Raw genomic sequence first — 46,165 nt, forward strand, 5'->3', positions numbered from 1 at the left:
GCCCACTCCGTGAGGCGGAGACACGGCTTGGCGCAGACCGATTCAGTTGGCGGAGTCGCTGCCATCTCCGGATCGGAACCAAGCGGTCATCGATCTCGGATAGCTCTAAGCAGGACCATCCAAGAAAACGTGTATTGCCCCACCTCCTCCCGGCACACCCGCCGTGGAGGCTTCGAAGAGAGGAGCATTGCCCGACGAAACCGTCGGAGAGGCACCCCTCTCGACAGAGCTTTGGCACTGCACGGCGTATCCGGAAATTCCGGAAGCCACTTGGGCTCAACCCTTAAGCCGGGAGGAGCTGTCCTGACCCTGGGCGTCTTTCGACGTTCGAGGTCAGTGGCCTGTGTCCGCGCAGACGCCTCACCTAGCGAGGTGCATATAACGCCTGTGCGAGGTCATGGTGGCAGCGGTACGGTGCGCCGTCAACGCAACGGCCGTTAGGATGTCGTAAAGATTTGCCATGTCGGCGCCTATATCGGTCGGCCGACGGCGTTCGCGGCGACAAAAGTTAACTACGTGAACGTTCGTCGCGCTCGCAGCGAACTTCGGGCTGGTTTAGTCGGGCTTCTTCTCGGCCACCGCTGCGCTGAGTCCCTCGGCGAGGTCGTCGCGGGTCAGTTCCTTGAATCGGCGCAACTGGTCGTCGCTGAACTCGTCGAAGTCGCTGGCCAACACCGCGTCGAGGTCCTCGTCATCGAGCCGGAAGCTACGGTGATCGCGCGCCTTCTCCACCACGTTGCGTACGAAGCCGGCATTTCCCAGCGTGTCGATACCGCGGATCAGGTCGCCGTCGGGCGAGATCGTCTCATCGTCATAGAACCTGGTGTAGGACGGCAGCAAGACGTCGACCGCGTCATCGGTGATGACGTCCTCGTTTTCCCGCCCCATCAACTGGGTCAGCGCGATGAGCTCTTTGGGGTTGTAGCTGTAGAACTCGATGACGGTGGAAAACCGGCGTCGCAGGCCCTGGTTGACTTCCAGCATCTTGTCCATCGCTTTGGCGTAGCCGGCTCCGAAGACCACCAACTCGTCGCGGTGATTCTCCATGTAGAGCAGCAAAGTGTTGATGATCGCATTACCGTAGGCGTCGCCGGTGGAATAGCCGCTCTCGTGCAGGTTGTGCATCTCATCGAAGAAGACCGCCCCGCCCAGCGCCTCCTCGAGCATCTCCTCGGTGTTCTTTTCCGCGTCAGCCATGTAGCGGCCCAACAGTTTAGCGCGGCTGGTCTCCACCACCAGCGGCTTGCGGAGCACGGTCAGGCCGCACAATTGCTTCGAAAATGCCCGCGCCACAGACGTTTTTCCGGTGCCGGGCGGCCCCAACAACAACGTGTGCCGCGACGTCACCGGAACCGGGAGCCCCATTTTCGCGCGGGCCAGGTTGACCTTCGTCGTCGACTTGATCAGCTTGATTTCCCGCTTGGCGTGATCCATGCCGAGCATCGCGTTGAGCTCGACATCACCTTCGTCCAAATACTTCTTGGCCATCTCGGCATGACGGGCGGACTCCGCCTCCTCGCGGGTCGGCGCGCTGTCGACATCCCACGGGTCCGTCCTGGCTTCGATGGTTTCCGGATCTGTCAGCACCAGCCGATAGTTGGCGTTGTCCAACGCCTCGCGGGCCGGCGTGAACTTGGCATCGCGTGAGTAGACCCGGCGTAAGCATTCCACCGCTTCTTCTTCGCGGCCCATGTGCCGAAAGCACATTCCTTGGGTGTACATCGCGACGTTGGCCGCGCTGGGCACCCGGTCGCCCTCGATCGCTTCCTGAGCGCGACGGGTCGCTTCCTCGAACACCCCGAGGGAAGCGAGCGCGGTGGTGGCCATCGCCGCCCCGGCAGCCTTCAGTTCGGGGTGACGCCAGCCGGCGCCGGGCGGGAATTGGACGAGCACGTCCGGCCAGCGTCCGGTGCGGAAATGCAACAACCCCCGTACGTACTTGATCAACTCCTCATCGGAGGCGTGCCGTGGCGTAATCGAATCCAACAGCTCCGCGGCTTCCGTGTACCGCTTCGCCTCGGTGAGAGCGGCCGCGTAGCCGGCAGCCAACGACTCCACGCTGGTGACTGCCAGCTTGAGGAACATTCCGTCGGAGATCTCGGGTCGGAATTCCAACTCCGTCAAGCCGAGTCGCCGGATCTCCCAGCCGAAGGTCTTGACGGATTGCCATGCACCGGTGAGCACTTCGATGGTCTGGTCACCGGCCAGCAGCCGCGCCAGCCAGCCGTCGCACATCTGCGGGTCGAGACTGGTGGCCGTCGTGAACATTCGCAGGGCCACTTGCGGATTGTGGCTGGGCTGAAGCCCGTTGACCGAAATACCGGACGCAAGGAGCCCCGCGACCATCGCGTTGCGGGAGTCCGGCGCGTTGGTCAGCGGTCGGGTCATCTTGTCATCGTAAGGCTTCGGCCGCGCCTGCCTGTTGCCCTGCCACTGCGCCAACCGGAACCCGGATGTCCTCGCTGTGGCCCAACGTCCGGCTCGGCATCGGCAGCGGCCGGCGCGACGTCGGCGCCGGGAGGCTGGCAGCCACCGCGCCAAGCTGGCGCCCGGTGAGCCGATTCAGTCCGCTGAAAGCCTCTTTACGCAGGCGCTTGTCGCTGTGGTAGCGCACCCACACCGACACGTCAGCCTCATGACCCTCCGCGATGATGCGGATCGTCAGCACGGTGACGTCGGCGTCAGTGAGCCACAGCTCCTCGAGTGTCTCGCTGGTGATGTCTCCAGGTGAAACCCAGAAGCTGGTCACGTAGCCGTCCGGGGTCTTCAGGTAGCGCCAGAAGGGCCGAACGTGCGCCGGTTGCAGACCGGCCAACACGGCGTCGTCCACCTCGACGATCTCGTCGGCGGTCAGCGGCCTGGCGGCGCAGTTCCGACCGTCGAGATCATGTGCCAGCCGCTCGGCGGCGGCGGCCAGGGTGCAGGCCACCGAATCGCGGGCGGCTACGGCGCTGACGTTGTGCTGCGGGTCCATTCGCAACACCAGCCAGGTGCTCCGCTCCTCGATCGGACGTCGATCGCGACCCGCTCCGAAGTCATCGCGAACGGCCGACTGGACGCCCTTGCCCGCGGGGCGTGTGCCCACCGAGATGATGTCGACGCTGTCCAGACGGACGTCGAACTGCCGCAACGACGTAACCACAGCCTCCAGCGGGATCGTCACCGCCAATGCGTCGCGGTGGCGATGCCGGCCCGCCTCTCCTGTGCCGTCGACGGCAATCACCGCGATCAGCTGGCCGCCGTACTCGCGGATCCCCACGGTGTCGCGGCTGAATTGGCGCCGGTGGTCGACCGCCGGGGTGCAACCGACGGTCAGTGCCTCCGGGTCGGCGTACCAGTTTCGGACCCGAGCGATCGGCGCCGACGAGACGGGCACCCCCCCGTTGGTCAGCAGGGCGACAACCGTCACCAACACCGCCAGGGCGACGCCGACCCAGAAGGCGGCGTGACCGGCCTGCCAGGAGTCGGGCAGATGGCTCGCAATCACCATCAACGCGACGTCAATGAGGAACACGGTGGTCACCCGTGCCCACGACAGGGACAGCCCGTACTCGCGTTGTGCCTTCATTCCTGTCTCCCTGCTGTCTTTCTCATCAGGACCGCTCCGCCGAATACCAGACCGGCCAGCAGCACCGCACCACCCAGACCACCGGCGGCAACCCACACCGGCACCATGTTGCGCGGGGCAGGCGCCGGCGGCAGCTTCAGCGGCTTCGCCGAATCTTTCGGCAGGACAGAGCCTTCGGGCACGTCCCAGGTCAGTGCGGCAACCGGATCGACGACCCCGTAGCCGATTTGGTTGTCCACCCCGCGAGCAGGTGCCCTCGCGGTGTGAATCAACCGATTGATGATCTGGTGCGACGACAGTTGCGGGTATTTCGCCCGCACCAGAGCCGCCACACCGGACACGATCGCGGTGGAGAAACTGGTCCCGGACGGCACCAACAAGGTGTTGTCCGGACCGTCGATGGCGTTGATCAGGCTGTCATCTCGCGGCGAGAGCCCGATCACGTCGGTACCCGGAGCCGCGATCGACACCCACGGCCCGGCCACACTCAGCTTGTCCATCGGCGTGCCAGAGGAATCCACCGCGCCGACAGTCAACACGTAGTCGCTGAACCAGGACGGCGTCACCACCGTGGTTGCGCCGTTCCAGTCGCGAGAATCGCTGGGGTGCAACGGATCAACCAACGGATTTTCTTTGCAGTCACGCTGACTTGTGTCGCCTGCGGCTGCGACGATCACGGCATCTTTGTCGACCGCCGCGTAACGGACCGCCGCGCCCAAGTCGGGCTGGTCGATCATGCTGCGCGCACTCATGCACAACACCTGCGAGATGTTGATCACCTGAGCGCCCAGGTTGGCCGCGTGCACGATCGCCCGTGCCATGGTCCGAATGTTGTCCGACTTCTGCCGGGTCTGCGGATCCTCGTCACCGGTGTAAGCGTCCTTCAGGCCAAAAGCCTGGCTGGACTGGCGGATTGAGATCAGGTCGACGTCGGGGGCAATGCCGGTATATGCGTCGCTCGGCGCCGGCGGCGGTGGCTCGAGCGGCGGTGGCGCGGCCGGTCGCGGGTAATCCACAGAGACCACCTGACCGTGCTTGCCGCCGGAAAAACCGGGCAACACTGCCGTGCCGCGGCCATGATTGGCCGCCCCGGGGGACTTAGGCGCCGGCGGGCACCACGGACACGCCGGAGCCGGCTCCTCCGACGGCGGCGCCGGGGGCACCAACGTGATCGTCTGGGGAGGAGGCGGGGCCACACTGATCGTTTGCGGTGGTGGCGCGGGCGGGGGTGGCTCCCGGGTCGGAACCGGGGGTGGCCGCCGCGGCCCGGGTGCTTCGGCTGGACCGGCGGTCCCCGACCCCGCTGCGATCATGGACGCCACGATCGTGCCGTGCGCGTCGCAGTCGGACAGCCCGTCACCACCGCCCATCACGTAGTCGCCGCCGGGAATCAGGTGCGGCAGCCTCGGGTGCGGGGTCACGCCCGTGTCGATGACGGCAACCTTCACCCCGGCACCGCGGCCGAACCGCCACGCTTCGGCCAGGTTGAGCATGTCCATGTACTTCGGCTGAATCCGAAAGTCGCTGCCCGGCAATACCCCAACCTCGGTGCAGTACGAATTCTGCTTCATCGGCTGGGGCGGTCCGGGCGGACTGTCCGGCGGCACTGCGGCGGGGTCGATTCCCGGCGGGTTGATCGCATAGGCAGGCGACCCGGACAGTGCGACCGAAGCGACGATCAGAGTGGTGGCAGTCACTGCGGCCGCGCGAAGCGGCCGCAGTTTGCGACTACCGGTACCGGATCGCTGCATAGACATTCATCAACCACAATGCCAGCGGGAAAATCGGCATCAGGCAGAGGTATTCAACCCACTCCACGAGCTTGCGGAACAGCGGGCTGTAGATGGTGTTGGGCACTGTCGCCGCCGCCGTCAATCCCGCAGCGGGCAGCAGCACTGCAAGGCCGGCTGTCACCGACACCGCAGCCGTCGAGGACAGCACCAGCGAGTAACGCACGATGACGGCACCGACGATCAGAACCGACGTCACCGCCAGGATGATTGCCTGCCAGCGGTCAACGTAGGAGCGGCCACGCAGCATCAGGAAGCCGGCAGTGGTTGCGACCAACAGCAGCGGCAGCCAGCGGTCCTGAGCGCGTGGGTCGGCTACGCCGGCCAACGACACGATCGTCAGCACACCCAGACCGACCAGCAGTCCGGTCAAGAACGACCGAGCCCGCTCGGCCCGCAGCACCACGTCTTGGATGGAGGCGGGCCCTTCCAGGGTCGGCCGGCCGCCGTCGACGCCGTGCGCCACGGTGGTCGGCAGATCCGGCCGGGCCTCGAACACCCAGCGGCTGGTGGCCGACGGAAAGACCGGCAGCCGGATCCCGGACAACCAGCGAGACATCGCCGGCGCGCTGTGGTAACCGAACACACACACCAGCAGGATGCTGGTCAGCAGCGTCACCGCTCCGGTGCCGAATGCCATTCGGGCCAGGCTCGCTACCGTCGCGGCCAGCGACACGGTGACGATCGCCGTACCGGTCCCCAACCGACGGCCGGTGAACCGCATGATCAGCATCGCTGCCACACCGGAGACGGCAAAACCCATCACCGCATGTGGCGAGCCGACCGGCCCGGGCGGCGCCGACGCGGCAGCCAGCGCAAGCGGCGCGATCCCGCTCCACAGCATCATGTCGCCGGCGCGACGGTTCTGCACGGTGTGGGCGCGGCCCAGGATCAGCAGCGCCACGGTGAACACCAGCACCGCGATGACCGCGGCGTAAGGAGCCGGGACCCAAGAGTCGTGCCGCAGCCGGAACCAGCCCAGCAGCAGCGACGCCAGCAGCACACCGGTTGCGACCATCGCCGCGCCGACCTGGATGGCCACCGGCGGGTTGATCGACGAGAACCGCTTGCTGAGGTTCACCGAGACAGCCGTCGAAATGTGCTCGATCACCTGCGAGCGGTGTTCAGTGTCGTCGACAAAGCGCAGCCACAACCGGTCGCCGTCGTATACGTCCTGCTCGGTCAGCGACTGGGTGGCCCGCAGCGGCGTGCCGTCAACCAGGCACAGGGCCCAGCGACCGCGCTGCCTGGCCTCCAGCGCGGTGAGACCCAATTCCCGCAGGCGGACGTTGACGACCTTCAGCAACGGGTCGACCATCACCGAAACCGGGGCGTTGGCGTCCAGCAGGACACCGATCTGCACGCCCTCGCCCGCGATGATGCCGATCACCGCCGATTGGGGCGATGAGAGTGCTTCTGTGCCTGGCTGTGGCGCCTCGGCTACTGCGGTCATCGCTGCACCCCTCTATCGACGAATTGTGGGTCCATCTGTCTTGCCTCGCTATGTGGAATTGTGACGTCGCGTCCCAATTGTTGAGCAGATTCTAGAGCATTTCACCGCATCCGCACCATTGCTGAATGCTGCACCGAAAATCGTTGGCGCGCGCGATATTTGCGTAAAGATTAGTTAAACTCTGCTATGCGTTTTCCACTCGCCGTAGGGAAGTGTCTCCAACACGGTCTTCACACCGACCTGAACCAACTGCGGGGTGGCCGGGCAGATCGCCAGCCACGCCTCGTTCGAGCCGGCGGTCCGCGCCTGTTGATACATCGCGATCCGGCCGCCCGAGCCGTCCTTCAGCGACAACACCGAGGCGCTGGGGGCTTTGTCGTCATCGCGATATTGCCGGGCGTACACCGCCGCCTCGGCCCCCGGGTCTGACAGCGCCTGGCCGAGCGCCGCGACGGTTGCGGCGCTGATCCCCAGCCGTCGCAGGTCTCCCCCGGAGAAAACGTTAAATCCTGAGCTCTGCCAGGCTTTCGTGATTTCGAGCATCTCTTCGAGCGGCACGTTGACCGCATTGATCGCGGCGGGTTCGGCATGGTGGATCGACTCCAGCGCATCGAACACCAGCGTCGCGATCGACGTTGTGTCGGCGATCGCGACGTCGTCGACGGTGATCTCGTCGCCGACCCGCACGGCCGATACCCAATGCTGGCCACGCCGGGCCAGCAGCACCCGAAACTCGTTGTCCGGGATGTCGCGGGAGCCGACCTGCTCCTCCTCGCCACCCTCGTCTTTTTCTTTGACGCCGTAGAGCAACTTGCCCCGGGACAGCAACGCCACGATTTCAAGATCGGGCGCGGCCAGCACGCGCATTCGCGCGGCGACGGCGTCATTAACTGTCTCGTCGTTCACGATGCCTTGTTCGCGCATGACCGCCATGCCCGGGTGCTCGTTGAGCCAGTCCATGGAATCGGTGGATACGAATGGCCGACATCGCAATTCCGGTGCGACATGGCGAATATCGAGCAACGCTTGCAACATCCAGAAACCCTCGACATTGACGGTGATGTCGGTGCGTGTGCTTTGATCCATCGCTTCTCTCGTGTCTCGTGTTCGCGGCTATCGCACGACGCGGCAGCACACCTGAATGGGTGTGCTGCCGCGCCCTGTGCTGACTGTCAGGCCCAGCTCGAGCCAACAGCGGAGTCGGTGCTCGACATGTTGTTGCCGGCTGTCTGCACCTTCTGGCCGTGGCTGTTGGCCTGCTGGTAGATCACCTGGAAGTTACGACCCAACTGGGTGATGAACTCCTGGCAGGCCACCGAACCTGAACCGCCCCAGAAGTCACCGGCGGCCAGCACATCGCGCACGATGGCCTGGTGTTCGGCTTCCAGGTTGGCGGCTTGGGCGCGGATCAGCGCGCCGTGGGCGTCGACATCACCGAACTGGTAGTTAATCGACATTTATCTGTCCTCCTGTGTGTGAAAGCTTACGCTGGTCAGCGAGCTAGCTGCTCAGAATCTGCTGAGAGGCCTGCTCTTGGGACTCGTAGTTGTTCGCGTCGCGGATCAGCCCATCCCGCACCCCGTGCAGCATGTTGACGATGTTGCGGAAGGCGGTGTTCATCTGGCCCATGGTGTCGTAGGAAGTCGCTTGCGCGGTCCCGCTCCAGCTCGCCCCGGCGATGTTCTGACTCGATGCCCACATCTTGCGGGCCTCATCCTCGACAGTCTGAGCGTGCACGTCGAAACGGCCCGCCATCGCCCGCATCTCGTGCGGGTCAGTCATAAAACGCGTAGGCACTTACCTGTCTCCTTGATTGAGTAGTAATCGACTGCAATGAACGTGGTCGTCGGACGGGTTACCCGAGGTAGCCGCCGACTTGAGACACACGGCTGTTCCCCCCTTCCCCCTTAACTGGCTGCCACCGCGCGTGGCGCCACAGTGGGATGGTCTCCATCGACGGCACTCAGCCCGCCGCGGCTGCATTGGCGGCCTCGGTGGCCGCGTAGGAACCGGCGCTGGTGCCCAACGTGTTGACAAACATCTCGTGGATCGCCGCCGCCTGGGCGCTCACGGCCTGGTAGAGCTGCGCGTGCGCGGCGAACTGCGCGGCGGTCAGGGCGGAAACCTCATCGGCCGCGGCAGGGACCACGCCTGTCGTTGGCGCCGCCGCAGCCGCATTCTGAGCGCTCATCGCTGAGCCGATGCCCTGGAGGCTGGTGGCCGCTGCCGACAATGCCTCCGGCTGTGTGGTCACGAACGACATTCCGACTTCCTCCTGGTCAGTTCCGGCAATCTGTCCGTGCACGAGAATAGACGTGTGCACCGCTCGATGCTGGTGCTGGAACTGGGTGTTTGCAACTGTTCACCCGACGGCAACAACTGTTCATCTCCGGTAACAGCCGAGTAACAGTGACGGCGCTGGCAAGGCAGGCCAGCCGCGTCAGGAACGCCGTGACATGCGCAAACCTGTTGGTCTGAGTCGAGCGACGGTGCCCCCGGCCCCGTCAACGCGATCGCACGCCGCCCCGACGCGGCGGACGGATGGGAACCCAAAGCGGAAAAAATCCAGCCGCGAATAACGTCCGGCGGAATGCGTTTACCAGGCTTCACCTGGGCGTTTGCCGTAGGGTGGCTCGCCGGTACGGCGGCGTTGCCGGTATCGGACGGTCGATGCCGGCCGCCAACGGTTTCGGGATGCCACCCGGTGTCGGGCGTGGTTAGGATCTGACCATGCCGTTCACCAGCGGCTCGACCTTCAGTGGATACAGCGTCCTGCGGCTGCTGGGCCGCGGGGACACCGGCGAGGTCTACCTCGCACAGCATCCGCGGCTACCGCATTGGAACGCCTTGAAGGTCTTGGCAGCCACGCTGACCGAAGACCGCGAGTTTCGTGACAGGTTCATGCGCGAGACACCGATTGCGACCAGCCTGTATCACCCCCACATTCTCGGCGTCGAGTATCGCGGCGAGTCAGACGGGCAGCTGTGGGTCACCATGGACTACGTCAACGGCACCAGCGGCGCGGAGCTGATCGCCGACCGCTACCCCGCCGGTATGCCTGCCGGTGAGGTGCTGGCGGTCGTCACGGCCGTCGCCGATGCGCTCGACTACGCCCACGGCCGGGGCATGCTGCACCGCGCAGTCAAACCGAGCAACATCTTGTTCACCAACCCCGCTGACGGCGAGCAGCGGATACTGCTGACCGACTTTGGGTTGGCCCCGCGGCTGGGCGATCCCGACGGGCCCGAGCTCACCGGTGCGACGGTTGCCCACGCTGCACCGGAACAGTTGACGGGTGCCGACATCGATGGACGCGCGGACCAGTATTCGCTTGCGACCACCGCGTATCACCTGCTAACCGGCACGCCACCATTCCAGCAGTCGAATCCGGTCGCGGTGATCAGCCAGCACCTGACCGCACTGCCGCCCAGTCTCCGCGATCAACGGCCCGAGCTGGCACGACTCGACGGCGTGTTCGCCGTCGCGCTCGCCAAAAATCCCCGCGATCGGTTCAACAGCTGCCGTGCTTTCGCGGACGCCCTGAGCCACGGCGCCGGAGCATGGACCGGGGATCGCAGTCCGGAGGCCTACCTCACGGTGGTCGACTATCCCGAAGACGACGACACACTCGAGACCCCGTCGGCAGCAGCTGAACCGGCGGCGTCGGCTACAGCCGCCTTTTTCCCGACCTGGGCCAAGACGGTGCGGCACCTCGCGCAGCATCATCAGGCGGCCAAAGACGAAGTCGCGGTTGACGCTTCCGCCAGGCCGGTGGAGCCCCGGCGCAGCCGATGGCCCTGGATCATCGGGCTGGGTACCGCTGCGGCATCGCTGTGCGTCGGCCTGGTCGCTGTCGGCGTCATCATCGGCCGCGGGAATGACACCGGCTCCAGTCACGCTGCCGGCGCCCCGGCGCCCATCCGTAACTCGGCGCCAAAAGCTGCGCCTCCCGCCAACAGACATGATTTCCCCCGCGCGGGTGAGGCGCTGGACGGGTCTTACCGCATCGACGTGAATCGCACCCAGCAGACCTATAACGGCGCCGCTGACCCGCAGCCGCCGGACGTCAACACCTGGTGGGCGTTCCGAACGGCGTGCACGCCGAAATCCTGCGTGGCAACCGGAGCCATGCTCGACGAGACCGGTCATCTACACCGGAGCGAGACTGGCGGCAGCAAGCCCGTCGTCATGGACTTTCACAACGGCGCCTGGCAATCGCGACCGGAGACGGAGCTCTTCGCCTGCCTGGGCCCGGACGGGGCGCCCGCCAAACAGACCACCACACAGGTGATCTGGCTGCAGCAGGCCCACGGTGCGTTTCGCGGGACGATGACCGTCACGGTCGAAAGCAACGAGTGCAGCCAGCAAGGTGCCACGATAAAAATCCCGGCGGTGGCCGCTCGCGTCGCCGAGGTTCCGCCCGGCGTCGAGGTGCCCGGCCCGCCTCGCTGACAAGCGCGGCGCGGTTCAGCCGAATCGCAGCGGTAATTCCGTGAGCGCGAACGTTTTACTGGGAAACTTGATCTGGGGCTCGTAGTCCGGCACCAGCTCGAACTCGGGGATCCTCTTGAGCCATTCGTCGACGATCACCGTCAGCTCCATACGCGCCAGGTGAGATCCCAGACAGCGGTGCGGTCCGCCGCCAAATCCCCAGTGCCGGTGGACTTTACCGTCCATGACCAGTTCGTCAGTGGAAATCGAGTCGCTGCCGTCCCGGTTGACCGCGGCCATGCAGAGGTGCACCGATGAGCCCGCCGGCAACGTCATGCCGCCGACGACGGTGGTCTCGGTGAGTACTCGTGGCGCCACCGGCGCGGACGGCTCCAAGCGGACCACCTCCTCGATGAAAACCCGGATCTGCCTTGGATTGCCGCGCAGTTGTGCGCGCAACTGCGGTCGGCGCGCCAACTCCAGCAGTGCGAAACCGATCGCTGCGGTCACCGTGTCCAGCCCTGCCAGGATCAGCAAATGGCTCATGCCCAGCAGCTCAAGATCAGTGAAATTGCCCTCACCGGTCATCACCGCTGACAGCATGTCCGAACCAGGGTTCTCCCGACGCTGCTGAATTGCGTCGGCGAGGTATTCGTAGAGCTCGCGGGCCGGGGCAGTGTCGGCCTCGGTGAGGTACGGCTTGTCAGCCATCACAGCGTTTTTCCAGCCGATCAGGCGATCACGGTCCTCCAGCGGCAAACCATACAGGTCGACGAACACCTGGAACGGGTAGATGCGCGCGAGATCTTTCATCACCTCACACCCTCCCCCGCCGGCGATCGCGTCGATCATGTCAGCAGCGTGGCGAACCAACACCGGGCGTGACTTACTCAGGCCGTGTGGGCTGAAGAACGGCTGCAGGATTCTGCGGTAGCGGGTGTGCTCCGGCGGGTCGAACGCCAGCGGCACAACCGGTACCGGGCTCCCTGGAGGCTGAAGCGCCAATCGGGACGAAAAGACCCTGGGGTTGCGCAGCGCTGCCAGCACATCCTCGCGACGGGTGATGTAGTAGTAGCCGTTCATATACACCACCGGCCCGGCATCACGCAGGACCTTCCATCCGACGCCGCGATCGGCCGTCATCGGCAGGGCGGTGTATTCGAGCCGCGGTAGGTGAAAGCTGCTGCCGTACAGGCTTTCATCAATGGTGCTCATACCCGCGTTCTTTCCTGTGTCGGCTCGTTGGTCTCGCTGGCGGCGTCGCGCCGACGGCGATAGTGAACATGGTAGGTGTTCGGTTGCATCGCGTTGTCGCGGTTGGCGCCGATGTGCACGATGTCTTCTAGAATCGGGGTCGTGTGCAGTCGACGGAGGATCACCCGATGAAGGTTCGGCTCGAGCAGTCGAGGTGCGTGGGGCATGCGCAGTGCTACGCGGTAGACCCGAACATTTTTCCGATCGATGAGGCCGGCAACTCCATTCTGGAAGAGCACGAGGTTGCACCCGAGGACATAGCGGTAACTCGTGACGGGGTGGCGTCGTGCCCGGAGATGGCGCTGATCCTCGACGAGGATTTGTGAGCCGATTAGCTTGACGGCCAGGCTAATTCACATCAGTCAGTAGTCACGGTCTGGCTTCGCATGCAGAAACCGACCTTGCAGCGCCCGAAGCAGGCCATGTACTTCGTCGAGGCGAGCCTGTATCTGCGTCAGATCGTGAAGCCGGGGGAAACTGTCGGAGTCGGGTCGCTGATCCGGGGCTCGCCCGATGTGGTGCGCAAGCTCCTGCAATTCGGCGCACTCGGCTTGTAGCAGTCCCTCGAAAACCCGCGCCTGAGCGATCTCAGCCGGCCGTACCGGGACCGCCAACGCGCTTGCTGTGCTGTGCGTTCGGTGATTGTCGAAGGGTTTCGGACGGGCGTAGGCGGCGCTTGGCGGCCTCGTTGAAACAGCGAGCGAACCAGATGCGTCAGCCTGTTGCGCCATCCGACACTCCCGCCGCACCCCGATTGTTCACCCACAGGCAACCTACGCCATCGCTTCGGCGGGACTCAAGTGCTTCTGGACCTACCACAACTGTTCATTTTCGTGCCACGAACGCGACACCCTTGATTCACCAAAGCCTAAGCATCACATCGGCACTGAGGCGCGCCGCCGTAACGATGACGGTTCAGCGGCGACGCGGAATCGGTTGACGTCAGCCGGCGAACGGCGGGCGTGACATCACTGTCGGTTTGAACCCGTAGCGGGGGCCCGACCCGCCCATGTGTCCGGCGCCAGGACCGGCGAACGGCACGCCGCCCATCATATTCCCGGCGCCCTCGGGAGCAGCGCTGACGTGGCTGATCGGCAATGGGCTATGCGGCGCCGCCAGTGGCGTGCTTCCGACCCACGAAGGTGGCACCGACAATTCTCCGAGCACGCCTGCTTCGCCCATACTGGCGGACACGCCAGAGCCGGCCGCGGCAGCGTGACCACCGCCCAGCATGCCGCCGAGGCCACCTAGGCCGCCGGTCGCAGCGCCGGCTGCGGCGCCGCCTCCACCTCCCGCCCCGCCCAAGAGGCCCAAGGTCTTCGCCATCTGAATGCCGAAGTTTCCCATACCGACGCTGAAGTACGGCAGACCCTCGGTGTTGTAGAACACGCCCGCGAACGGCGAGTAATCGTTGAACAACGCCGAAAGCGATGTCGGCAGAACGGTCGTCCCGAACACCAGGCTGAAAAGCGATTGCAGCGGGCTCAACGAGGTGGTGGCCGCCGAGGTGGGCGACGCGAGGCCTTGCAGCGAGGTCGGCAGCGACGACGTCAGCTGTTGCAAGATCGACTGGGAGCCGGTGGCGGCCGAGCTGCCGGTTGCTGTGCTGACCGCCGCGGCTTGGGTGGCCGTCCCGGCGGGATTGGTTGTCGCCGCCGGCGACGCGAACGGCGTGACCTGGGCGGCGGCCGCGGACTGTCCGGCGTAGTTGTACATCGCCGCCGAGTCCTGGGCCCACATCTCGCCGTATTGCCCTTCGAGTTGCGAGATCGCCGGGGTGTACTGACCGAAAACGTTGGCCTGCAGCATCTCGCTGACCAAAGCACGGTTCGACGCGACGAGCGGCGGGGGCACCGTCGCCGCGAACGCCTGCTCGTAGGCGGCGGACGCCGACCTGGCCTGGGCGGCCGCTTGCTCGGCCTGAGCGGCGGTGGTGGTCATCCACGACACATAGGGTTGCGCGGCACCCGCCATCGAGGCCGATGCCGGCCCCATCCACTCGTCACTGGCCAACTCTGTGATCACCCGGTCGTAGCCGGTCGCGGCCGAACTCAACTCGGCGGCAAGGCCATTCCAGGCCGAAGCGGCAGCCTGCAGCGACGACGAACCCGAACCGGAATACATAAGCGCCGAGTTGATTTCGGGCGGTAGCGCCCCAAAATCCACCACTAGACTTTCTCCTTAACCTGCCGCGGCAGCGTTGGCGGCTTCGGTTGCGGCGTAAGAACCGGCGCTGGTCCCCAACGTGTTGACGAACATTTCGTGGATTGCCGCAGCCTGGGCGCTGACCGCCTGGTACAGCTGAGCGTGCGCGACGAACTGGGCGGCGGTCAGGGCCGAAACCTCATCGGCGGCAGCAGGAACGACCCCCGTCGTCGGGGCCGCTGCTGAAGCATTTTGGGCGTTCACCCCCGCGCCGATTCCCTGCAGACTGGCGGCCGCTGCCGACAATGCTTCCGGCTGGGTGGTTACGAACGACATCCGGTTTCCTCCTCAAGAACCCTCAAGAACCGTGACCTTGCACGAACTTCGACGAAATCCTCTGTTATGAGATTAGATGGTCGCTCTCGCACATTTCCGCGACGACGCTCAGTGTTCATACCTCGAGAGCCACTGTTCATCCCTGGATATCAGATGTTCACTACGAATTCGCCTGCCGTTGGCGACCACCGGTTGCCCGAATTGGCGGCCCTACGCCGTTACGTCGGCGTGTGCCGCACACCCGACAAAGTTCGCAAAGCTGAATTGCCAAGGCCACCATGGTCTGTCGCCGTTGTTCGCCGACGTTATCCGGCAGACGGTGGGCGTGGCATCACGGAATGGCGGAATCCGTAACGGACGACGAATCCGCCGCCGCCGCGGCCTCCGGAGCCGGCCCCCATCGGTACACCACCGAGCAGACCATTCGACCCCGGTCCGCCGACTCCGCCGTGCGCCGCAGCCGCGACGGCAGCACCGTGGGGCATCGCTCGGACGGCGTGGATAGTTTCGGCGAGTTCCGGGTTGTTCAGTTCCAGCTGCAACAGCTCTTCGTCTTCCAATTCTCTGAGCTCGTCGATGTCGATCATGTCGCTGGCGGGTGCGTTCGCGTGCCAGTTCGACGGTACGGACAGCCGCCCGATGGTTTTGGCGTGGCCGACACCCGCCGAGACCGGGCCACCCCCGTGGCCGAGCGCGAGCCCGGCGAATTGCGGCGTTGGATACCACGCACCGCCTGCCCCGGCTGTTGCCCCCTGCCCAAAGGTCAACTGCTGACCCATGCTCCAGCCGAAGTTTCCCAGACCTACCCCGAAGTAGGCCTGCAGTGTCTGCTTGAGGAAGGTAGTCAGGTTGGCGTTGGTCAGTCCGAGTCCAAGCCCGCCGCTGGGGAAATTCGTGTAGGTGTTTTGTATCAGCTGCTCGAGCCACTGGAAGACTCCAGTGGGGGCTGTGGTCGCCGTAGTTGCCGTGGTTGTTGTCGTCGTCGTGGTTGTCGCGGCAGTGGTTGACGCTGCGGTCTGTCCGGAGCTGCTCGGCGCCGAGGCGACGGCGTTTTGGGCCACTGTGGCGGCTTGGCTGGCCGGCGTCGCGGCGGCTTTGGCCACCGCCCCGGCTTGCGAGCTCGACGCGTCCTGGTTGGTGGTCGGCGGCGGTTCGTTGAACGGCGTGACCTGTGCGGCGGTCGCGGAGTCGCCGGCGTAGCCGTACATAGCGACGGCGTCCTGGGCCCACATCTCCGCGTAGAGGATTTCGGTGGACATGATTGCGGGCGTGTTCTGACCGAAGAAGTTCGTCGCCACCAAGGCTGCCAACAATGCGCGGTTGGCGGCAATCGCCGGCGGGGGCACGGTCATCGCGAACGCGGCCTCATACGCCGCCGCCGCGGCGCGGGCATGGTTGGCGGTCTCCTCGGCCTGGGCAGCGGTCGTGCTCAGCCAGTCCACGTACGGCGTGGCGGCGGCCATCATCGCCGACGATGTCGGGCCTACCCACGAATTGCTCGTCAGCTCCTGTAACGCGGATCCATAACCGGTGGACGCGAAGCCCAACTCTGCAGCCAGAGCGTCCCAAGCTTCCGCAGCGGCCAACATTGGCCCCGGTCCGGGTCCCGAGTACATCCGCCCGGAGTTGACCTCTGGCGGCAACAGCCCGAAATCCAGCACTAAACCCCTCCGTCAGCAAGCCAGGTTTGCGTGGGCCGCCCCGGTCGCCACCGTGCGGCAGCGGGCGGCGTTGTCGTTGACTGGTCAGTGATCGGCGCGGGTTGGTCGTGAACCGCACGGTCGATCGTGATGCGCGGAGCGCGGTACGTGGTCACAGACGAAATACGCTTTCTTTCCTCGGTAACCCTCAGAACCAACAACATTGGACACCGACGCTCATCACTGAACAGTCGCTTGCTGCAACGTTAGATCGCCGCGCGGGCCATCTGCGACACCGACGCCGAGTATTCACGCCTCTACAAGCAGTGTTCATCCATTAGCAACTGCTGTTCATCCAATGTTGGGTTTTCCGCCATCCGGTCGGCGAATATCGGTGGGGCCGATCACAATCGCCACGCCTGACCGATGGCGTGCTGAGTGAACGGAAAGGTCCCCCCGCCCGTAGAGGCGAGGGGACCGTTACCAGATCCAGCTATCGACGAAGGTCCGTGGCCGCAACCTGGACGAACACCCCAGTGTCCTCGGCCATCAGCAGGCCACGACCGCGAGGCAACGGTCCACCCTTCATCTTGCCGCGGATGAAGCCCTCGTCGGGGTCGGCGTCCATGACCAGCAGCGGCGCGTTGGCCTGAGCCAATGCCCGCAGCATCGGGTCGCTGCCCGCCGAGGACCAGCCACCGAAGGTGCGGGTGATGATCACGTGCAAGCCGACATCGGCTGCGCGCGTCACCCATGGCGCGGCCCTTTGCAGTGGTGAGTCGAAGCCCGGCGGCAGTTGCTGAACGTCATCGATGATCAGGAAGATCTCCGGACCGCTCCACCATGCGCGAGACAGCAGCTCTTCGGCCGACAAGCCCGGCGGTGGTTCACGACGGGCCAGCACGCCACCCAGCTCCTCCATCATGGCCGCGACGCCATCGAGGTTGTAGGCGAACTTCTCGACGTAATCGGTGCCCAGCGTGGTCAGCAACTGACGACGTGGGTCCACCAGCCACACCTGTGCCGACGGACGCGAAGTCGGTTGCGCGATACTGGCTCCCGGCTCATACACCCGCCCGATCTCGGACATGATGGTTGCCAGCGTCGTGGTCCGGCCACATTCGCGTCGGCCGGTCACCATCAGGTGCGCGTTCTCGGCGAAGTTGAGATACACCGGCTGCAGGTCCAATTCGTTGATGGCCCAAGCGATTCCACCGACCCCGACGTTCGTCCGCCGATCTGCCTGAGCCAGCGTCCGCACCTGCTCCAGGCCGAACTTCGCGGGAAGCCTGCGCACGTGCGGTGCATTTCCGGCCGCGACCTGGCTGACCGCCGCGCCAACGCTGTCGGACGCGAAGTCGTTGTCCGGCGTGCCGGCAAGCGCCGGCCTGGCGACCAGCGTGTGCAGACCCGATTGCGGATCGCTGTCCAGCCGAACGTAGTTCACCGCGACCATGCCGCGACCGGGCTTGACCGGAACGTCCTTGGCGAACCGTGAGCGCACCAGCTTGGCGTCCTCGACCGCAGCCAGACGCAGCTCGATTCGGGACCCGAAACCGCTGCGCACCGGCGGCCGCAGCTCGGACTCGCGGTCGGCCGTGGCCACCACGTGGATACCGAACGACGGTCCCTGGTTGATGATCTGGTTCACCTGCTCGATGAGCACCTCGTTCTCTTCGGCAAGCGCCCGGTAGTTGTCGATCACCAGGAAGACGTCGCCGAATCCGTCGTTGGGCACGCGGCCCGCCTCACCGCCGAACTTGCGTCGCCGGAAGACCTCCATCGACGGAACGTCGTATTCGAGGAAGGTGTGCTTGCGTTCACGCAGCAGCGCAAGCAGTTCGGCTACCGTGCGGCGAACGCCGTACGGGTCGGTCGGGCCGACGACTTCGCCGACGTGCGGCAGGCCGGCCACGGTCGTCAGCGCGGTGCTGCTGTACGCCAGGACATAGAACTGCACCTGCTCGGGCGTGTGGGTCAGCGCGGCCGAGGAGATCAGCGTCTGCAATGCGGTGGTCTTGCCCGATCCACCGGCGCCCAGGATCAACACGTTGGCACCGGGCCCAGAGGTGTCCACCGTCCACGGCGGCTGGTCGTGCTTGAACGGCCGGTCGACGATCCCGATCGGGAACACCAGATCGAGCGCCGTGCCGTACTGCTCCTGCCATGGCCGATCGAGGAACCGGTTGACCAGATCCTCGATCGCCACCGGCCGGTTTAGCGGTGGTTGCCACAACCGGTAAGGCTGGAAGTCGATGCGGCGAAGCTGATCGATGATCACCGTGCCGACCTTCGGCGTCCGGATCGCTTCTTCCTCTTCTTCTTCCTCGGGCGCACCGTTTACGTCGAAGGCCTCGTCGTGACCCTCGCCGTTGGTCAGCGCGGCGAAGTCATCCGGCCCGGTCACACTGACCTCGATGGGTGTGAAGCCAGTGGTAAACAGTTGCGGCCGAATGTAATCGACGGAATGGGTCAGCATCGCCGGTCCGTCGTCGTCGAGCGAAACGCCGCGCCGGTAATCGCGCCACAGGAACTCGGCCTGGAACCGGATGATCTCGTCGAGGCTCTTGCGGAAGTAGCCCAGACCGGCCTGCGCGGGCAGGTTGACGGCGTTGGGAACACCGGCGGCCTGCGCCGCTCCGGCGGTACGTGCTTTCAGCACCAACCGGTAACCCATGTTCTCCATGAGCTTTTCGGCCCGGCTCTCGATCGTCTGCGAGGCCATCATCAGGTGGATCCAATAGGCGCGACCCTGGCGGCCGATGGAGTCCAGGACGTCGACAGCGGTCGGCATGATGCGGAACCACTCGTAGAACTCGTCGATGACCACGACCAGCATCGGCAGCGGCGGGATGTCCTGACCGCGTGCGCGCATCCGGGAGCGCATCTCGTTGTATTCCTTGGCGTCATCGACACCGGCGTTGTCGCACACCGCCTTACGACGGGCGATCTCGCCCCACAGCGAGTCCAGGAAGCGCTCCATGAGCGCCTGGTCCTCTTCGAGGTCGGTGATGATCCGTGACACGTGCGGCACGCCGCTGAACGGCTTGACCGCCGAACCACCCTTGAGGTCGGCCAGCACAAACTGCAGTTCGTCCGGTGGATGCGCCAGCATCAGCGACTCGAGCACGGTACGCACCAGCGTCGACTTCCCCGAACCGGTGGTTCCCGACATGACTCCGTGCGGGCCGTCGCCGCCCTCGTCGAGGGACTTCATGTCGAGGAACAGCAGCTCGCCGTTGTCCGAGCGGTTTCCGAACGGCACCCGCAGCCGGGACCGGCTGGTCAGCGCATCGCGCCGACTGCTCCACAGCGATTCGAAGTCGATCTCGGACGGATCCTCAATTCCGTAGTAGGACAGGATGTCTCGAGCGCCAATCTGGGCCACCCGTTGACCGATCTCCTCGTAGGCCTCGGCCAGCCGCCAGCGGGCCACCCGCTGCGCGAACTGCTCGGCCTCGGGCTCAGTCACGTCGTCGGCGAGGGCGAAAAACCACTTGTTGTCGTCGATCACCATCCAGGTGTCGCGGTCGCGGGGCAGCGCCTCGATCACCCCGATGTCGTTGGTGAACTTCAGCACGCGTTCGGGATTGCCGGTCCACAGCGCAGAACCGGTCAGGTCGAAGAACGTCACACCGTCAACACCGTCGACGCTGATGACGTATTCCCATTGCGGGTCGTCGACGTCGGCGATGATCACGTGGTGGGGCGTCGGGGTCTCCGCTGACGAGCTTGCGTGCCGGGGCGTGAAAGAGCCACGCCCAGCGAACAATTCGGCCTGGTCAGCGGCGAACTCACGTACCGACCCGTACACCATCCGCGCATTGCCGGCAGCGTCGCGACGGCGCGGATCACCGAAGTGCGGCAGCCACTTGACCCAGTCCCACTTGCTCATGTCGGAAGTGACCACGATCATCTGCACGTGGTCAGGCCCGTGTGAGAAGGCCAGCTGGCAGATGATCGCCCGCATGAGACCCAGGGTCTGCTCGCGATTGCCGACCAGTGCGTACCACGGCTCGACAAGCAGCGACACCATCTTCGGCAGGTTGTACACGACGCTCTGGTAGCGCCCGAATTCCTGTAGTGCCTTACCCGTTACCGGCTCTAGCTCGATGTCGGTCGGCATATTCTGCGGCTCACCCCAGGTCACCTCGGGCCGGGTCATGCCCACGCCGATCCGCGCGACGCCGAAGTTGAGGTCCTTGCCGTCCGGCTTGCGCTCCCACATCCGCTGCGACCCGACCGCGGCCGGCAGCGTCGTCGGATCCGGGTGGAACCACCGGTAGTTGGCGTCCATGCTGTCGGCGGACTCGTTCGCGGTCTCGCGCAGCATGTCGAGCATCAGCATGAATTGGGCCCGCATCGCGTCCAGCTTCGGCCGGCTCATCTGCTGCTGGCCGCCGAAGCGGCCACCGAACATCATCATCGCGACGCCGCCGATCATGAAGATCGGGAAAATCGAACCGGCGCCCAGGAACATCCGCGAACCGTTGGCGACTGTCATGCCGACCATGCCGACCAGCAAGCCGACCACCAGCACGCCGACCACGATCAACCACCATGGCTTGCCTTCTGGCGGCGGAACACTCAGCGGTGTCGGCAGGACGATGTTTTCCGGCCTGACGGCGGGCGCCCGGTCGGGCGTTGGACGTGCGAAACCTTGCTTCACTTCGGTACCACCAACTCTGCGGGGCTCATATCGGTCGGGAGGGTGTCATGACGCACCAGCGCATCGGCGCGCGAAAGAGCGGGTCCGGGTGCCAACAGCCGCAAGGCAACCCACGGTGCCGGACTGGGCTGGGAATTCAATCCGAGCGCCGCGCGAGCATCCTTCGTGTTGTCCACGCCGAACCGCACACCGGAACTCGAGAGCCACCACAGTGATTCGGATGTGCTCGAGCCCGGGTCGTTGCCGGTGACGACGACCCAGTTGCCGTACTCAGGGCCGAAGTAGACGCGGTCGGCTTCGCGGCCAGACGAGTCCGCCTTGACCAGCGACACGACCTGATCGGCGGCGCCACTGCTCACCGGGATGGTCGGTCCGGAGATCACCTGGACTCGCGCACGCTCTTCGCCAGCGGTCTTCTGCCACCACCAGCACGTCGCCGGGTTCTCCTTGATGTCGACCGGGCTCAGCGGGCCGTCGGGATAGGCCGACAGGTCCAATCCGTTGACCACCGGCATCTTCGCCAGCGACGCAGGCGCCACCACCACCGGTGAATTGCCCGCCGGCGTGCCGGCATTCTGCAGGATCTGGGCGACCACCGAGTTGACCGTCTGCACACCGTCGGTCAGCACCACTGAATACTGTTGCGGCCCACTGATTTGCGGTGTCACGATCACGGTCCCGACTGGCCCTGGTGCATTGGCGAATGTCGCCGGCTTGCCGGCGTCCGGCACCTTCGGCACCGACAGCTCGGGGCCGACCGGCAACGAGTCGTACAGTGCCCGACTCATCGGGCGCGCCTGGGTGACGTTTTCCGGGGTCAAGCCCAGCGGCAGCAACACCGCCCGGTTCATCGAGTCGATGCGCGACCGCCGCCCCTGCCGGATCACGTAGGTGTCTTTTTCGTAGTGCAGCACCACAGCGTCCGACCCGCTCAACACGTGCCGGCGATTAGAGAGGTCAGGCGTGCCGTCGATCACGGTGACGGTCACCGGCGAGGGCGCGCCCACCCCCGCTTTCGGTGCCACCGAGTCGCACACCAGCCACGACGAGGTCGCCGGGGTGGTCGGGGAGAACTCCGACGGCGCGCCGGGGATACCCACCAGCGGCCCGTGCGGCTGCTGGGCGATCTGACTCCCCCGTACCTTGTGCGGGTTGTCCGCGCGTCCGGCGATCAGCCGGGCCGACGCGAGGTTCAGCGCCGGATACAACTTGTCGCCGACCCGGACATACAGCGCCCCGGAATCGCGGTCGGCAATGATCGGTGACTCGTTCAGCTGCCCGGAAGGGTTGATGAACGAGTACAGCAATGCGCCCAGGCAAATCACCAGCGCCGCGGAAATCGATGCCACCACGGCCAGCGTCTGACGCCGGCCGGGCTCGATCTCCATCCGGACCCGCCAGCGCGTCAACGCCATCGCGGTGCGGCGAGCCAGGAATTGGTAACCGGTTACCTGGGTCCGGGTGGACAGCCCGAGGCCGTAGCCCGAACCCCGCTGCTGGTCACCGGCCATGGCTGAGCACGCTCCGTGCCGACATGACGGTTGGACGCTGTGTAGTCCCACGATTCACACCGATAACGGTAGGGCACCCCGCGCGACCTCGCCACGTGAACGTCTGAGCCCGGGCGAAGTTCACGTCCGCGCCGTTTGCGGTTTGCGCCACAGTGCTGTCACCTGCCATTGCTAGTGGGGAGATTCGACGAAATCTTCACTGCGCATGGTACGGCCACGAGCGAACTCAGCCCCCCGGAAAAGCGACGTCGAGGTGAACACTCGGGTCGCTTCGACATCATCTCGACAAGCAAGATGGCGGTATGAGCCAAATGGCACCGTCGTTGGCCGAACTCGCGGGTCGGTTCGGCATCGCCACCGACTACGAAGACTGGAGCGGTCGCCGGATCAGCGTCCCGGACAGCACGCTGGTCGCCGTCCTGGCTGCATTCGGCATCGCCGCTGCTGACGAGGCGGAACGCAGCGCGGCGCTGACCGCTCACGAACGCGCCCACTGGTCGCAGGCCCTGCCGCCGACCATCCTCGGGCGCCCCGGCGTTGAGACCACCTTCTGGGTACATGTGACCCACGGTCAGCCGGCCGAGGTGTGGCTGCAGCTCGAAGACGGCAGCGTCCGCAACGGAATACGCCAGGTCGACAACTTCACCGCGCCCTTTGAGCTGGACGGATGCTGGATCGGCGAAGCCAGCTTTGTGCTGCCTGACGATCTGCCGCTTGGATACCACCGGGTGCACCTGCGCTCGGGCACGTGCGACGCCAGCGCAGCGCTGATCGTGACGCCCGGCTGGCTGGGACTGCCCGAGCGGCTGGGCGACCGTCGTACCTGGGGTTTGGCCACACAGTTGTACAGCGTCTCGTCCCGCCAGTCCTGGGGTGTCGGTGACCTCACCGATCTCGTTGACCTGGCGGTGTGGTCGGCGTCGGTGCACGGTGCCGGTTACGTCCTGGTCAATCCGCTGCACGCGGCCGCACCGACGACGCCGATGGAGCCGTCGCCGTATCTGCCGACCTCACGCCGCTTCGTCAATCCGCTGTACCTCCGCGTCGAGGCCATCGCGGAGTATGCGCAGTTGCGCAAGCGTGGCCGGGTGCGCCGGCTGCGTGACGCCGTCCAGAAACACGCCGCTTCGCAGGATACGATCGACCGCGACACCGCGTGGGCGGCCAAACGGGAAGCCCTGACGCTGGTGTTCGCCGTGCCGCGAACGGCCGGCCGCGACCTGGCCTATTCGGCATTCTGTGCTCGGGAGGGCTCGGCGCTCGACGACTTCGCCACCTGGTGTGCGCTGGCCGAGAAGTACGGCGGCGACTGGCATCAGTGGCCCGAGTCGGTGCGGCATCCCGACGCCGACGGCGTCGCAAAGTTCGTCGCCAAGCATTCGTCGGCGGTGGATTTCCATCGCTGGCTGCAGTGGCAGCTTGACGAGCAACTCGCGGCCGCGCAGTCGCACGCGGTCTCGGCCGGCATGTCGCTGGGGATCGTGCACGACCTCGCCGTAGGCGTGCACCCCAGCGGAGCCGACTCCTGGGCATTGCAGGACGCACTGGCCCTCGGGGTCTCCGCCGGTGCGCCGCCCGATGAGTTCAACCAGTTGGGCCAGGACTGGTCACAACCGCCATGGCGTCCGGACCGCCTCGAAGAACTGGAGTATCAGCCCTTCCGAGCCCTGATCCGCAGCGTTCTGCGACACGCCGGCGGTGTGCGTATCGACCACATCATCGGGTTGTTCCGGCTGTGGTGGATTCCTGAAGGCCAGGCGCCCACCGAAGGCACCTACGTTCGCTACGACCACGAAGCGATGATCGGCATCGTCGCCCTGGAGGCCCATCGCGCCACGGCGCTGGTGGTTGGCGAGGATCTGGGCACGGTCGAGCCATGGGTCCGCGACTACCTACGGGCCCGCGGAGTGTTGGGTACCTCGATCCTGTGGTTCGAGCTCGAGCGCGACGGTGACGGTGGTCCGCTACCGGCGGAGTGCTGGCGCGAGTACTGCCTGTCGTCGGTGACGACTCACGACCTACCGCCGACTGCCGGTTATCTGGCCAATGAGCATGTGCGCCTTAGGGATTCGCTGGGCCTGTTGACCCGCCCGGTTGAGCAGGAGCTCGCGGCTGCGGAGGCCGAGCGGGCGGCCTGGCTGGCGGAGTTGCGGCGGGTCGGCCTGTTGTCGAAACATCCCGACGTCGAGCAGACCGTGCTCGCCCTTTACCACTACCTGGGCCGGACGCCGTCGAGGTTGCTCGGCCTTGCGCTGACGGACGCTGTTGGCGATCAGCGAACCCAGAACCAGCCAGGCACCACCGACGAGTATCCCAACTGGAGGGTGCCGCTGAGCGGCCCCGATGGGCGGGCGGTTCTGCTCGAAGAGGTGTTCACCGATCACCGGGCAATCGCGCTGGCCGACGCCATGCGCGAACGGACGGTCGTCAGCCCGACCGAGCCCACCTGTTAGCTTCGGGTTGCCATGAACACTGTGAAGTTCGCCGTGGTCGCCCCCGTCGCCGCCGGGGTCACCGCAGATCCGCGGTGGATGGCGGCCTTCGCCCGGCACCTCGAAGCGTGCGGCTTCGAGTCGATTGTCGCCGTCGAGCACACCGTCCTGGCCACCCGCTACGACAGTGTCTATCCCTACGACCAGTCGGGGCGCGTCGAGTTGGCGTCTGACTGCCCCGTTCCCGATCCGCTTGACCTGTTGTCGTTCTTGGCCGGCCACACCGACCGGCTGGGGCTGGCCACCGGGGTTCTGGTGTTGCCCAATCATCATCCCGTTGTGCTGGCCAAACGGGCCGCGACCGTAGACGCGTTGTCGGGCGGCCGGCTTCGGCTGTGCGTCGGTGTCGGTTGGCTGCGCGAAGAAATCGAGGCCTGCGGCACCGAATTCGAAAGCCGGGGCCGGCGTGCCGATGAGCAGTTGGCAGTGCTGCGGACGCTGTGGGATCAGCAGCCTGACGGTGCTACCCACCACGGCGAGTTTTTCCAGTTCGAGAACGCCGTATGTAGCCCTAAACCCGTCGTGGGGCAGCGTATTCCGGTGCATATCGGCGGACACAGCAAAGCGGCTGCCCGGCGGGCCGGTCGTCTCGGTGACGGCTTTCAGCCGTTGGGGGTGGCCAGTGCGGAGCTGGCGGCTCTGCTGGCGCTCATGCGCGACGAGGCGGTGGCCGCAGGGCGTGATCCGGCCGGTATCGAAGTGTCGCTGGGTCATTCGGTCACCAAAATCGATACCGAGCGCGCCGGGCGGTTGGCTGTCCAGGGCGCCGACCGAGTGGTGCTGGCCATGCCGCCGACCACCGATATCGAGCAGGCCAAAGACGAGTTGTCGGCCTGCGCCCAACGGCTTGCACTGTCGACATGATGCTCAGCGCGATCGACCGAGCCGCTCTCACCGACCTGGTGCACCGCTACGCCGCCGGCGTCGACGACAGGCGATTCAATTCTGTCGCAGAGCTTTTCACGGTAGATGCGGAGCTCGTACTGCCCGACCCGCCGACAACGTTGGAGCCGGTCCGCCGGCATCGTGGCCACCCCGCAATCAGAGATGCGGTTGCCACCGTCGCCGCCACTATCCGCACTCAGCACGCGATTGTCGGCGAGGTCTACGACGCGGGCACGAAACCCGGAACTGCTCGCGGGCGCATCACCTGCGTTGCCCATCACTGGGTCGAGCACGACGACCAGGTCCGCGATGTGACGTGGCATCTTCGCTACGACGACGAGTATCGGCACGTCGACCCGGACTGGCAGATTTCCCATCGGGCTTTGACGATCGACGCCATTGACATCCACCGGGTGCGACAGGTGCGGCGCGGCACCTCGGGCTGACCACCGGTCAGCCGTTATAGCCCTGGCGGGCGGCGTCTTCGATCAGATCGGCTGCCCTGGCCAGGCTGTCCGCGGGCGTGGTCATTTCAGTGGCTACCGTGCGGGCCCGTGCGGCGTATTGCGGAGAGAGAATCAGATGCAGGTCGGCTACCAGCGAATCCGGGGTCGCTTCCGAAAAGCGCCGTCCGAAACCGACTTCCAGGTCCTTGACTACGGCCGCCCACATCGGCTGATCGAGCCCGTTCCACAGGGTCAACGTCGGAGCTCCGGCCCGCAGGCCGGCGGCCGTGGTACCGGCGCCGCCGTGATGAACCACCGCGCGGCAGGCGGGGAACACGGCCGCGTGATTCACCTCGCGGACGACTTTGACCTGTGCGAGATCCGGGACGCCGCCAAAGTCATTCGGGCCCAGGCAGATCAATGCTCGGGTGCCCACCCTCGAACACGCCGCGCCGATCACGGCGATCATGTCGGCGGGGGCCGCCACCGGCGTGCTGCCAAAGCCGAAGTACACCGGCGGCGCTCCAGCCGCGATCCACGACAGCACCTCGGCATCGGAATCCGTCGGCAATTGCAGTGTCAATGCGCCCGTGAAGGGCCGCCGGTCGTCCGCAGCCGCCCATTCGCCAGCCAATGCGGGCACGCAGAGTTCGTCATAGGCCTGGATCTCCAGCGGCCGCGTGGCGCGCTCCGGTTTGTCCGGCAAACCGAGCGCTTGGCGCTGGGCGCGATCAGCCTGCGCCGAGGCTCCGTCCTGCGGGGAGCCCGGGTGCAAAATCTGCGACGGGAAGAAATGCAGTGCAGCCAGCGGAATGCGCCGGTACTCAGCGACATTGACAGCGGGCACCTGCTCGGTCATACCCGCTACCAGCAGGTCGGCATCGTCTGTCAGGGATAGCAACGCCGCGTTCTTCTCCGCTATGGCCTGGGCGACGTATTCGACGGCTTGCGGGATTGCGCTGATTGGATTCTGCAGCATGCGGGTGAAATCGTCGTCGCTGAGCAGTTCCTGCCAATCCCGTCCGTACGGGACCGCAACAAGACCCGCTGACTCGACGTACGCGCGCATTCCTGGCGGGACTGTCAAGGCCATAACCACGTCGTGACCTCGGCGGCGCAGCTCCGCGCCGACGGCGATACCGGGCTCGACATCGCCTCGGCTGCCATAGACCGCCACGACGATCTTCATCCGGGCAACTTAACGTGCCGTAAAGCGTTTCAGCCGGTCTTCGGCAGCGGAATGCCTTCGCTGGTGGAGAATTCGGCGTCACTTTGTGCCGAGAGTCCCAGCGATACGACCGACCGGGCGAAGAGCGCGTCGGTCAGATACGCCAGCGCAACGGCCCACCGGTTGACCCCTCGCGGTATCGCATACAAATGGTAAGCGCGGGTGACGAACTTGGCCGGGAAGCCCGACAGCTGAACTTTCAGTGGGTTGGCCACGGCCTGATGAGGTCCCAGGTCGACGACCAAGCCCATGTCACGGTGCTTGTACTCTCGTGTCTTCCCACGCCCGAGGCTGGCGGCCACGTTGTCGCCCAACACTTTCCCCTGCCGAATCGCATGCTGGGCAGTGGGCGGGGTGATCTTGCCGGGTTGAGTCACGTCCGGCACCGCGGCGGCATCGCCGGCCGCGAACACGTCGGGATGGCCGGGTACCACGAAGTCGGTCTGCACCTTCAACCGGCCCTTCTCGGTCGGCAGACCCAACGTCTCGATGAGCGGGGCGGCGGTCACTCCGGTGACCCACGCAACGGTGCGGGTGTCCACTCGTGAATCATCGCTGAGCACAACATGGTCTGGATGAACCTCGTTGAGTGTCAGGCCCAATCGGACGTCGACCCCGCGTCGATGCAATACCCGCATCGCGCGGTCGCCCAGCTTTTTGCCGACTTCAGGCATCACCTGCTCAGCAAGGTCCAGCAGCAAGAATTTCACCTCGGCCGGGTCGAAATCCAGCTGCTTGGCAGCGGCGTAGGCCAATGCGCGCAGCTGCACAACGAGTTCCGTCCCGGAATATGACGCGCCGACCACCACGATGGTCCGCCGAGCTCGGGCAAGTTGGGCATCTTCTTCCAAACAGGACAGCTCCAACTGCTCCAGGACATGGTCGCGCAGGTAGAGTGCCTCGGCCGTCGACTTCAAACCCCTTGCGTACTTGGCTAATCCAGGGATGTCGAACAATCGGGTGACCGATCCTGGCGTCAGTACCAGCCGGTCCCACGACAGCGAACGGGAACGCTGTTCGAGGTCGGTGAACTCCAATTGGTGCTGCGCCAAATCGACGCTGTCGACTCGCCCGCGAATCTTGCGCACACCGTTGAGGGTTCCGGCGAGCGGAATCGTCACGAATCGCGCATCGACCACTCCGCCGGCCACGTCCGGCAGCAGCGGTGTGTACAACATGTAGTCGACCGGCGAGATGATCGTGACGTCGACCTCGGTCTTGCGTAATCGGCGGGCCAGGCGCCGCGCGCACTCGAAGCCGGTAAATCCGCTGCCCACAATTACCACCGACGTCACCACATCCATGTTGCCAGCCGGCGGCGACCACAAACCGATTTCTACGGTTTCATACCTCGACCCAGTGCAATGGCGCCGTGGCGGAGCACTGACTATTCCAGGGCCGCCAAGTTGCAGACCGATTTACGCACGTCTGACTTGATGATTCGCGCCACAAGTCCGCCCAGCGGCCCGTTGAGCAGCCCACCCCCCAGGCGAGCGGTCAAGTCAAAGGTCGATCCGGGATGATTGTCGCTGACCTTCATGGCAACTGTGATGACGATGCCGCCGCGGCCGCGGCCACAAATTTCAATCGCGTTGGGTTCGTCGTATCGGGTGACGGTCCAGTGAATGACGTTTCGAAAACCCTTCACCTTGATCAGGGACGAGACGCAGGTGCCCTTTTCGATCGTTTCGGGGACCGGGCTCCGCCAGCCGCCGAATATCGTCATCCAGTCGCCGAACCGACTCAGGTCTGATGCCAACTTCCAGGCGGATTCCGGGGAAAGATCTGACGACGTCGAAACATCGACTTGTGCCACGTCGTCTCACTCTCTCTCGCGATCGAAAAGCTGCCGTCGGGCTGGACTTGCATACCCTTGGATGCCCGCGAGATAAACCGCGGGTTCGACGATCAGGTACCGGTCCAGGTCTGATCGAGCTGCTCGGCCACATCGATGACTTGTGCGGCTTGGGATTGCGGCGTATCGATTTCGTCGTTGACGTACTGCGCGATGAAACGCCGGATCTCCCCGTCGACGCCGGCGACGATACGCAGCAGCTCGCCACGAATACTCTTCGAAGACACATGGACCGTGATGTCTGACGGGCGCGGCTTGGCGACGTCGACAATCAACAGCAGCGGCTCGGCGGCGCGTGCTGTCGCGCTCAGCTTGATGTCACCGTCGACCACGAACCGCTGCTTGTCGATTCGCAGGTCGACGAGCAGGTCGATGAGCAGGGGGATATGGATGTCGAAAGTGATGCTGTCGTCGACATTACGCGTGACCTGCGGCTGCTTGATGGTCACGTTGGCGCTGACTTTGGCGATTCTGCCAGGACCCTGAGCCATCGGGGGCATCTCGAACTGACTGCCGGCGATCGCGGCGAACGCGGCGCCGACGCGCTCTTCGGTCACCGCGACTTCGAAGAAGCGCCGCCCAAACGTTTCGTAGCTGACGTACTCGTGGCCCTGCATAACTAAATACCGTCTCACGTCGCCTTCCGAGACGGCGGCTGATCCCATCGTGTCGGGCGGGCCGGACGGGCAATGGCGTTAGCCGGATACCGGCGCTGGGTAAACGAGTGCGGATGAACACATCAGCGGCTCGGCCCTAGCGATATCCGAATGCGGCTGCGCAGAAGCACGGTCGGCGGCCCCGGGCTTCGTCGGGTCCGTCGCGGGCGCGGGTTTTCCTACCTGGGTGACGACCGGGACAGCGTCGACGACGCCGAGGTGTTGGCGCGGATCGAGGCGCTGGTGATTCCGCCGGCATGGAAAAACGTCTGGATCTGTCCGCACCCGAATGGCCACATTCAGGCGGTCGGCACCGATGCGGCCGGCCGCCGTCAGTACCTCTACCACGAACGTTGGCAGGCCGAGAGATCCGAGGAGAAGTTCGAACGGACGGTGAGCCTGGCCAAAGGTCTGCCCGAATGGCGCGTTGACCTGCTTACCGACCTGCGTGACCGCGGCTTGGGGCGCTACCGCGTGCTGGCGCTCGCGCAGCATTTGATCGACCAAGGATATTTCCGGGCCGGCGGCGAGGAATACGTCGAGGAGAACGGTAGCTACGGGCTGTCCACACTGTTGCGGGACCACGTTCGAGTGCGGCGTGACTGTGTCGATTTCGACTACCCAGCCAAAAGCGGTGTGCGCCGGACGATTTCATTGGAAGATCCATTGGTAATTCGCGCGGTCCGCGCGCTCTTGCGGGCCGAGGCGGTCAGTACCCGACTGCTGGTTTACCGCACGCCCGACGGCTGGTCGGAGGTCCATGCCGATGACATCAACGCGCGATTTCGGGAGCTCGTGGGTGAGGAATTCAGCGTCAAGGACCTGCGGACGTGGCACGGCACGGTGCTGGCTGCCGAGGCGTTCGCGATCGCGCGGGAACCGACGTCCAAGACGGCTCGTCGTCGGGAGGAGGCGGCGGTAATGCGCGCGGTGGCCGATCAATTGGGCAATACGCCTGCGGTAGCGCGGAGTTCTTATGTGGATCCGCGGGTGGTGGCAGCTTATGAACAGGGCACCACCATCGCGCCGGCCCTGCGGCGAGCGCAGCGCAAGCGAACGCCGGAGGCGCGACGTGAAATCATCGAGCGGGCCACTGTGCGAATGATCAGGCGTATTGGCAACAGTTGAGCCCTCGCCGAGGGAAATACGCCCTACCGCAATGGATGCGCCAGCCTCGGCTGGTCGGAGAATCTCACGCGGCGGCGCCCGCGCCGGTTTTGGTCGCCGGAACGCTCACGAACGCGACCCGGCGGCGCTAGATGTCTGCGAGGGGGTAGTTGTGAGAGAATTCAGCCGTCGCACCGGTGCGATCCGGTATGGGCAATTCGGTTGCGTATGTGAACCGCACCACACACCCACCCGCTGATTCGATATCCACGGCCGTGGCCTTTCTGGTCGGCAGACTCTGGAGGTACCTGACTCCGATGTGCGCGCATCAAATTGCTGAATCACGAACCCCAGGCTCGTCGATAGCGGCCTGGCTCACCTGGTTGGGCGGCGGCGACCGCCTTGAACTCAACGAACGTCACGAGCGATCCACACACGCGGTCGCCGGCGTGATTGTGCTGGTCAATGTCGTATTGACCTGGTTGGTGACGACGCTCGCTGTCATGCCCGCTGTGCACCTATCGGCACCGGTCGTGGCGCCGTGGACCTTTCTATTCGCCCTGTTGGAGGGTGCGATGGCCCGGCCGATCGCGAGCGGGCCGACGCGCGGTGCTGCCGGACGCGGAATGACGGCGATGGCCGTGGTCCTGGTGATGGCCCTGGGTGGAGTCGTCGGCGAATTCGCGGCGCTCGCGCTGTTTTCCGGCTCGATTGACCGGGTGATTCAGCAACAAGCCACGCGCAACGCCGTTTCGGCGCCGGCCGTTGTCCAACAATCTACCAAGCTGCAGCAGTTGCGCGCGGCACGCGGCGCGCTTGACCAGGCCGTCGACGCGGCCCGTGCATACCGCGACGAGGCCCTGATCGTCGCACGCTGCGAATACCATCCCACACCGGCGTGTCCGCAGACCCGAATCACCGGCGTACCCGGTTCCGGACCCGAAACCCGAACGGCCAATGAGGTTCTCGCGGACTCCCAGCGAGAACTTGACCAAGCCATCGCCGCTCGCGACCGACGAGTCCCCGGGCTGGAGGACCAAATCAACCACGGCGAGCGTGCGCGCGACGAAGCTCGTCAGAGCGCGATCGCGGACTTGGATCACGGTTTGGGCTCGCGTTGGGTCGCGATGCAACAGTTGACGTCGGCTGGCGCAGGCACACTGGCATTGCGCTTGCTCACGGTCGGCTTCTTCATAGCCTTGGGCGTATTGCCACTGATCCTGCGACGGTGGCGCGGAGATACGAGCCACGATCGCCACGCGCAAGCCCGCGCCGAACGCGAACGCGCCGAGTTGGTAGCCGATACAGCTATCGCCGTAAAGCGAGCGCAGGTGCTTGCGGCCGCCGAAACCATGTGGGCCGAGCAGCAACTCGAACAAACCCGGCTGGCCGTCGAGGCGCAGACGGAAATCGACCGCGCGCAGCTTCGTCATCGGGTGAACGCCGCGATTGAGGTCGCGACACCCGACGCGGAACCCGTGGACGACGACATCTACCTGCCGATCGCCGCCGAGGCGCACGCTGCGAGTCTCGCTGCCCCGGCGTCGGCGACCACCGGGGTGAGCGAGGCAAGGAATCTACCGGCATTAATCGAGCCGCCCGATATGCCAGCCACACAGTCGATTCCGACCATCCCCGATGTCACCAGAGCAGCCGCTCGCTGGATCCGCCCGCTGGTGCCGAATTTCGTAGCCCGTGCGATCGACACGTCAACGCATCCGCTTCGCACCGCGCGCCAAGTCATCGAAGAGTTCGAGGAAATCACGTTCTCGCTCAAGAGAACTCACAGGATCACTGTCGAAACCGAGGAGGACGCCGGCACATCATCCGCCTCGAGGTCGGTCTCGATCCATTCGCAGGACGATCGCGACAACAGTGACCTCAACGCGGGCACTGCTGCGGCCCAGGAGGTTTCGGCGCATCGTCCATCAGCGGGGGGCGCGAAAGGCCACTCGGTGATTTCCGGAAGTCGGGGAAAGCAACCCGATTTGACCGAACGTGACGGGCCTACTGAGCTGCGTGCAGCCGACGGACCGCGGCAACTGCCACCCGCTCAATAATCAACGCACTGAGCGCAGTCCCGTCAATCTGCAAGTAACTTGACGAATAGTCCACCCAAACCGCATCGCTGGCCTGCGTAGATGCGCCTAAGCAAGGCGCTTAACCGAGATTTCGCTCACAGCGGCAGATAACGCTTTGTTATACATGGCCTTTGGCTTAAAGTTGCTGCATCCGGGGGCATTGCTCAGCGAAAAGTCAAGAACGGGTTACTCTTCCACGCATGTGGAATGGACTGTTTGGAAACCCCTGTCTAGCAGGGCTTTTTGCGCGTACGTGTAATGCATATCATTGGCTTCTAGCAAAAGTGATGGGGCGCACAAATTTTGGCCAGTTATTGATCTTGTAAGTAACGTTCCGCCGCATGTTTGTTTTAGCGACGCTGATGACCCTGATTCAGCAGATGTCAGGCACGCCGTACGTCACCGGCGGAGATTCCCCGGCGGGTACGGACTGTTCGGGTCTGGCCTCCTTGGTGTCGAACCTGGCGACCGACAGGCCGGCTTTCGGCAGCAGGTTCAACACCGGGAATGAAGAGTCGGCGTTGTTGGCACGCGGCTTCAGGTACGGGACCGCGCCCGGCGCCTTGGTGATCGGCTGGAACGGTGGCCACACCGCGGTGACGCTGCCCGACGGGACTCCCGTCGCCAGCGGCGAAGGCGGTGGGGTGCGAATCGGTGGCGGCGGTGCCTACCAGACGCAGTTCAGCCATCACATGTACCTGCCGGTGGACCCCGACGCGCCCGAGGGTGCCCCGGCGCCGGTCCTGGTGAGCGCGGTCGCTCCGGAGCCACCCCCGGCTGGTCCTGACCCGGCCGAGGCCCCGGCTCCCCCGCCGCCGGCCCCCGACGACGCTCCGGCTCCCCCGCCCCCGCCTGGTCCTGACCCCGCCGAGGCTCCGGTTCCGCCGCCGCCGGCCCCCGATGTGGCTCCGGCCGAGGCGCCGGCTCCCGACGCCGCGCCGGCGCCGCCGGCAGCGGCCTAGGGCGCGGTCAAGCCAAGAAGCGCTCGGTGTAGCGGGTGAATCGGGCGGGCAGGTCGTGCTCGTCGAGTCCGAAGGTTTCCGCGGACACCGCGATCCTGCCCAACCGGCCCCGCTGATGGTGGGTCAGGTAGTCAGTGATCGCCGTGCGGGCAGTGTCATCGAGCGGTTCGCCTGCCAGGTGGTAAATGCGTTCGGCGACCGCGCGCTCGTCGGCCATGAAGTCGTCGAAACGGACGTCGATCGAGCGCTCCGGCGGGATGACGTCCCGGTCACGCACCAGCGCCTCGAGCATCTGCTGCAGGCGGTCGGCCCAGGACGCGGCAATCTCGTGCACCGGCACCGGCGACTGATGCATCCGCGCCGTATAGGTGAGCATCGCCAGCATCGAGAGCACCACCGGCACCGGGTCGCGGTGGGTACACACGACCACCACACCGGGAAACACGGCGTCCAGCACCGGTAGCTGCTCAAGGTGCTGCGGTGACTTCAGGAGCCAACGCCGGCCGCCCCGAAGGAACTGTAGGGCTTTCAACTGCAGGCGCAAGTGCTGGTAGGACGATGTCTGGTCGTGCGCCAGGTAGTAGTCGCGCCAGCGCGGCACGTGGGCCAGCGTCTCGAACAGCATCGTGGAGAAGTCATTGGCCAGCAGCTGGATCTCTTCATGGACGTGCTCGGTGGTCATCTCGTGCATCAGCGGAAAGTGCGGCATCGCGGCGTTCATGAACTCGACGGCGGCATCCATGCGTGCCCGACGCGGGTCGGGCTCGATCCCTAGCTCGGCCGCCAGCGGAAAAGGCTCGACGCTTTCCCAGTACGGGATGGTGCGGAACGTCGGTCCCGCCGCCAGCATGTTGTGCAGATGAGTGGTGCCCGTACGCGGCAGGCCGGCGATGACCACCGGTGGGAGCAATTCGACGTCGCGGATCTCGGGATGTCGCGCGAGCAGGTCGTTGAGCAGCAGCCGATTTTTGAGTGCCTGCAGCACCTGCGCGTGGAAATTGACGATCCCGGAGCCGTGCAGGCCGTCGATCTCGCGCAGCGCGGCGAGGTAGATCTCGAGGCGCTCCCGGTAGTCGTCGGGCCCGAAGTCAGTCAATCCGGTCTCCGCCGTCGCTTTGGCGTGCAGCGTAGTGGCGTCCAGCGGGCAGTCGGCTGCCATTGTCGCCATCAGTTCGCGGATCTGGTTGATCTGTGGGCTGAACCGCGGCTCGGCCAGGTCGTCGAGATGCACGAGTGCTGCAGCGGCGTCGGTCATGGCGAATTATGTTACTTTGAGTTTCGTAATGACGACAGAACTTGGCCGACCCCGGGACAAACGCATCGACAGTGCGGTGCTGCGCTCGACCGTTGAACTGCTCGCCGAAACCGGCTACGCCGACCTTTCGGTCGATGCGATCGCACGACGGGCCGGCACCAGCAAACCGGCGATCTACCGGCGGTGGCCCAGCAAGGCGCACCTGGTCCACGAGGCGGTCTTTCCGATCAGCGACGCCACTGCGCTCCCGGACACCGGGTCCTTGGCGGGCGACGTGCGTGAAATGGTCAGCCGTACGGCGGACTTTTTGACCACCCCGGCTGCCCGGGCGGCGCTGCCCGGGCTGGTCGGCGAGATGGCTGCCGACCTGACACTGCACGCGGCACTGCTGGAGCGCTTCGGCGACATCCTCTCTCGCGGGTTGACCGACCGCCTCAACGACACCGTCGCACGCGGTGAGGTGCGGCCCGACATCACTGCCGCCGCGATGGTCGAGGTCGTCGCCGGTACCACCTTCCTGGCCCTGCTGACCCGCGGGCACGCCCTTGACGCTGCCTGGGTAGATCGCACGGCCGCACTGATCACGAGAGGAATCCGCCGATGACCCACAGCGAGCACGAGTCCACCGCCGCATGGCGAGAGCTGGTGGACACCTTGCGCGAGTTGGATCGCTCATTTTTGGACGGAGAGCGCGCCGTCGCCGACGACCGGCACATCGCCGACGGCTACCGGATGATCGCGACCACTTTGGGCGTCGCGTTCGACACCTATCTGTTCGGCGAGCCAAGCCGGCCGATGTTCGTGGAAGTCAACACCCCGTTTCGGCGCGACCGGCGGTGGGGGGGCGACAACACCGACGCCTACTACTACATCTGTCCGGTCGATCCCGGGCGTCGATACCGGATCAGTGGCAGCCGCGGCGACAGCGTCTACTTTTCGCTGACCGCTTACAACGAGCCGTCGCCGGGAGCATGGTCGGACCGCATCGTGGCCATCGTGCGCGACGACCACCTGAACATCGATGCCGCCGGCAACTTCTCGTTCGACCTCGGACCCACGCCGGATGCGGCAGTGCTGATGACCCGCGACTACCAGGCCGATCCCTTGACCGGGCGCCCCGTCAATTGGCAGATCGAGGCGCTCGACGAGCCCGAACCGATCCGGCACGGTGATGCCGAGACCGCGGCGCGGCTGCGGGCCAGCACCGCTTGGCTGCGCACGATGTTTGCGATTCTCCCGCTGGCGGTCGGGGCGCGAGGGGACGCGGCCCACGCGCTGGGCCACGAGATCGCGCACGCGGCCAACGAGTTCGCCGACCCCTACCAAGTCCCGGACGCCAACTTCGGCTGGTCGGCGCGCGACGCCTGTTACTCCTACGGCAGCTTTGTCCTCGACGAGGACGAGGCGCTCGTCGTCACCCACCGCCCGCCACACTGCCGTTTCTGGAATCTGGTGGTGTGGAACCAATTCATGGCCACCCACAGCGCCACCGACGCGCGTTGCTCGATCAACGGCCACAGCGCAGCGCTCAATGTTGACGGCAGTGTGACGATCGTCATCTCCCAAGCGATGACGGCACATCCCAATTCCCTGACCACACTTGGCTATCCCCGCGGCAACCTCGCTTTCCGATGGTTTCTCGCCGATAAAATCCCGGCCCGACCGGAAGTGCGGCTGGTCAAGCTGGCCGATCTGCCGTCCAGCGGTGCGGGGTCGCGCTGAATCTTCCTGCCCCGGCGGCCAACAGCGCTGACCCGGCCTGCGACCGGTCCGGGGCATCCCGTCACGACACGCGGAAGTACTCAGGTTATGCGCAGAAACTTCTTAGTTTGGACGAGCGCCGGTATGGGAACGTTGTGCACCATGATGGTCCGTCATGTCCCCTTTTTCGTTGGTACCGCGATGATCACAGCTTGGGGCCTCAATGCTTCGGTTTTGCCGACCGCTGCGGTCCCCTCTGCCGCCGCCCAGCCGTGTCCCGATACCCAAGTGGTGTTCGCCCGGGGAACCGGTGAGGAGCCGGGTGTCGGCCCCACCGGCCAAGCCTTCGTCGACGCGCTGCGCGGCCGCCTGGGCGGAAGGTCGATGGACGTCTATCCGGTCAACTACCCGGCCAGCGACCAGTGGTCCACCGGACTCGACGGCATCAGGGATGCGGGGACGCACATCGTCAACGAGGCCGGCGCCTGCCCCAATACCAAGATGGTGCTCGGAGGGTACTCGCAGGGCGCGGCGGTGGCGGGCTTTGTCACCTCATCGGCCGTCCCGGATTCGGTGCCGCAAGACGTCGATCCGGCATCGATCCCCAAACCGCTAGACCCTGCAATGGCCAGCCACGTCGCTGCGGTCGTACTTTTCGGCGCACCCAATGTGCGCGCGATGGACTTTCTCGGCCAGCCCAAGCTGGTCGTCGGGCCGCTCTATCTGTCGAAGACCATCCAGGTGTGCGCCGTCGAGGATCCCGTCTGCTCTGACGGGGTGAACTTTGCCGCGCATAACACCTACGCCGACGACGGAAACGTGATCTCCCAGGGTGCGGACTTCGCCGCGAGCCGCCTGCAAGGCGGCGCGGCGCCGGCTCCGCGCCAGGGCTTCGGCAACTGAGCTGACGGGAAGTCTCCGACGGCGATTCGTCGCGCCGGCCTACGCCGTGGACTAGCGTCGAGCACGGTTTGTCGCTAGATCCACTGACGGAGGACAGCTATGGCGATCCGGGTCGCCCACGTCGGCACTGGAAACGTCGGTCGGTTGGCGTTGATCGAGCTGGTCACCAATCCAGACTTCGAGCTGAGCGGGGTCTGCGTCTCGACACCAGAGAAGGTCGGTAAGGACGCCGGCCGGCTCGCCGGCCTGGACATGACCACCGGCGTCGCAGCGGTCGATGACCTCGATGCCGTGCTCGCGACCCGGCCGGAATGCGTGGTGTACTGCGCAATGGGCGACACCCGTCTGCCGGAAGCGATGAAAGATGTCATGCGCATCCTTGCCGCCGGCATCAACGTGGTCGGGTCGTCGCCGGGAATGCTGCAGTATCCGTGGGGCGTCATGCCCGAGAAATACATCACACGCGTCGAAGATGCTGCACGACAAGGTAACTCGAGTATCTTCATCAATGGCGTTGATCCTGGATTCACCAACGATCTGATTCCGTTCGCGCTCGCCAGCACCTGCCAGCGAATCGAGCAGGTGCGCTGCATGGAGATCGCGGACTACGCGACGTACGACGGCGCCGAGGTCATGCATTACATGGGATTCGGCAGGCCGCTGGACGACACCCCAATGCTATTGCTTCCAGGCGTGCTCAGCATCGCCTGGGGTACCGCGATCCGCCAGCTGGCGGCGGGCCTGGGTATCGAAGTCGACGAGATCACCGAGTCTTACCAGCGCGAACCGGCGCCGGAAGACTTCGACATCGCGGTTGGACACGTCGCCAAAGGAACAACGGCCGCGCTCCAGTTCGAAATACGCGGCATGGTCGCCGGCCGTCCCGCCATCGTCATCGAGCACATCACCCGGCTCCGCGAAGACCTGCGACCCGATTGGCCGCAACCAGCTCAGCCCGGCGGATCGTATCGGGTGGAGATCGTCGGCGAGCCGTCCTACACCGTCGATATCTGCCCGACCAGCCGTAAGGGTGACCACAACCACGCGGCGATCGTCGCCGCGGCGGGCCGGATCGTCAACGCCATTCCGGCCGTGGTCGCTGCGCCGCCCGGAATCAGGACAACGATGGATCTCCCACTTGTCACTGGAACCGGGCTATACGCTCGCGAGGGCGTCGCCGCGAGCTAGCTGAAATTTACTGGTAGGCAGGGTATTCCGCAGACTTGAGTACCTTCGCCAAGTGCACGGCATTGCGCGCGGCGGCCGCAGTGGCCGACGCGACAGGTTTGGGTACCTCATCGAGTTCGTTGTAATCGGTGGATTCCATCGCCGCGCCGTTCCAGTAGGTGCACCCTTGCGCAGGAATGCTGTACCCAATGTCGTTGAGCGCCTGGAAGACGTCAGCCACCGTTTTGTGTGCCCCGTCCTCGTTGCCGACCACGCTGACGATCGCCACCTTGCCCGCCATGGCCGGTCGACCCTCGTCGTCATTGTTGGACAATTCGGCGTCAAGTCGCTCCAGCACTCGCTGCGTGATACTCGACGGGTGGCCGAGCCACACCGGAGTGCTCACAAGCAAGATGTCGGCGCTGAGCACTCGGCGCCTGATGTCGGGCCAAGCGTCACCGTCACCCATGTCGTTCTCCACTCCGGGAACGATGTCAAAGTCCGCACACCGCAGCGCCTGACACGTCACATTTTCCTCGCGAAGGTGGGCGAAGACATGTTCGGCGATCAATTCACTGCTCGATGCGGCCGGACTGGGTTTCAGGCTGCACACCAAGGCCAGCGCGCTGAGCGAAGAATTCGAGGTAGTCACTGCGCATGGCTACCCGGGTAATCCAGCCGAGAAACGGCCCGGCCCGACGAGCGGACCGGGCCGTCCAACGTACAGGCCCTACTGGTGCTTCTTCTGGCGCTCTTCGGCCGCGTCCGCGCCGCTGCGAGCCGACTCGGCTTGAGCTTCCTTCTTGGCCGCATCGCGCTCAGCATCGGCCTTGTCCTGTTGAGCCTTACCCTCTTGGACAATGTCGTCGCGGCCGGCAACGGTTCCGCCAACTTCCTTGGCCTTGCCCTTGATGCCTTCGACGGCACCCTTGATGCCTTCTTCTGGGCCGCTGTTCTTCTCCCCCATGGGTTGATCCTTCCTCTAGTCAGAGTTGAGCTTTCGCTCTCATGTGCGAATACGGCTGGATACGTAACCCACTGCCCTGCAAAGATATTCGAGATATCTGACGCAGCGCAGATCAACCGGTATTTATTCGCACGCAAAGCATTCCCACCGAGGCATCCGGTCAAACACCGTCGGGCTGGGAGATTTCGATCTTGCGAGCCTGCGGCAGCCTTGGCCGACGACGAGAATCGGGTCGACTGCACCAGACCGCCTCGCTCTGGGCTACCGTTGCGCGTACCTGATCTAAGGAGTGCGGTGCAATGAGGATCCCCCGTACGGTGATGGCCGCGGCCGTCGTGACGACCTTGGCGGGAGTGTCGACCGTCGGCTGCAGCAGCCATTCGACGTCGTCGACGCCGACCACGGGATCTGGCACCACCACCCACGCTGCGATCAGTGACTACACCAAACTGCTGATCAAGACCAGCGACATCAAAGCTCCCGATACCTTCACGGCCGGCCCGGCGACCAAAGATCCGAATGGTCAACAAGGCGCCACGATCACCTTCACCGACCAAGACCACAGTCACACGATTATCGACACCATCCAGATTCTGCTCGACCCCGAAGCAACCGCCAACGCGCTGGATTCGGCCAAGGCGATGCGCCGCGAATCTCTGCAAGCGAAGTCGCTGAACGCTGATGTCGGGGTCGGCGGTGTGACGGTTTCGGGGTTGTCGCCGGACCACTCCAAAGGGGTGACGGTGTTGCTGTTCACCGAGGGCAAGGCGTTGGTCACCCTGGAGTTCGACGGCCCGTCTTATGCGCTGGCGCCGTCGGACTTTGTCACCGAGGTCGGCCAGAAGCAAGACGAGGCGATCAAGAACGGCCTCGGTGGCTGAGGCTCAACGGGTTTCGTGAGCGTCGGCCAGCAGCGTCCGCGCGCTGGTGACGCACGGCAGTAACCGATCATAGGCATCCACGCCGGACTCGGCGCGCGAGCGCATCGGTATCTCCAATCCAACGACGCGATCATCCGGTAGGGCGGCAAGCATGTCTGCCAGCGGCAACTCCCCATCGCCGGGCGGCATCCGCTCGTACATGGCTTCCTCGGCGTAATTCTTCATCCTGGGTTGCAGCATGGTGTCGCTCAGTTGGATGTAACCGATCCGATGTGCAGGTACCGACCGAAGATCGTCGGCGGTGGCGCCGAAGCGTGCCACATGCATCGTGTCGATGAGCAGGCTGATCCCGTCCCGGTCCACGTACTCGACGGCGGCCAGGGCCGACGGAAGGTCTGCGATGCTCAGGCCGACAACGGGTTCCACACACGTAGCGATACCTCGTTCGCCGGCCAGTGCAGTCAGCGCGGCCGGTCCATGTCAGCGTTCCCGCTCAGCCGCCCACCATGGCAAGTCCGCCGTCGACCGGGATCAACTGGCCGGTGATGAATCCGGCTCCCGCACTTGCCAGGAATACCAGCACCGGCCCCAAGTCGCCGGCGGGATCGCCGAGCTTTCCGCCCAACGGAATGGACAGTTTCATCTGCTGGTCGATGTATGCGGCGGCGTCCGGGCCCAGGAAGTTTCGCAGTCGATCCGCACCCGGTGTTTGAACCGCGGGCGCAAGCGCGTTGACGGTGACCCGGTCTGCGCCCCACGCCTTGGCCGCCGACCGGGTCCAGGCTTGCACCGCGCCCTTGGTGGCGGCGTACACCGCTGCGATGGGACTGCCCATCACCGCCTCAGCGGACCCGAAATTGATGATCTGGCCGCCGTTTTCGCGCATCACCGCATGGGCTGCCTGATTCGTCAGGATCGTCGCCTTGACGTTGGTTTCCAGCAAGAAGTCGATCGCTTCGCTGCTGATCTGCCCCGGCACTCCCGGTTGCCACAGGCCGGCCGCGTTGACCAGCACATCCAGGCCGCCGAGTTCACGCACTGCGCTGCTGAACGCGGTATCGACCGAGTCGACGTCGCGGGCGTCGCACTGCTGCCATATCACCGCCGGCGTGTCATCGGCCGGCGCAGTGTTGTGATAGGTGGCGGCCAGCCGCGCTCCGGCGGCGTGCAAAACACGCACGGCGGCGGCGCCGATCCCGGTGGCACCGCCGGTAACCAGGATGCGCCGTCCATCCAGTGCGGGGCGCGGAACCGTCATGGCCGCGGAGTCTATCGGTCTGCGAACAAACTGGCTCGCCAGTCGTCAGAACGCGTCTGGATCCCGCTGTACTTCGACCGGCACGGGGTGGCGGTATAAGCGCGATGCGTTCTCCCAGGTGATCTTCCGAATCACGTCCGACGGCAAGTCGGCGATCTGCTCGTGGACCGTCTCCTGGGTGTGCGGCCAGGTCGAATCGCAGTGCGGATAGTCGGCTTCCAACATGATGTTGTCGACGCCGATACGGTCGTGCTGCACGAACGAGGACTTGTCTTCCACAGCGCAGAACCAGAAATTACGCGTGAACACCTCCGCCGGAGTTAGGCTCTCGCCCAACGCTGCCCAGGTGCCATACATCGCGTGATAGCTCAGCATGTGATCGAGGCGATCCAATAACCCTGCGACCCAGCCGATTCCGCCTTCAGACAAACAAATCTTCAGATCAGGGAATCTGCTCGGCAATCCCGAGTAGAGCCAGTCGACTGCCGCCGAGATGGCGTAGGCGAAAAACAGTACGCCCTGCACATCCGGTGGTGCGTCCTCGGTGGTTGACGGCGACGAACCCGACGATCCGATGTGCAGGTTCACCACCGTGTCGGTTTCGGCGCAGGCCGTCATCATCGGGTCCCAGTGCCCGGAGTGGATGCTCGGCAATCCCAGCATCGAGGGGTTCTCGCTGAACGTGACGGCGTGGAATCCACGCTCGGCGTTCTCGCGGATCATCTTTGCGCCGAGTTCGGGATCCAGCAGCCAGGGCAACTGGCACGGAATGATCCGACCGGGGTGCGAACCTGCCCACACTTCGTGGTGCCAGTCGTTCCACGCCCGTACCGAGGCCAATGCAAGGTCGCGGTCATTGGTCACCTGCTGCAACCGTTGGCCGGCGAAACCCGGCAAGAACGAGGGAAAGTTCAGCGACGCGTAGATTCCGTTCAGGTCCATGTCCCTGACGCGCTCATTGATGTCCCATGCACCCCTGCGCATTTCGTCGAATCGGACCGGTTCGAAGCCGTACTCCGACACCGGTCGCCCAACGACCGCGTTGAACCCGACATTGGGCAGGACCTGGTCGTCGTAGACCCATGTTTGGCCGCCGTCGGCCGTGTCAACCACTTTCGGGGCGCGATCAGCGAACCGTTGCGGCAAACGTCCGGTGAACGTGTCCGGGGGTTCGACGATGTGATCGTCCACCGAGATCAACGTGTAGCGACGTGGCGCCCTCGACGGGTCAGGCAAAAAGGTGACCGACCGGTCCTCGCCGGTCTTGGCGGTGGTAAAGCCCAGGTTGGCGGCCAGCTCATCGATCGATTTCATCGCAACCCACTCAGTCCAGAACCGCGGAATCGGCTTTGATGGTCAGGCGGGCGGCTCCCGCCCAGTACACGTCGGCGGCTCGTTCGATCAGCGACCTCTGCATGCCCGCCATGTCCGGCCAATTCATCGGCACAGGCTCGTTGCCGGTGAGCATCACGTCGTAGGCCAGCTTGCAGACTCGCTCGATCGACGCGGCGCGGTACACGGCCTCGGCCAGGTTGCGGCCCGTTGCGATGACGCCGTGATTCGCCAGAATCGTCAGGTTGGTACCGCCGATGCGGGCCGCGAGATCGGCTGCGCGCGTTGCGCTGTCGATCTCGCCGTCGTAGGAATCGACCAGACACAGGTCGTCCAGGAACAGCGAGCCGGTCTGATGCACCAATTCTGGCAGCCTGCCGAGTGCGGCAAGCACGCAGACGTAGTACGGGTGATTGTGAATGACCACCCGCGCGTCAGGCCGGACGCGATGCAATTCGGTATGGATGTGGATCGCCGGAGTGACATCCCAACGACCGTGGACCACCCGCGCTTCGGCATCGACCACGCAGATATCCGACGCGGTGATCTCCTGCCACCACAGTCCCCACGGGTTGACGAACATGTCGGTCTGTTCGTCGGGTTGCCAGGTGATGTGCCCGGCCAGATTCTCGGCGAAGCCGATAGAAGCCAGGTGACGGAAGGCCACCGCCAGCGCCTGCTCCCTCGAAAGGTCAACTCCGATCGGCGGAATGACCGACGGTGCCCACACCTCCAGGCCGCCTCGCCGCGCATCAGGAGTGTTCATTGTCGGCCTCCATCCTGGCTCCAATATTCTCACGAAGCCGGCTTTTGGCGATCTTCCCGCCCGATGATCGCGGTAATTCGTCGACTACGACCAGTCGTTCAGGCAGCAGCTCCTTGGAAACACCTGCTGCCAACAGATACTCGACGAGGGCGGACAAGTCGATCGTTTGCGAGTCGACGAGTTCGGTATAGAGGCAGACCTTTTCGCCGAACACCGGGTCGGGCATCGCGACCGCTGCTGCGACCGCGATCGCGGGGTGCATCATCGCGGCATCCTCGACCTGGCCTGCGCTGATGTTCTTGCCGCCGCGCAGGATGAAATCGGACGTCCGGCCGGTGACGCGCAGGTATCCGTCGGCGTCGATCTCGCAGATGTCGCCCATCCGCATCCAGCCGTCGCGGGTGAACAGCTGGTCATGGTCGGTGCCGCCGAGGTACCCGAGGCTGGTCGCCGGACCCCGGCAAGCAGGCTGACCCCGGCCCGCTTCGGTGACGTCCCGGTCGCCGTCGAACAGGCGGACCGACATCTCGGGGACGATCCGGCCGGCCGTGCGTAACCGACGCGACTGCGAGTCGTTCAGCGTGGTGGCGCTGAGCAGGCCGGTCTCATTGGAGCCGTAGAACTGCAGAATCTTTGCTCCGGTGAATGTTTCGAACTCCGCCGCGGGCCGGTACGGCAGCGCCTCCCCGCCGGTGAAGACGACGCGCAACGAGCTCAGGTCGTACTCGCGCGACGCGTGGTCGGCCATCAGCATCGTCAATTGTGTACTGACACAGCACAGCACGGTCACTCGGTGCGCTGCTATCGCCTGACATGTCGCTCGCGCCGTAAAACGGTCCAGAATCACGGCTGTGGCGCCCAGATAAATCGGGGTGGTGTGGCTGGTCCAGATGCCGAACCCGAAAGGCATCGGAATGACCGGCAAGAACACGTCATCAGGCGTCAGTCGCCCGTTGGCGACCGCCTTCTGGTGAAAGTAATGCCAGCGATTCTGGGTGTGCACCACGCACTTGGGCAGTCCGGTGGTGCCCGACGTCGAGTTGATCAAAAACACATCGTCGGGCCCGAGCGGGGCCCCGACCCCCGACACGGTAAGCCCGCCGTCGACGTCCAACCGGGGTACGCGGCTGCCCTCAGCGAGCGCCAGCACCGAAACGTCGGCGCCCGATGCGGCCTCGGACGCGGCATCGCTGCGCTGGTGATCGCTGATCAGGATCTTTGGCTGCGAGTTGTGCAGTATCGCGGCGACCTCCCGGGTGCCGGCGCGCGCGCCGATGCCGACGACGACGGCGCCGCATCGCTCGACGGCCGCGAACAGCACGTGGATGGCGGCGGAGTCACCGTGCCATACTGCGATCCGATCACCCCGGGTTACCCCGATGCCGGCCAACTGTTCGGCCAGAGCCGTTGCCGCAGAATCAAATTC

Annotated in this window: 40 protein-coding genes and 1 riboswitch; of the genes, 14 read left to right on the forward strand and 26 right to left on the reverse strand. The window is 65.0% G+C overall.

What is annotated here, in order from left to right:
- Positions 1-208: 208 nt before the first annotated feature.
- Positions 209-379, reverse strand: a riboswitch (M-box (ykoK) riboswitch).
- A gap of 176 nt (positions 380-555) precedes the next feature.
- From eccA to VGG53_RS17660, 8 genes are all read right to left on the reverse strand, one after another.
- Complete coding sequence (gene eccA, locus VGG53_RS17625) at positions 556-2,388, reverse strand: type VII secretion AAA-ATPase EccA (RefSeq protein ID WP_331519367.1); 1,833 nt, start codon at positions 2,386-2,388, stop codon at positions 556-558.
- 4 nt (positions 2,389-2,392) lie between these two features.
- Entirely contained in the window at positions 2,393-3,568 is a 1,176-nt protein-coding gene (gene eccE, locus VGG53_RS17630) for a type VII secretion protein EccE (RefSeq protein WP_331519368.1), read from the reverse strand.
- Complete coding sequence (gene mycP, locus VGG53_RS17635; protein WP_331519404.1) at positions 3,565-5,319, reverse strand: type VII secretion-associated serine protease mycosin; 1,755 nt, start codon at positions 5,317-5,319, stop codon at positions 3,565-3,567. The genes eccE and mycP overlap by 4 nt, the downstream gene beginning before the upstream one ends.
- The gene (gene eccD, locus VGG53_RS17640; RefSeq protein ID WP_331519369.1) at positions 5,297-6,811 is read right to left on the reverse strand and encodes a type VII secretion integral membrane protein EccD; all 1,515 of its coding nucleotides are present in this window, start codon (positions 6,809-6,811) and stop codon (positions 5,297-5,299) included. Before eccD ends, mycP begins: the two co-directional genes overlap by 23 nt.
- Positions 6,812-6,985: 174 nt before the next feature.
- Positions 6,986-7,897 (reverse strand): ESX secretion-associated protein EspG, encoded by a 912-nt coding sequence (locus tag VGG53_RS17645; protein ID WP_331519370.1) that lies wholly within the window; start codon positions 7,895-7,897, stop codon positions 6,986-6,988.
- Positions 7,898-7,983: 86 nt separating this feature from the next.
- Complete coding sequence (locus VGG53_RS17650; RefSeq protein ID WP_331519371.1) at positions 7,984-8,268, reverse strand: WXG100 family type VII secretion target; 285 nt, start codon at positions 8,266-8,268, stop codon at positions 7,984-7,986.
- 43 nt (positions 8,269-8,311) lie between these two features.
- The gene (locus tag VGG53_RS17655; RefSeq protein WP_292989515.1) at positions 8,312-8,608 is read right to left on the reverse strand and encodes a WXG100 family type VII secretion target; all 297 of its coding nucleotides are present in this window, start codon (positions 8,606-8,608) and stop codon (positions 8,312-8,314) included.
- Positions 8,609-8,774: 166 nt separating this feature from the next.
- The gene (locus VGG53_RS17660; RefSeq protein WP_331519405.1) at positions 8,775-9,074 is read right to left on the reverse strand and encodes a PE family protein; all 300 of its coding nucleotides are present in this window, start codon (positions 9,072-9,074) and stop codon (positions 8,775-8,777) included.
- A 467-nt stretch (positions 9,075-9,541) separates the two neighbouring features.
- Here VGG53_RS17660 and VGG53_RS17665 point away from each other — a divergent pair, with 467 nt between their 5' ends.
- On the forward strand, positions 9,542-11,263 hold the full coding sequence (locus VGG53_RS17665) for a serine/threonine-protein kinase (protein WP_331519373.1): 1,722 nt from the start codon (positions 9,542-9,544) through the stop codon (positions 11,261-11,263).
- A 15-nt stretch (positions 11,264-11,278) separates the two neighbouring features.
- On the opposite strand, the gene VGG53_RS17670 is transcribed toward VGG53_RS17665, so the two are convergent.
- The gene (locus VGG53_RS17670) at positions 11,279-12,457 is read right to left on the reverse strand and encodes a cytochrome P450 (protein ID WP_331519374.1); all 1,179 of its coding nucleotides are present in this window, start codon (positions 12,455-12,457) and stop codon (positions 11,279-11,281) included.
- A gap of 167 nt (positions 12,458-12,624) precedes the next feature.
- On the opposite strand from VGG53_RS17670, the gene VGG53_RS17675 reads away from it, so the two are divergent.
- Positions 12,625-12,822 carry a ferredoxin gene (locus VGG53_RS17675; protein ID WP_331519375.1) on the forward strand — a complete coding sequence of 66 codons (198 nt, stop codon included), beginning with the start codon at positions 12,625-12,627 and terminating at the stop codon, positions 12,820-12,822.
- A 60-nt stretch (positions 12,823-12,882) separates the two neighbouring features.
- Positions 12,883-13,053 (forward strand): hypothetical protein, encoded by a 171-nt coding sequence (locus VGG53_RS17680; protein WP_331519376.1) that lies wholly within the window; start codon positions 12,883-12,885, stop codon positions 13,051-13,053.
- 385 nt (positions 13,054-13,438) lie between these two features.
- Here VGG53_RS17680 and VGG53_RS17685 read toward each other — a convergent pair whose 3' ends face one another.
- The 5 genes from VGG53_RS17685 to eccB form a co-directional block, all read right to left on the reverse strand.
- A complete protein-coding gene (locus tag VGG53_RS17685) occupies positions 13,439-14,662 on the reverse strand; it encodes a PPE family protein (RefSeq protein WP_331519406.1) in 1,224 nt (407 codons plus the stop codon).
- 15 nt (positions 14,663-14,677) lie between these two features.
- Entirely contained in the window at positions 14,678-14,977 is a 300-nt protein-coding gene (locus VGG53_RS17690) for a PE family protein (protein ID WP_331519377.1), read from the reverse strand.
- 305 nt (positions 14,978-15,282) lie between these two features.
- Positions 15,283-16,638 carry a PPE family protein gene (locus VGG53_RS17695; RefSeq protein ID WP_331519378.1) on the reverse strand — a complete coding sequence of 452 codons (1,356 nt, stop codon included), beginning with the start codon at positions 16,636-16,638 and terminating at the stop codon, positions 15,283-15,285.
- Positions 16,639-17,110: 472 nt separating this feature from the next.
- Positions 17,111-21,286: a type VII secretion protein EccCa gene (gene eccCa, locus VGG53_RS17700; RefSeq protein WP_331519379.1), complete on the reverse strand. Its 4,176-nt coding sequence runs from the start codon at positions 21,284-21,286 to the stop codon at positions 17,111-17,113.
- The gene (gene eccB, locus VGG53_RS17705; protein ID WP_331519380.1) at positions 21,283-22,797 is read right to left on the reverse strand and encodes a type VII secretion protein EccB; all 1,515 of its coding nucleotides are present in this window, start codon (positions 22,795-22,797) and stop codon (positions 21,283-21,285) included. Before eccB ends, eccCa begins: the two co-directional genes overlap by 4 nt.
- Positions 22,798-23,099: 302 nt before the next feature.
- Here eccB and malQ point away from each other — a divergent pair, with 302 nt between their 5' ends.
- The 3 genes from malQ to VGG53_RS17720 are packed head-to-tail and all read left to right on the forward strand — an operon-like array spanning position 23,100 to position 26,620.
- A complete protein-coding gene (malQ, locus tag VGG53_RS17710; RefSeq protein ID WP_331519381.1) occupies positions 23,100-25,250 on the forward strand; it encodes a 4-alpha-glucanotransferase in 2,151 nt (716 codons plus the stop codon).
- Positions 25,251-25,271: 21 nt separating this feature from the next.
- The gene (locus VGG53_RS17715; RefSeq protein WP_331519407.1) at positions 25,272-26,153 is read left to right on the forward strand and encodes an LLM class F420-dependent oxidoreductase; all 882 of its coding nucleotides are present in this window, start codon (positions 25,272-25,274) and stop codon (positions 26,151-26,153) included.
- Complete coding sequence (locus tag VGG53_RS17720; protein WP_331519383.1) at positions 26,150-26,620, forward strand: nuclear transport factor 2 family protein; 471 nt, start codon at positions 26,150-26,152, stop codon at positions 26,618-26,620. The genes VGG53_RS17715 and VGG53_RS17720 overlap by 4 nt, the downstream gene beginning before the upstream one ends.
- A 7-nt stretch (positions 26,621-26,627) precedes the next feature.
- Here the strand turns inward: VGG53_RS17720 and VGG53_RS17725 are convergent, their stop codons facing one another.
- The 4 genes from VGG53_RS17725 to VGG53_RS17740 all read right to left on the reverse strand — a co-directional run bounded on the left by VGG53_RS17725 (position 26,628) and on the right by VGG53_RS17740 (position 30,320).
- The gene (locus tag VGG53_RS17725) at positions 26,628-27,809 is read right to left on the reverse strand and encodes a glycosyltransferase (protein WP_331519384.1); all 1,182 of its coding nucleotides are present in this window, start codon (positions 27,807-27,809) and stop codon (positions 26,628-26,630) included.
- Positions 27,810-27,838: 29 nt separating this feature from the next.
- Entirely contained in the window at positions 27,839-29,143 is a 1,305-nt protein-coding gene (locus tag VGG53_RS17730) for an NAD(P)/FAD-dependent oxidoreductase (protein ID WP_331519385.1), read from the reverse strand.
- 92 nt (positions 29,144-29,235) lie between these two features.
- The gene (locus VGG53_RS17735; RefSeq protein ID WP_331519386.1) at positions 29,236-29,664 is read right to left on the reverse strand and encodes a type II toxin-antitoxin system Rv0910 family toxin; all 429 of its coding nucleotides are present in this window, start codon (positions 29,662-29,664) and stop codon (positions 29,236-29,238) included.
- Between the two features lie 92 nt (positions 29,665-29,756).
- On the reverse strand, positions 29,757-30,320 hold the full coding sequence (locus VGG53_RS17740) for a hypothetical protein (RefSeq protein WP_331519387.1): 564 nt from the start codon (positions 30,318-30,320) through the stop codon (positions 29,757-29,759).
- 150 nt (positions 30,321-30,470) lie between these two features.
- On the opposite strand from VGG53_RS17740, the gene VGG53_RS17745 reads away from it, so the two are divergent.
- The 3 genes from VGG53_RS17745 to VGG53_RS17755 all read left to right on the forward strand — a co-directional run bounded on the left by VGG53_RS17745 (position 30,471) and on the right by VGG53_RS17755 (position 34,509).
- Positions 30,471-31,487, forward strand: a complete 1,017-nt coding sequence (locus tag VGG53_RS17745) for a DNA topoisomerase IB (RefSeq protein WP_331519388.1) — start codon at positions 30,471-30,473, stop codon at positions 31,485-31,487.
- A gap of 296 nt (positions 31,488-31,783) precedes the next feature.
- Positions 31,784-33,526, forward strand: a complete 1,743-nt coding sequence (locus tag VGG53_RS17750) for a DUF4407 domain-containing protein (protein WP_331519389.1) — start codon at positions 31,784-31,786, stop codon at positions 33,524-33,526.
- Between the two features lie 362 nt (positions 33,527-33,888).
- Positions 33,889-34,509, forward strand: coding sequence for a peptidoglycan endopeptidase (locus tag VGG53_RS17755; RefSeq protein WP_331519390.1), 621 nt, complete (start codon positions 33,889-33,891; stop codon positions 34,507-34,509).
- A 7-nt stretch (positions 34,510-34,516) separates the two neighbouring features.
- On the opposite strand, the gene VGG53_RS17760 is transcribed toward VGG53_RS17755, so the two are convergent.
- Positions 34,517-35,764 carry a sulfotransferase gene (locus VGG53_RS17760; protein ID WP_331519391.1) on the reverse strand — a complete coding sequence of 416 codons (1,248 nt, stop codon included), beginning with the start codon at positions 35,762-35,764 and terminating at the stop codon, positions 34,517-34,519.
- Positions 35,765-35,792: 28 nt separating this feature from the next.
- Between VGG53_RS17760 and VGG53_RS17765 the strand changes: the two genes are divergently transcribed.
- From VGG53_RS17765 to VGG53_RS17780, 4 genes are all read left to right on the forward strand, one after another.
- The gene (locus tag VGG53_RS17765) at positions 35,793-36,368 is read left to right on the forward strand and encodes a TetR/AcrR family transcriptional regulator (RefSeq protein ID WP_331519392.1); all 576 of its coding nucleotides are present in this window, start codon (positions 35,793-35,795) and stop codon (positions 36,366-36,368) included.
- Positions 36,365-37,486 (forward strand): DUF1214 domain-containing protein, encoded by a 1,122-nt coding sequence (locus VGG53_RS17770; protein WP_331519393.1) that lies wholly within the window; start codon positions 36,365-36,367, stop codon positions 37,484-37,486. The genes VGG53_RS17765 and VGG53_RS17770 overlap by 4 nt, the downstream gene beginning before the upstream one ends.
- 123 nt (positions 37,487-37,609) lie before the next feature.
- A complete protein-coding gene (locus VGG53_RS17775) occupies positions 37,610-38,368 on the forward strand; it encodes a cutinase family protein (RefSeq protein WP_414688993.1) in 759 nt (252 codons plus the stop codon).
- A gap of 99 nt (positions 38,369-38,467) precedes the next feature.
- Positions 38,468-39,556 (forward strand): diacylglycerol kinase, encoded by a 1,089-nt coding sequence (locus VGG53_RS17780; RefSeq protein ID WP_331519395.1) that lies wholly within the window; start codon positions 38,468-38,470, stop codon positions 39,554-39,556.
- Between the two features lie 7 nt (positions 39,557-39,563).
- Here the strand turns inward: VGG53_RS17780 and VGG53_RS17785 are convergent, their stop codons facing one another.
- Together VGG53_RS17785 and VGG53_RS17790 are read right to left on the reverse strand one after the other, a co-directional pair.
- Positions 39,564-40,187, reverse strand: coding sequence for a flavodoxin family protein (locus VGG53_RS17785; protein ID WP_331519396.1), 624 nt, complete (start codon positions 40,185-40,187; stop codon positions 39,564-39,566).
- Between the two features lie 78 nt (positions 40,188-40,265).
- Positions 40,266-40,502, reverse strand: a complete 237-nt coding sequence (locus VGG53_RS17790) for a CsbD family protein (RefSeq protein ID WP_331519397.1) — start codon at positions 40,500-40,502, stop codon at positions 40,266-40,268.
- 299 nt (positions 40,503-40,801) lie between these two features.
- Here VGG53_RS17790 and VGG53_RS17795 point away from each other — a divergent pair, with 299 nt between their 5' ends.
- Complete coding sequence (locus tag VGG53_RS17795) at positions 40,802-41,383, forward strand: hypothetical protein (protein WP_331519398.1); 582 nt, start codon at positions 40,802-40,804, stop codon at positions 41,381-41,383.
- Between the two features lie 3 nt (positions 41,384-41,386).
- Here VGG53_RS17795 and VGG53_RS17800 read toward each other — a convergent pair whose 3' ends face one another.
- The 5 genes from VGG53_RS17800 to VGG53_RS17820 all read right to left on the reverse strand — a co-directional run.
- Positions 41,387-41,848, reverse strand: a complete 462-nt coding sequence (locus VGG53_RS17800) for a sugar phosphate isomerase/epimerase family protein (RefSeq protein ID WP_331519408.1) — start codon at positions 41,846-41,848, stop codon at positions 41,387-41,389.
- 28 nt (positions 41,849-41,876) lie between these two features.
- A complete protein-coding gene (locus tag VGG53_RS17805; RefSeq protein ID WP_331519399.1) occupies positions 41,877-42,641 on the reverse strand; it encodes an SDR family oxidoreductase in 765 nt (254 codons plus the stop codon).
- Positions 42,642-42,686: 45 nt separating this feature from the next.
- Complete coding sequence (locus tag VGG53_RS17810) at positions 42,687-43,955, reverse strand: amidohydrolase family protein (protein ID WP_331519401.1); 1,269 nt, start codon at positions 43,953-43,955, stop codon at positions 42,687-42,689.
- 10 nt (positions 43,956-43,965) lie between these two features.
- Positions 43,966-44,739, reverse strand: coding sequence for a class II aldolase/adducin family protein (locus VGG53_RS17815; protein WP_331519402.1), 774 nt, complete (start codon positions 44,737-44,739; stop codon positions 43,966-43,968).
- The coding region (locus VGG53_RS17820) for a class I adenylate-forming enzyme family protein (protein WP_331519403.1) at positions 44,726-46,165 on the reverse strand (1,440 nt) is incomplete at its 5' end. The genes VGG53_RS17820 and VGG53_RS17815, both read right to left, overlap by 14 nt.

This window comes from Mycobacterium sp., assembly GCF_036490025.1.
Taxonomy (GTDB): domain Bacteria; phylum Actinomycetota; class Actinomycetes; order Mycobacteriales; family Mycobacteriaceae; genus Mycobacterium.

Excerpts from the sequence above, each read along its gene's own strand:
- VGG53_RS17755 (WP_331519390.1), top strand. The coding sequence starts at position 33,889 with ATGTTTGTTTTAGCGACGCTGATGACCCTGATTCAGCAGATGTCAGGC.
- eccD (WP_331519369.1), bottom strand. The coding sequence starts at position 6,811 with ATGACCGCAGTAGCCGAGGCGCCACAGCCAGGCACAGAAGCACTCTCA.
- VGG53_RS17775 (WP_414688993.1), top strand. The coding sequence starts at position 37,610 with ATGGGAACGTTGTGCACCATGATGGTCCGTCATGTCCCCTTTTTCGTT.
- VGG53_RS17790 (WP_331519397.1), bottom strand. The coding sequence starts at position 40,502 with ATGGGGGAGAAGAACAGCGGCCCAGAAGAAGGCATCAAGGGTGCCGTC.
- VGG53_RS17665 (WP_331519373.1), top strand. The coding sequence starts at position 9,542 with ATGCCGTTCACCAGCGGCTCGACCTTCAGTGGATACAGCGTCCTGCGG.
- VGG53_RS17720 (WP_331519383.1), top strand. The coding sequence starts at position 26,150 with ATGATGCTCAGCGCGATCGACCGAGCCGCTCTCACCGACCTGGTGCAC.
- VGG53_RS17805 (WP_331519399.1), bottom strand. The coding sequence starts at position 42,641 with ATGACGGTTCCGCGCCCCGCACTGGATGGACGGCGCATCCTGGTTACC.
- VGG53_RS17675 (WP_331519375.1), top strand. The coding sequence starts at position 12,625 with ATGAAGGTTCGGCTCGAGCAGTCGAGGTGCGTGGGGCATGCGCAGTGC.
- eccA (WP_331519367.1), bottom strand. The coding sequence starts at position 2,388 with ATGACCCGACCGCTGACCAACGCGCCGGACTCCCGCAACGCGATGGTC.
- eccE (WP_331519368.1), bottom strand. The coding sequence starts at position 3,568 with ATGAAGGCACAACGCGAGTACGGGCTGTCCCTGTCGTGGGCACGGGTG.
- malQ (WP_331519381.1), top strand. The coding sequence starts at position 23,100 with ATGAGCCAAATGGCACCGTCGTTGGCCGAACTCGCGGGTCGGTTCGGC.
- eccB (WP_331519380.1), bottom strand. The coding sequence starts at position 22,797 with ATGGCCGGTGACCAGCAGCGGGGTTCGGGCTACGGCCTCGGGCTGTCC.
- VGG53_RS17660 (WP_331519405.1), bottom strand. The coding sequence starts at position 9,074 with ATGTCGTTCGTGACCACACAGCCGGAGGCATTGTCGGCAGCGGCCACC.
- VGG53_RS17810 (WP_331519401.1), bottom strand. The coding sequence starts at position 43,955 with ATGAAATCGATCGATGAGCTGGCCGCCAACCTGGGCTTTACCACCGCC.
- mycP (WP_331519404.1), bottom strand. The coding sequence starts at position 5,319 with ATGCAGCGATCCGGTACCGGTAGTCGCAAACTGCGGCCGCTTCGCGCG.
- VGG53_RS17780 (WP_331519395.1), top strand. The coding sequence starts at position 38,468 with ATGGCGATCCGGGTCGCCCACGTCGGCACTGGAAACGTCGGTCGGTTG.
- VGG53_RS17760 (WP_331519391.1), bottom strand. The coding sequence starts at position 35,764 with ATGACCGACGCCGCTGCAGCACTCGTGCATCTCGACGACCTGGCCGAG.
- VGG53_RS17745 (WP_331519388.1), top strand. The coding sequence starts at position 30,471 with ATGCGGCTGCGCAGAAGCACGGTCGGCGGCCCCGGGCTTCGTCGGGTC.
- VGG53_RS17765 (WP_331519392.1), top strand. The coding sequence starts at position 35,793 with ATGACGACAGAACTTGGCCGACCCCGGGACAAACGCATCGACAGTGCG.
- VGG53_RS17690 (WP_331519377.1), bottom strand. The coding sequence starts at position 14,977 with ATGTCGTTCGTAACCACCCAGCCGGAAGCATTGTCGGCAGCGGCCGCC.
- VGG53_RS17795 (WP_331519398.1), top strand. The coding sequence starts at position 40,802 with ATGAGGATCCCCCGTACGGTGATGGCCGCGGCCGTCGTGACGACCTTG.
- VGG53_RS17645 (WP_331519370.1), bottom strand. The coding sequence starts at position 7,897 with ATGGATCAAAGCACACGCACCGACATCACCGTCAATGTCGAGGGTTTC.
- VGG53_RS17750 (WP_331519389.1), top strand. The coding sequence starts at position 31,784 with ATGTGCGCGCATCAAATTGCTGAATCACGAACCCCAGGCTCGTCGATA.
- VGG53_RS17680 (WP_331519376.1), top strand. The coding sequence starts at position 12,883 with ATGCAGAAACCGACCTTGCAGCGCCCGAAGCAGGCCATGTACTTCGTC.
- VGG53_RS17815 (WP_331519402.1), bottom strand. The coding sequence starts at position 44,739 with ATGAACACTCCTGATGCGCGGCGAGGCGGCCTGGAGGTGTGGGCACCG.
- VGG53_RS17740 (WP_331519387.1), bottom strand. The coding sequence starts at position 30,320 with ATGCAGGGCCACGAGTACGTCAGCTACGAAACGTTTGGGCGGCGCTTC.
- VGG53_RS17770 (WP_331519393.1), top strand. The coding sequence starts at position 36,365 with ATGACCCACAGCGAGCACGAGTCCACCGCCGCATGGCGAGAGCTGGTG.
- VGG53_RS17725 (WP_331519384.1), bottom strand. The coding sequence starts at position 27,809 with ATGAAGATCGTCGTGGCGGTCTATGGCAGCCGAGGCGATGTCGAGCCC.
- VGG53_RS17670 (WP_331519374.1), bottom strand. The coding sequence starts at position 12,457 with ATGAGCACCATTGATGAAAGCCTGTACGGCAGCAGCTTTCACCTACCG.
- VGG53_RS17650 (WP_331519371.1), bottom strand. The coding sequence starts at position 8,268 with ATGTCGATTAACTACCAGTTCGGTGATGTCGACGCCCACGGCGCGCTG.